At 70.6% G+C, this 51692-nt stretch carries 47 protein-coding genes and 7 pseudogenes; 20 read left to right on the top strand and 34 right to left on the bottom strand.

Annotated features, from left to right (window positions below):
* The 6 genes and pseudogenes from BCY76_RS08745 to BCY76_RS17535 all read right to left on the bottom strand — a co-directional run.
* Positions 1-440 (bottom strand): annotated as a pseudogene (locus BCY76_RS08745) (hypothetical protein); the annotation flags it as partial.
* A complete protein-coding gene (locus tag BCY76_RS08740) occupies positions 437-1711 on the bottom strand; it encodes a TRAP transporter large permease (RefSeq protein ID WP_070161562.1) in 1275 nt (424 codons plus the stop codon). The gene BCY76_RS08740 and the pseudogene BCY76_RS08745, both read right to left, overlap by 4 nt.
* Positions 1708-2232 (bottom strand): TRAP transporter small permease, encoded by a 525-nt coding sequence (locus BCY76_RS08735; protein WP_070161560.1) that lies wholly within the window; start codon positions 2230-2232, stop codon positions 1708-1710. The genes BCY76_RS08740 and BCY76_RS08735 overlap by 4 nt, the downstream gene beginning before the upstream one ends.
* 116 nt (positions 2233-2348) lie before the next feature.
* Entirely contained in the window at positions 2349-4124 is a 1776-nt protein-coding gene (locus BCY76_RS08730) for a bifunctional sugar phosphate isomerase/epimerase/4-hydroxyphenylpyruvate dioxygenase family protein (RefSeq protein WP_070161558.1), read from the bottom strand.
* Positions 4125-4230: 106 nt separating this feature from the next.
* Complete coding sequence (locus BCY76_RS08725) at positions 4231-4554, bottom strand: alpha/beta hydrolase (RefSeq protein WP_139827702.1); 324 nt, start codon at positions 4552-4554, stop codon at positions 4231-4233.
* 11 nt (positions 4555-4565) lie between these two features.
* Positions 4566-5054 (bottom strand): hypothetical protein, encoded by a 489-nt coding sequence (locus tag BCY76_RS17535; protein WP_139827701.1) that lies wholly within the window; start codon positions 5052-5054, stop codon positions 4566-4568.
* Positions 5055-5328: 274 nt separating this feature from the next.
* On the opposite strand from BCY76_RS17535, the gene BCY76_RS08720 reads away from it, so the two are divergent.
* Complete coding sequence (locus BCY76_RS08720; RefSeq protein ID WP_070161552.1) at positions 5329-5955, top strand: 50S ribosomal protein L25/general stress protein Ctc; 627 nt, start codon at positions 5329-5331, stop codon at positions 5953-5955.
* A 59-nt stretch (positions 5956-6014) separates the two neighbouring features.
* The gene (gene pth / locus BCY76_RS08715) at positions 6015-6599 is read left to right on the top strand and encodes an aminoacyl-tRNA hydrolase (protein WP_070161549.1); all 585 of its coding nucleotides are present in this window, start codon (positions 6015-6017) and stop codon (positions 6597-6599) included.
* 46 nt (positions 6600-6645) lie between these two features.
* On the opposite strand, the gene BCY76_RS08710 is transcribed toward pth, so the two are convergent.
* On the bottom strand, positions 6646-7149 hold the full coding sequence (locus BCY76_RS08710) for a DUF2505 domain-containing protein (protein WP_070161547.1): 504 nt from the start codon (positions 7147-7149) through the stop codon (positions 6646-6648).
* 171 nt (positions 7150-7320) lie between these two features.
* On the opposite strand from BCY76_RS08710, the gene BCY76_RS08705 reads away from it, so the two are divergent.
* Together BCY76_RS08705 and BCY76_RS08700 are read left to right on the top strand one after the other, a co-directional pair.
* On the top strand, positions 7321-7977 hold the full coding sequence (locus BCY76_RS08705) for a ClpP family protease (protein WP_070161545.1): 657 nt from the start codon (positions 7321-7323) through the stop codon (positions 7975-7977).
* Complete coding sequence (locus BCY76_RS08700) at positions 7974-8594, top strand: ClpP family protease (protein WP_070161543.1); 621 nt, start codon at positions 7974-7976, stop codon at positions 8592-8594. The genes BCY76_RS08705 and BCY76_RS08700 overlap by 4 nt, the downstream gene beginning before the upstream one ends.
* A gap of 132 nt (positions 8595-8726) precedes the next feature.
* Here the strand turns inward: BCY76_RS08700 and BCY76_RS08695 are convergent, their stop codons facing one another.
* Together BCY76_RS08695 and BCY76_RS08690 are read right to left on the bottom strand one after the other, a co-directional pair.
* Positions 8727-9917, bottom strand: a complete 1191-nt coding sequence (locus BCY76_RS08695) for a hypothetical protein (protein ID WP_201791102.1) — start codon at positions 9915-9917, stop codon at positions 8727-8729.
* A gap of 188 nt (positions 9918-10105) precedes the next feature.
* Positions 10106-10513, bottom strand: a complete 408-nt coding sequence (locus BCY76_RS08690; protein WP_085437536.1) for a helix-turn-helix domain-containing protein — start codon at positions 10511-10513, stop codon at positions 10106-10108.
* Positions 10514-10591: 78 nt separating this feature from the next.
* Here BCY76_RS08690 and BCY76_RS20395 point away from each other — a divergent pair, with 78 nt between their 5' ends.
* Both BCY76_RS20395 and BCY76_RS08685 read left to right on the top strand, forming a co-directional pair.
* The gene (locus BCY76_RS20395) at positions 10592-10915 is read left to right on the top strand and encodes a sodium:calcium antiporter (protein WP_336582037.1); all 324 of its coding nucleotides are present in this window, start codon (positions 10592-10594) and stop codon (positions 10913-10915) included.
* Entirely contained in the window at positions 10879-11724 is an 846-nt protein-coding gene (locus tag BCY76_RS08685) for a sodium:calcium antiporter (protein WP_336582036.1), read from the top strand. The genes BCY76_RS20395 and BCY76_RS08685 overlap by 37 nt, the downstream gene beginning before the upstream one ends.
* A 21-nt stretch (positions 11725-11745) precedes the next feature.
* On the opposite strand, the gene BCY76_RS08680 is transcribed toward BCY76_RS08685, so the two are convergent.
* Positions 11746-12336, bottom strand: a complete 591-nt coding sequence (locus BCY76_RS08680; protein WP_237090059.1) for a LysR substrate-binding domain-containing protein — start codon at positions 12334-12336, stop codon at positions 11746-11748.
* Positions 12252-12611 carry a LysR family transcriptional regulator gene (locus tag BCY76_RS19205; protein WP_237090058.1) on the bottom strand — a complete coding sequence of 120 codons (360 nt, stop codon included), beginning with the start codon at positions 12609-12611 and terminating at the stop codon, positions 12252-12254. The genes BCY76_RS08680 and BCY76_RS19205 overlap by 85 nt, the downstream gene beginning before the upstream one ends.
* A 149-nt stretch (positions 12612-12760) precedes the next feature.
* Between BCY76_RS19205 and BCY76_RS08675 the strand changes: the two genes are divergently transcribed.
* Together BCY76_RS08675 and mfd are read left to right on the top strand one after the other, a co-directional pair.
* Positions 12761-13663 (top strand): EamA family transporter, encoded by a 903-nt coding sequence (locus tag BCY76_RS08675; RefSeq protein ID WP_237090057.1) that lies wholly within the window; start codon positions 12761-12763, stop codon positions 13661-13663.
* Positions 13664-13691: 28 nt separating this feature from the next.
* Positions 13692-17332 (top strand): annotated as a pseudogene (gene mfd, locus BCY76_RS08670) (transcription-repair coupling factor).
* Positions 17333-17668: 336 nt separating this feature from the next.
* Here the strand turns inward: mfd and BCY76_RS08660 are convergent.
* From BCY76_RS08660 to BCY76_RS08640, 6 genes and pseudogenes are all read right to left on the bottom strand, one after another.
* Positions 17669-18223, bottom strand: coding sequence for an acyltransferase family protein (locus BCY76_RS08660; RefSeq protein ID WP_070161533.1), 555 nt, complete (start codon positions 18221-18223; stop codon positions 17669-17671).
* A 94-nt stretch (positions 18224-18317) separates the two neighbouring features.
* Complete coding sequence (locus BCY76_RS08655; protein ID WP_070161531.1) at positions 18318-18593, bottom strand: hypothetical protein; 276 nt, start codon at positions 18591-18593, stop codon at positions 18318-18320.
* A 65-nt stretch (positions 18594-18658) separates the two neighbouring features.
* A complete protein-coding gene (gene deoC, locus BCY76_RS08650) occupies positions 18659-19384 on the bottom strand; it encodes a deoxyribose-phosphate aldolase (RefSeq protein ID WP_070161529.1) in 726 nt (241 codons plus the stop codon).
* 78 nt (positions 19385-19462) lie between these two features.
* A complete protein-coding gene (locus tag BCY76_RS08645; protein ID WP_336582038.1) occupies positions 19463-20803 on the bottom strand; it encodes a phospho-sugar mutase in 1341 nt (446 codons plus the stop codon).
* Between the two features lie 3 nt (positions 20804-20806).
* Positions 20807-21063: pseudogene (locus BCY76_RS20390) on the bottom strand (phospho-sugar mutase); the annotation flags it as partial.
* A gap of 327 nt (positions 21064-21390) precedes the next feature.
* Positions 21391-22217: pseudogene (locus BCY76_RS08640) on the bottom strand (purine-nucleoside phosphorylase).
* Positions 22218-22317: 100 nt separating this feature from the next.
* Between BCY76_RS08640 and BCY76_RS08635 the strand changes: the two are divergent.
* The 5 genes from BCY76_RS08635 (at position 22318) to BCY76_RS08610 (ending at position 28597) form a co-directional block, all read left to right on the top strand.
* Positions 22318-23757 (top strand): NAD(P)H-quinone dehydrogenase, encoded by a 1440-nt coding sequence (locus BCY76_RS08635; protein WP_070159801.1) that lies wholly within the window; start codon positions 22318-22320, stop codon positions 23755-23757.
* A 62-nt stretch (positions 23758-23819) separates the two neighbouring features.
* A complete protein-coding gene (locus BCY76_RS08630) occupies positions 23820-25484 on the top strand; it encodes a DUF885 domain-containing protein (protein WP_070159803.1) in 1665 nt (554 codons plus the stop codon).
* A 35-nt stretch (positions 25485-25519) separates the two neighbouring features.
* Positions 25520-26161, top strand: coding sequence for a GNAT family N-acetyltransferase (locus tag BCY76_RS08625; protein ID WP_139827700.1), 642 nt, complete (start codon positions 25520-25522; stop codon positions 26159-26161).
* A 205-nt stretch (positions 26162-26366) separates the two neighbouring features.
* A complete protein-coding gene (locus BCY76_RS08615; protein WP_139827699.1) occupies positions 26367-27245 on the top strand; it encodes a hypothetical protein in 879 nt (292 codons plus the stop codon).
* Between the two features lie 14 nt (positions 27246-27259).
* Positions 27260-28597: a hypothetical protein gene (locus BCY76_RS08610; protein WP_085437533.1), complete on the top strand. Its 1338-nt coding sequence runs from the start codon at positions 27260-27262 to the stop codon at positions 28595-28597.
* Here BCY76_RS08610 and BCY76_RS20385 read toward each other — a convergent pair.
* The 5 genes and pseudogenes from BCY76_RS20385 to BCY76_RS08595 all read right to left on the bottom strand — a co-directional run bounded on the left by BCY76_RS20385 (position 28539) and on the right by BCY76_RS08595 (position 32482).
* A complete protein-coding gene (locus BCY76_RS20385) occupies positions 28539-28790 on the bottom strand; it encodes a winged helix-turn-helix domain-containing protein (protein ID WP_336582035.1) in 252 nt (83 codons plus the stop codon). The two genes, BCY76_RS08610 and BCY76_RS20385, sit on opposite strands and share 59 nt — an antisense overlap.
* 161 nt (positions 28791-28951) lie before the next feature.
* A pseudogene (locus tag BCY76_RS20380) lies at positions 28952-29233 on the bottom strand (response regulator); the annotation flags it as partial.
* Positions 29230-29589: a sensor histidine kinase gene (locus tag BCY76_RS19200; RefSeq protein WP_070159813.1), complete on the bottom strand. Its 360-nt coding sequence runs from the start codon at positions 29587-29589 to the stop codon at positions 29230-29232. The gene BCY76_RS19200 and the pseudogene BCY76_RS20380, both read right to left, overlap by 4 nt.
* Entirely contained in the window at positions 29586-30707 is a 1122-nt protein-coding gene (locus BCY76_RS08600) for a HAMP domain-containing protein (RefSeq protein WP_237090056.1), read from the bottom strand. Before BCY76_RS08600 ends, BCY76_RS19200 begins: the two co-directional genes overlap by 4 nt.
* A complete protein-coding gene (locus tag BCY76_RS08595; protein WP_070159816.1) occupies positions 30704-32482 on the bottom strand; it encodes a tetratricopeptide repeat protein in 1779 nt (592 codons plus the stop codon). The genes BCY76_RS08600 and BCY76_RS08595 overlap by 4 nt, the downstream gene beginning before the upstream one ends.
* A 117-nt stretch (positions 32483-32599) precedes the next feature.
* Between BCY76_RS08595 and BCY76_RS08590 the strand changes: the two genes are divergently transcribed.
* The 3 genes from BCY76_RS08590 (at position 32600) to BCY76_RS08580 (ending at position 35906) form a co-directional block, all read left to right on the top strand.
* Positions 32600-33592: a glycine betaine ABC transporter substrate-binding protein gene (locus BCY76_RS08590; protein WP_070159818.1), complete on the top strand. Its 993-nt coding sequence runs from the start codon at positions 32600-32602 to the stop codon at positions 33590-33592.
* A gap of 75 nt (positions 33593-33667) precedes the next feature.
* Positions 33668-34906, top strand: a complete 1239-nt coding sequence (locus tag BCY76_RS08585) for a pyridoxal phosphate-dependent aminotransferase (RefSeq protein WP_070159819.1) — start codon at positions 33668-33670, stop codon at positions 34904-34906.
* 10 nt (positions 34907-34916) lie between these two features.
* On the top strand, positions 34917-35906 hold the full coding sequence (locus tag BCY76_RS08580; RefSeq protein ID WP_070159821.1) for a PPK2 family polyphosphate kinase: 990 nt from the start codon (positions 34917-34919) through the stop codon (positions 35904-35906).
* A 23-nt stretch (positions 35907-35929) separates the two neighbouring features.
* Here BCY76_RS08580 and xseA read toward each other — a convergent pair whose 3' ends face one another.
* Positions 35930-37594, bottom strand: coding sequence for an exodeoxyribonuclease VII large subunit (gene xseA, locus BCY76_RS08570; protein ID WP_237090055.1), 1665 nt, complete (start codon positions 37592-37594; stop codon positions 35930-35932).
* Between the two features lie 151 nt (positions 37595-37745).
* On the opposite strand from xseA, the gene BCY76_RS08565 reads away from it, so the two are divergent.
* The 3 genes and pseudogenes from BCY76_RS08565 to BCY76_RS08555 all read left to right on the top strand — a co-directional run bounded on the left by BCY76_RS08565 (position 37746) and on the right by BCY76_RS08555 (position 41571).
* On the top strand, positions 37746-38678 hold the full coding sequence (locus tag BCY76_RS08565; RefSeq protein ID WP_070159823.1) for a hypothetical protein: 933 nt from the start codon (positions 37746-37748) through the stop codon (positions 38676-38678).
* Between the two features lie 32 nt (positions 38679-38710).
* Positions 38711-39820, top strand: a complete 1110-nt coding sequence (locus BCY76_RS08560; RefSeq protein ID WP_070159824.1) for a 4-hydroxy-3-methylbut-2-enyl diphosphate reductase — start codon at positions 38711-38713, stop codon at positions 39818-39820.
* Between the two features lie 93 nt (positions 39821-39913).
* Positions 39914-41571, top strand: a pseudogene (locus BCY76_RS08555) (SLC13 family permease).
* A gap of 37 nt (positions 41572-41608) precedes the next feature.
* Here the strand turns inward: BCY76_RS08555 and BCY76_RS08550 are convergent.
* The 3 genes from BCY76_RS08550 to BCY76_RS08545 are packed head-to-tail and all read right to left on the bottom strand — an operon-like array spanning position 41609 to position 43127.
* Positions 41609-42550 carry a DNA recombination protein RmuC gene (locus BCY76_RS08550; protein WP_139827697.1) on the bottom strand — a complete coding sequence of 314 codons (942 nt, stop codon included), beginning with the start codon at positions 42548-42550 and terminating at the stop codon, positions 41609-41611.
* A complete protein-coding gene (locus BCY76_RS17530; RefSeq protein ID WP_139827696.1) occupies positions 42460-42789 on the bottom strand; it encodes a hypothetical protein in 330 nt (109 codons plus the stop codon). The genes BCY76_RS08550 and BCY76_RS17530 overlap by 91 nt, the downstream gene beginning before the upstream one ends.
* Before the next feature lie 32 nt (positions 42790-42821).
* Positions 42822-43127: a hypothetical protein gene (locus BCY76_RS08545; protein WP_070159828.1), complete on the bottom strand. Its 306-nt coding sequence runs from the start codon at positions 43125-43127 to the stop codon at positions 42822-42824.
* 56 nt (positions 43128-43183) lie between these two features.
* On the opposite strand from BCY76_RS08545, the gene BCY76_RS08540 reads away from it, so the two are divergent.
* Positions 43184-43945: a histidine phosphatase family protein gene (locus BCY76_RS08540; protein ID WP_070159830.1), complete on the top strand. Its 762-nt coding sequence runs from the start codon at positions 43184-43186 to the stop codon at positions 43943-43945.
* A 1-nt stretch (position 43946) separates the two neighbouring features.
* Here the strand turns inward: BCY76_RS08540 and BCY76_RS18560 are convergent, their stop codons facing one another.
* The 8 genes and pseudogenes from BCY76_RS18560 to BCY76_RS08505 form a co-directional block, all read right to left on the bottom strand.
* Positions 43947-44609: an MFS transporter gene (locus BCY76_RS18560; RefSeq protein ID WP_201791101.1), complete on the bottom strand. Its 663-nt coding sequence runs from the start codon at positions 44607-44609 to the stop codon at positions 43947-43949.
* 85 nt (positions 44610-44694) lie between these two features.
* On the bottom strand, positions 44695-45210 hold the full coding sequence (locus BCY76_RS18555) for an MFS transporter (protein WP_237090054.1): 516 nt from the start codon (positions 45208-45210) through the stop codon (positions 44695-44697).
* Positions 45211-45226: 16 nt separating this feature from the next.
* Positions 45227-45844, bottom strand: coding sequence for a response regulator transcription factor (locus BCY76_RS08530; RefSeq protein ID WP_070159832.1), 618 nt, complete (start codon positions 45842-45844; stop codon positions 45227-45229).
* Positions 45841-46923 carry a sensor histidine kinase gene (locus tag BCY76_RS08525; protein WP_170922634.1) on the bottom strand — a complete coding sequence of 361 codons (1083 nt, stop codon included), beginning with the start codon at positions 46921-46923 and terminating at the stop codon, positions 45841-45843. Before BCY76_RS08525 ends, BCY76_RS08530 begins: the two co-directional genes overlap by 4 nt.
* A 50-nt stretch (positions 46924-46973) precedes the next feature.
* A complete protein-coding gene (locus BCY76_RS08520) occupies positions 46974-47747 on the bottom strand; it encodes an ABC transporter permease (protein ID WP_070159836.1) in 774 nt (257 codons plus the stop codon).
* Positions 47744-48691, bottom strand: a complete 948-nt coding sequence (locus BCY76_RS08515) for an ABC transporter ATP-binding protein (protein ID WP_070159838.1) — start codon at positions 48689-48691, stop codon at positions 47744-47746. Before BCY76_RS08515 ends, BCY76_RS08520 begins: the two co-directional genes overlap by 4 nt.
* A gap of 68 nt (positions 48692-48759) precedes the next feature.
* Positions 48760-50337, bottom strand: coding sequence for a GMC family oxidoreductase (locus BCY76_RS08510; protein WP_070159840.1), 1578 nt, complete (start codon positions 50335-50337; stop codon positions 48760-48762).
* Positions 50338-50351: 14 nt separating this feature from the next.
* Positions 50352-51692, bottom strand: a pseudogene (locus tag BCY76_RS08505) (aldehyde dehydrogenase family protein); the annotation flags it as partial.

Below are 51692 nucleotides of genomic sequence, written 5' to 3'. Positions count from 1 at the left end.
GGAGCCCGCTCCGCCGGCGCCGAGCAGCACGACGCGCCCCGGTGTGTGCGGCCCATCGCGTCCTCGAGGGAGGCGGAGAAGCCGGAGACGTCCGTGTTGTGGCCGACGCGCCGACCCTCGCGCCAGACCACGGTGTTGACGGCGTCGACCCGCCGGGCAGGCCCGGAGAGCTCATCCAGCAGCGGGATCACCGTCTGTTTGACCGGGTGGGTCAGGTTGAGCCCGTCGAAGCCGAAGGCCTCGGCGCTGGAGAGCAGGTGATCCAATGCCGCCGCTGGGTCCTGCGTCTCGGGGAACTCCACGGTCCGATAGATGTGCCGCAGCCCGTGGCGGGCCCCCTCCAGCTCATGCATGCGGGGCGTCAGAGACGGTCCCACACCATGGCCGATCAGGCCGATCAGCACAGCACGGTCCGCAGCACGGTCTTCGGATTCGGTCACAGGCCCAGCACCTCCAGGATGAACAGCACGGCTTCGGGAAAGAGGATCACCAGCACCGTGACGACCACGGCCGGGATCATGAACGGCAGCGCTCCGCGGAACACTTCGCCCACGCGTGTCTCCGAGACGGCCGCCGTCACGAACAGGACCGTGCCGACCGGCGGCGTCAGGAGGCCGATCATCAGAGACAGGATGAGCACCACGCCGAGCACGATGGGGTCGACGCCGTACTGGACGGCGATCGGCAGCAGGACCGGCACGGTCAGCACCAGGACGGCCGTGGCGTCGATGACCGTCCCCAGGACCAGCATCAGCCCGGCGATGAGCAGCAGGAACAGGACGGGGTTCTCCGTGATGCCGAACAGCAGCTCCGTCATGAGCTGGGGGAGACGCTCTCTGGCCAGGATGTGGCCCAGCAGCGCCGCCGAGGCGACGATGAGCATGATGCCGGCGGTGGTCACCACCGTCTCGCGCACTGCGGTCAGGAAGCCCGACCAGGACAGCGACCGTTGGACCAGGGCGATCAGCAGGACGTAGGCCACGGCCACTGAGGCCGCCTCCGTGGGGGTGAACCAGCCGCCGAGGATCCCACCCAGGATGATCACCGGAGTCAGGGCCGGCAGCAGCACCCCTCGGGTCGAAGCCAGCAGCTCCCGGGCGTCGAAGGTCCCCCGGCTGACCCCTGGTTCGCGGCGCACCAGGAGGAAGACGACGACGAGCAGGCCGAGGGCCACGGCGAGGGCCGGGACGACGGCGGCGGCGAACAGCGCGCCGGTGGACGCGGCGGCCAGTCCGGCGAAGATCACCGCGGGGATGCTCGGCGGCATGACGGGAGCGATGAGGGAGGAGGTCGCGGAGATTCCGGTGGCGAACCGGCGGCTGTAGCCGTTGCGCAGCATCGCCGGGATCTGGACCTTGCCGAGGGCGGCCGCGTCGGCGACCGCAGAGCCGCTCATCCAGGAGAAGCCGACGCTGACCCCGACGGTGACATAGCCGAGATTGCCGCGCAGGCGGGCCAGAAGCGCCAGCGCGAACCGGAAGAGCTGGTCCGCGATTCCGGCATGGTTGGCCAGCGCGCCGAGGAAGACGAAGAGTGGGACCGCGAGCAGCGGAAAGCTCTGGGCGGCGTCGGTGACTTGGCGCAGGCTCATGCCGGAGGAGTGTCCGTGGACGAGCATGTAGACGAGCGAGGGTCCCAGAAAGGCGAAGGCGACCGGGACCCGCAGGACGAGCAGGACCGCGATGGCCAGGGCCAGCAGCAGCAGTGTCATCGGGCCACCTCCTCGGCGAGCTCAGACCGGACGGGTCCGTGGAGCGCGATGCGGGCCGCGCCGATGAGGGCGCGGACGGTGCTGCTGATGAGTCCCAGCAGGACCGGCACGTAGACCAGCGCCATGGACAGTCCGAGCACCGGGGAGCGCAGGGCGCCCTGAGTCTGCACGAGGTCCCAGGCCTCCAGTGTGAAGGCCCCTGCTGTGACGGCCACGATGACCAGGGCGAACACCTGGACCGCACGGATCAGTCGTGGCTTGGGCAGGATGTTGACCACCTCCAGGGTGATGTGGCCGCCTCGGCTGATCAGGACTCCGGCCACGGTGAAGGTGAGCCACGCCAGGGCGAACCGAGAGACTTCGCCCGTCCAGGGCAGGCTCTCGCCGGGGAGGTGGCGCTGGGCGGCCTGAATGAGGACGAGCACGAAGATCGTCAGCAGCATCACCGAGCCCGCGGAGATCTCCAGGGCGTCGATCATCCGTCCGGCTCGGCGAAGCGGTCCGCGGGGCGGTGGTGTCATGGGATCCCTCCCAGGGGAGCGGGGAGCATGTGACGGGAGTCACGTGGTGTGCTTACGAACGTACCGGTTATTACATTAGGCGTCAACAGGAGCGGCAGGACCGGAGGGTGGAGGGGTCAGGGCCGCGGGCGCTGGGCGGCCAGGCGCACAGGAGCGTTCGGCGCGCCATAGCCGTCATAGCTGCCGCGGCGCTCCACGAGCTCGAGGAAGACGTCCCCGAGCGTCGGGGTGTAGAAGTGGATGAACTCGCCGTCGTCGTCCCGGTCGTAGAGCAGATCCAGGCCGCGCAGTCGATCGATGAGTTCGCCGTCGAGGGCGAACCGGGCGGCGAGGTCGTCATAGTAGTTGTCCGGCACAGGCAGGAAGTGCAGTCCCCGCGCGCGAGCCCGCTCGGCCACACCGATCACGTCCCGGCAACGGATCGCCACATGGCGCGGCGGGTTCGGGGCCGTCGGCGGGGCCAGGTTCAGCGGCACTCGGAGCGCGCCGTCCGGGGAGCGCATCACCTGGCTGCGCACCAGGCCTCGGGGCCCCGGAACCTCGGAGGAGGCCTGTGCGTCCAGCCCGAGGACGCTGGTGGAGAACAGCACTGCTTCGTCGAAGTCCTGCCAAGGGTAGGACAGATTGATGTGGTCGACGACGGCGATCACGTCGGCGTCAGGATCGTTGCCGCCGACGAACTCCTCCGCCCAGGTCTCTGCGGGTCGGTCGTTCCAGTACACCTGCGTGCCGTCCGGTGACGCCACGGCCTTCAGTTCATGGTCGCCGGCGTAGGTGCGACGGAACGCGGGGGGAGCCCCCAGGGCCTGGGCGCGTCCGGAGGCCTGGGCCGCGTCGTCCACGGACAGCCCTATTCCTGAGAGGTGCGGTGCCTCCTGCCGGTCCTGCTCATCGAGGATCAGGCGCGCTGAGCCGAAGGCCCAGAGTCGGACGGGTTTGCGGTGATGGGTCCCGCGGAAGGTGAACCCCAGCTGCTCGAGCATGTGGTCGACCGCCGAGAGGTCCGCGCCCGCGAGCTCCACGAAGTCGACTCCACGCGGCGGCTGGGGCGGCGGGATGCGGCCCGTCTGGTGCCCCTCGGCGACGGCCACGCGGTCAGTCAGCCATGTCAGGGATCGCCGCGCGTGCGCGGCCGTCCGCTGGGTGTCCGTCTGACGGAACGTGTCGTTGAAGACCTCCAAGGACAGCGGTCCCGTGTAGCCGGCGCGCAGCACATGGCGCAGGAACGTCACCAGATCGAAGGAGCCCTCGCCGGGGAAGAGGCGGTGATGGCGGCTCCAGGAGAGCACATCCATGCTCAGGTCCGGCGCGTCCGCCAGCTGCAGGAAGAAGATCTTCTCGCCATCGATGTCCTCGATGGCGGAGGGGTCGTGCCCGCGGGACAGGATGTGGAAGCTGTCGAGACAGGTTCCCAGATTCGGCCGGTCGGCCATCTGTACGATCCGCCAGGCGTGGCGATAGTCGTTGACGAACCGCCCCCAGGCGAGAGCCTCGTAGGCCAGCCTGATCCCATGTTCGGCGGCGAGGTCCGCCAGCTCGCCGAGCTGGCGAGCTGCCAGGGCGTCGTCGTCCACAGTGGCGGTGCCGGCATTGCTGCACACCAGCATCAGGTCGGTGCCGAGTCGTCCTGCCGTCCTGAACTTCTCGCGGGCCCGCCTCAGCGTGTCGGCGAAGGTCTCGTCGTCGACGCCTTCGGCATCGCGGAACGGTTGAAACATGTCGATCCGGAGCCCCAGGCGCTCGCAGAGGGCGCGGATCTCCTCCGGTGACTCGTGGGCCACCGTGAGGTCGGAGTCCATGATCTCGATGCCGTCGAAGCCCGCTTCAGCGCAGGCGTGGATCTTGTCTGTGAGTCCGCCGGAGAGGCAGACGGATGCGATGGAGGTCACCATGGCAAGTAACGTACCAGGTATTACATTAAAGGGACCAGGGGTGGTGTGCTGCGGATCACAGCACCTCGCCTAGGGAGGAGCTGCCGGGCCCACGCCCGGCCGTGCCTCAGCTGCTGAGCAGCTCCGCCGCCTTCTGGGGGCGTTCGACGGCGATCTGATGTGCGACGCCGTCGACGACGGTGAGTCGTGCTCCCGGGATCGCCTCGGCGGCCGCACGGATCTCCTCCGGCGGAGCCACCGGGTCCAGCTCGCCGGCCACCAGATGGACAGGTGTGGAGATCGCGGGCAGCTCCTTGCGCAGGTCGAAGCCGCTGAGCACTGTGCACAGGGCGGCATAGGAGGAGTCGTCCGCCGCCCGGAGCGAGGCCATGACTGCGTGGACTGCCTCTGGCGCGGAGGCGCGGAACGCGGGGGAGAACCACCGGGGCATGCTGCCCTCCGTCAAGGCTTCCGTGCCGTCGTCGAGCACCTGCTGGGCGCGGTCCCGCCAGGCCTCGGCGGTGCCGAATCGCGGAAGGCCTCCGAACACTGTGGCGGAGTCGACGACGCGCCGTGCTCGACGGCCAGCAGCAGGTCAGTCCGCCGGCCAGCGAGGTGCCGGCCACCCGCAGCGGGCTGTGCTCCAGGCGCGGGTGCGGTGCTGCGCAGGCGCTGCACGGCGTCGACCACGGCCCGGGCCAGCTGAGGCATCGACGGCGTGGCCGGCGCATCCGTCCACGGTGCGGATCGGCCATGCCCTGGAAGATCCAGGCCCACGGCCCAGACGTCCTCGGGAAGGTGTGCGGCCGCCGCCCCCCAGGTGGAGGCGACGTCAGTGCCCAACCCGGGGACGAGCACCAGCAGCAGCCGCGGGTTCTCGGTCTCACGCAGGCTGGTCGCCTCCAGCGCGGGGGCCCCGGCCACGTCTGAGGCAGTCGGATCATCGCTCATGGCACCGAGTATGGTGGCCCCGTTCTCGCCCGGACAAGCCCCGGCGCGTGCGTGATAGCATGGTCGACTGTGCCCAGGCGAGGGAGCGCCGTCGGCCCGTACAGGCCGCCGGTGACTCCGTGATCGACGAGGCGACGGACAGGACGCATCAGCCGCCCGGCCCGGGATGAGGAATCCCGGTGTTCCACCAGGTGTGCGGCGACCTGCCCCGTGAAATCGTCGGTTCCGGCTCCAGGCCCTGGAACTCCACCAGACAACCGACGAAGGACACATCATGGCTGACAAGATCGTCATCCCCGCGACCCTCCGCACCGAGTTCGGCAAGGGTGCCGCCCGCCAGGCCCGCCGCAGCGGCCAGATCCCCGCCGTCGTCTACGGCCACGGTGAGGACCCCATCCACCTGCTGCTGCCCAACCACGAGACCACCCTGGCGGTCCGCAACCCCAACGCGCTGATCACCCTGGACATCGAGGGCAAGAAGCAGCTCGTCCTGCCCAAGGACATCCAGCGCGACGCGATCTACCGCAGCGTGGACCACCTGGACCTGCTGGCCGTCCGCTCGGGTGAGAAGGTCGTCGTCGACGCCCCGGTCGAGGTCATCGGTGAGCCGGCCTCCGGCTTCGAGTACCTGCTCGACCAGCCGACCGTCGCCGTCGAGGCCGAGGCGACCCACCTGCCGGAGTCGATCTCCATCGACATCACCGACCGCGACGAGAACGCCCTGCCGGAGCACCTCCAGCTGCCGGCCGGCGTCACCCTCGCGCTGACCGACCTCGAGTCCCCGGTCGTCACCATCTACGAGCCCACTGCGCAGGACCTGGGCGAGGACGAGGGTGCCGAGGAGGCCGAGGCCGCGGACGAGGCTCCTGCCGAAGAGTCCGGTGAGGGCGAAGACGCCTGATCAGCGCCACACGCGTGAGCTGACGCCCACGACGGCCACGCCTCGATAGACTGCGGGGCATGGCATCTGACACCTGGCTGATAGCGGGGCTCGGGAATCCCGGGCCCCGCTATCGTCATACTCGGCACAACATCGGACACATGGTCCTCGATGAGCTCGTGGACCGCATGGACGCGAAGTACACACGGACCAAGGTCGGAGCGCAGGTCGTGGCCGCCCGTCTGGGTGCAGGCGGGCCCAAGGTGGTCTTCGCCGTCTCCGAGGGGTACATGAACACCTCGGGCAGGCCTGTGCGCGGGCTGATGGACTACTTCGACATCGACCCCGAGCGACTCGTGGTGGTCCACGACGAGGTCGACCTGGACTTCGGGCGCCTCAAGCTCAAACGCGGCGGCTCCGAGGGCGGCCACAACGGGCTGAAGTCCATCACCCAGCACCTGCAGGGGGACCGCGACTACATCCGGGTCAGGGTCGGGGTCTCGCGGCCGCCCGGACGGATGGACACCGCGGACTACGTGCTGCAGAAGTTCTCCGCCGAACAGGCGAAAGACCTGCCGCAGGTGATCGACCGGGCCGCCGACGCCGTCGAGCTGATCATCACCGCCGGTCTCACCGCAGCGCAGAACACCGTCCACCAGAACTGAGGCGCACCCGGCGGACGGCGTTCCGCCCCCTCTCAGAGAGCGCTGCTCAGCCGTTCGCGCTGATCCACTGCGCCACTTCGCGGGACTGCACCGCGACGAACTTCTTCATGTACGGCTCGGCGGCGGCCTTGAGCTTCTTGCCGATCAGCGGGATCGACGTGGAGACCTCGCCGCGCACCGTGGACAGCGTCTCCTCGGGCCCGCGCGCATGCAGCACCTGGGAGGCCTCGGCGCTGACGGGGGCCGAGTGGATCTTCACGTCCATGTCGGAGCGGCGGGAGCCGTCGGCGTCGGGCGTCGACCAGCGTTCGGTCACCGTCACGGTGACCTGCCCCTTCATCACCTTCTTGGCGATGTCCGGCAGTCGGTCCACGGACATCGACTGCTGCGAGGTCACCTGGAAGGCGCCGTCCGTGTCCCCGCTGACCTCGAAGCTCTCCAGCGTGGAGCCGACGGTGTCGGCCAGGTGCTGGTGGAAGTCACGGGAGGCGTAGGCGGTCACGATCTTGTCGACGGAGTGGGAGATGACGGTCTCGGCTTCAAGCGCCACAGGCGGTGCTCCTTCAGAGTGAGGACGTGGGGAAGGCGACGTCGGAGGTGACGTCGCCCGCGGCTCCTCTCATCATAGGCCCGCCGCCGCTGTCAGCTGATCAGCCCACGGCGGATCAGCCGACAGCAGGTTTCGTCGCTGTGACGGGGAGCCGACGGTGATCCTGGGACCATGAGTGATGAGACCCCCGCAGCTCCGCTGTTCGGCGAGTCCGCCCGCCAGGAGATGCTCCACCGCAGAGTCCTGGTCCTCGACGGCGTGCTCGACGACGACAACGGCACGCTGCTGATGACCCAGCTGATGACCTTGGCCGCCGACGACCCGCACACCGAGATCGCCCTGTGGATCCACTCGCCGGGCGGCTCCGTGCCGGCCATGCTGGCTCTGCGGGACCTGATGCGCACCGTGCCCTGCCCGGTGACCACCCTGGCGCTCGGCGTGGCGGCCAGCGCCGGGCAGTTCCTCCTCTCCGCCGGTCAGCCCGGGCGCCGGCATGCCCTGCCGCACGCCAAGATCCTCATGCACCAGGGATCCTCGGGGATCGGGGGCTCCACGGTGGACGTCGAGCTGCAGGCGAAGGATCTGCGCAGCACCCGGGACACCGTGCTGGGGCTCATCGCCGCAGACACCGGCCAGCCGCCGGAGAGAGTGTTCGAGGACTCCCTGCGGGACACCTGGTTCACCGCCGCCGAGGCGGTGGACTACGGCTTCGTCGACGCCGTCGTCGCGGACTTCTCCGCGATCATCCCGCGCGCACGACGCCGCCCGGTGGGGCTCACCTCCCAGGTGGAGCGCAGCGCGCCGGGGGCCGACGGGGAGGGATCATGAGCGCCTACACCATTCCGCATGTGATCAGCCGGGACGGCCGAGGCGAACGGGTCATGGACGTCTACTCCCAGCTGCTCGCCGAGCGCATCATCTACTTGGGCACCGGCATCGACTCCGGGGTCGCCAATGCGATCATCGCGCAGCTGCTGCATCTGGAGTCCGCGGACCCCCAGGTGCCGGTGAACCTGTACATCAACTGCGAGGGCGGCGACCCCTCGGCCACCTTGGCCATCTACGACACGATGCAGTACATCCGCGCGCCGGTGGCCACCACCTGCGTGGGGCAGGCCTTCGCCGCCGGCGCGGTGCTGCTGGCCGGGGGAGAGCCCGGGATGCGGTCCATGCTGCCGCACACCCGGATCGTGCTCCACCAGCCGGCGATCGGTGCCGGCCGCGGCGCCATCCCGGACCTCATCCTGCACGCCGACGAGCTGGTCCGGGTGCGGGGCGAGATCGAGCGGGTCCTGGCTCGTCACACCGGTCGCGGCCCGGACCAGCTGCGCCGGGACACGGACCGCGACCGGGTGTTCGCCGCCGCCGAGGCCCTGGACTACGGGCTCGTGGACGAGGTGCTGAGCACCCGCCCCACGACGGCGGCGAGCCCGGCCGCGGGGTGATCCCTCCATCGAGGCGTCACATTCCCGTCGATCATCCCGAGTCTGACACGTGTCAGCGTGCGGAGATGCACGGGAAAGTGACTCGTGGATCGCGCAGCAGCAGGGCCTGTGTCGATCGCGTCGGCTCCGTGATCAGCAGATGTGCTGAGGGGCGTCCCCCGTGATGCGCCAGGTGATGTTCTCCCCGCAGGGCGACTCGCGGACGGAGGTGCCGTTGACCTCCAGGGTGATGCTCACATCACGCGTGAGGGGGAACTCGCTGCGCGAGGCGATGCGGACCTCCCCGCCGCCGTCGACGGTGCCGGAGGCCAGGGTGACGTTGTAGCAGTTCTCGATCAGCACGGCGTTGCCGCCGGTGCCGCTGAGCTCGACCTCCCCGACGTGCAGCCCGCCGGACTGGGAGACGCAGAAGATGCCGCGTCCGCCGCCGTGGGCGACCACCTTGTCCACGACGACGTTGGTGTCATATCCGCCGTCGGCCGCGCGTCCTGCGGTGTTGGCCATGCGAAAGGTGGCGTAGCCCGTGCCGGTGGCCACATTGTGGCCGTCCACCAGCCCGATGCGTGCGTTGCGCGTGTTGTTCAGCAGCAGCCCCGCGTAGCCGACGTCCCGGGCGATCACCGCCCCGATGTCGAGGCCGTTGACGTTCCACGTCTCCACCCCGTGGTTGTCGGTGCCGGAGACGTGGATGCGGTCCATGACCACGGAGGTGCTGTCTGGGCTCTCGCGGTCGAAGCGGACGCCCAGGCCGCCGGTGAGGTCCAGGGTGATCTGGCCCAGGTGCAGCCCGCGCACCGCGCCGAAGTGGAGTCCGAACCAGGGGCGCCCGGTCATGGTCAGATGCGGGATGGCGACATCCGTCGCGCCGAAGGCTTCGATGGCGCCGCGACCGGTGGCGCTGCCGACGTCCATGGTGCCGCAGACCTCGAAGGAGGTGTGGCTGGGCAGGTCGATGGTGTGGTGGCCGATCCAGCCGCTGGCCATCACCGAGACGCTCTCCTGGGACGTGCGTCCTGGCGTCAGGCTGCCGACCGCCTCCCAGATGGCGACGATGTAGCTCTCACCCTGATAGACCGTCTGTCCGCGATAGCTGGTGGTGAAGCCCTGCTGCTGGCTGCCGGTCACGACGGCGTCTCCGCCGCCGCAGTCCTGCTGCGCCATGGCGGGTGCGCCGCCGGTGAGAGTGGCTGCCAGCAGGGCGAGCACGGCGAGAGCGGCGCCGAATGCTCTCCTCAGGAGCCTGGGTCGACGTCGGACGTCGGGGAAGGCGGGTGGCGTCGAGGGAGCCGTCGGCGGATGGTTCATCGCGGGAAGAGTCGTCATGTCGTCCTCTCGTGGGGATCAGAACTGTCATGCAACGTTGCAATATCAGCCCTGAGGTCGAATGACGACAATGAGGCCGGAAGCACCCCGGTGGCTGAATGTGGCGCAGATCACATGACGTCCCGCACGGTAGCAGGCGTCATGCCGGAGTAAAAGGTTTCAATGACCGGAGCGTCGATCGCGGCGGCTCAGGCGACGGCGCTGAGGCTGACCACGGCAGAGGCGCCGACGTCCCGCGAGGCGTGCCCGGTGTGCGTCCGCAGATCAGTGATCGGGGAGAAGCCGATGAAGGAGAGCGTGTCGCGGCGCAGCTCGTCGGCCACTTCGAGGGTGAGATCCACCAGCCCGATCCCGAGGGCCCCGGCGATCGCGGCGATCATCTCCGAGGAGGGCTCCTTGCGGCCCCGTTCGATCTCGGAGAGGTACTGCGGGGACAGCCCGGCCTCTGCCGCCAGCTCGTGGAGGGTCCTCTGCTGGTGCTGGCGCAGCCGACGCAGCCGCGCACCGAGCACCTCGCGCCGCAGCGGCTCCTGCCGCGCGGGCGCCCCGGCTGAGGCGCGTCTCCACGCCGTGCGGTCCCGCTGATGCTGGCTCATGGGCCCACAGTAGACCGGCCGCGTGGCGGCACTCCAGAGTTTCTGCCCTGAGCAGAGGCGCGAGAGTACGCTGGTGCGGTGAGCATTCTCAGCATCCTTCTGCTTCTCGGTGGTTTCGTGCTGCTCGTCGTCGGCGGGGAGGCGCTGGTGCGCGGGGCCGGGTCGCTGGGCCGCACCGCAGGGCTGTCCTCGCTGATCGTGGGTCTGACCGTCGTCTCGTTCGCCACCTCCAGCCCTGAGCTGGCGGTCTCCACGGGTGCGGCGCTGTCCGGGGCTCCGGGGCTGGCCATCGGCAACGTGGTGGGCAGCAACATCGCCAACATCCTCTTCGTACTGGGGCTGACGGCGGTCTTCGGCGCTTGGCGGTGCGTCTGCAGCTCATCCGGGCGGACATTCCGGTGATGATCGTCTTTTCGGTGCTGCTGCTCGTGCTGGCCCTCGACGGCGGCATCGCCACCTGGGAGGGGGTCCTCCTGCTGGTGCTTCTGGGCGTGTACCTGGTGGCGCTGATCACCTATGCCCGGCGCCAGCAGGCTCAGGGCACGGTGCCCGAGCTCGGCGTCGAGGTCGACGAGGAGGAGCCGGGCCGCCTCATGCAGGCCCTGCGCGCCACCACAGTGCGCTCCGTGCTCACCGATCTCGTGCTGATCGCGGTCGGTGTGGCGCTGCTCGTGGCCGGTGCGCAGATGCTCGTCTCGGGGGCCACCGACATCGCCGAGGCGTTCGGGGTCTCGGACCTCGTCATCGGTCTGACCGTGGTGGCCATCGGCACCTCGTTGCCTGAGCTCGCCACCAGCATCATCGCGGCGCTGCGCGGCGATCGGGAGATGGCCGTCGGCAACCTGGTGGGCTCCAACATCTTCAACATCGGGGCCGTGGTCGGGGTGACGGCCCTCGTCGCGCCGTCGGGCATCGACGTCGAGGCCGCCGCGATCCACTTCGACATGCCCGTCATGCTCGCCACCGCACTGGTGCTGCTGCCGCTGGCCTTCACCGGCCAGTCGATCTCCCGCTGGGAGGGGGCGCTGCTGGTGGCCCTCTATGCCTCGTATGTCGCCTATCTGGTGATGGCCGCCTCCCACCACGCCGCGCTGGGGCCGTTCAGCGCGGCGATGATGTGGTTCGTCCTGCCGGTCACCGCCCTGTGGATCATCGCCCTGGTCGGGTACGAGCTCGGGCTCCGGCACGGCAGCGACAGCGACGTCGACTGACCCTCCCGCGGCCGGCCGGGCTCATCCCTGGATCAGCCCCAGCAGCGCCGCGGCGGCCGGTGATGTGTTGAACCCGTCCCAGGCCAGATGTTCGGTGCGCGTGGGGCCGGCCGTCACGGCCAGGGTGTGCAGCCCGTGGAACTCCTCCCGCAGCGCAGAGGGCAGCAGTGCGACGGCGAGTCGTTGACGCACCAGTTCCAGGATCAGGTCCGCGGTGGTGGACTCAAAGGCCACCTCGCGGGTCAGCCCGGCCTCGGCGAAGGCCAGGTCCGTCTGGGTGCGCCCGGGGGAGTCGGCGGGGAAGTCGGCGAAGCGCTCGTCGGCGAGCTCTTCGAGACGGACCCTCCGGCGGCGGGCCAGCCGATGGTCCGGGGCGACGACGGCCACGTGCCGGTCCCGCGCCAGTTCTCGGGAGCTGACCCCCGTCGGTGACTGGCCGGCCGCCAGCCCGAGGATCCCGATGTCGAGCCGGCCGTGCCGGATCTCGGTGACGATCTCGTCGCTGCGCCCCATGCGCAGGCTCACTGTCACCTCGCTATGGGCCTCGTGGAGGCGGCGGAGCAGGGCCGGCAGATCGACGGCGGTGACGGTGGGGATGATCCCGATGCGCACCGTTCCGCGGATCTCTCCGCCGGCGAGGCCGCCTCGGCCGCGGCCCGCTCGGCGGCCTCCACGGCTTGGCGTGCCGCCGGCAGGAAGGCCTCTCCGGAGGCGGTCAGCTCGACGCGTCGGCTGCTGCGGGCGAAGAGCCGCACGCCGAGCTCCTTCTCGAGGGCGGCGATCTGGTGGCTGAGGGCGGACTGCACTACGAAGCATGCCCGCGCTGCCCGCGTGAAGCTGCGGTGCTCGGCGACGGCGAGCACGTAGCGGATCTGCTGCAGGTCCATCCATCTATCGTGCATCACGATGGTTGCGATGACAAAGATGTGTTGGACTCATCGATGAGTGCTGGCGGAGGCTGGTGCCATGAACCCCGTCCTGCGCACCACTGTGCTGACCGCCCTGGCCCCCCATCGCCTGGGGCACGACCTTTCTGGTGACCACTGAGCTGCTTCCTCCGGACCGGCCGCTCACCGCGTCTCTGCTGCGTGCGCTGCCTGCCGGGCTGCTGGCGCTGCTGATCGCGCAGTGTCTGCCCCACGGGCACTGGTGGTGGCGGTCCCTGGTCCTCGGCACGCTGAACATCGGCGCGTTCTTCCCGCTGCTGTTCCTGGCGGCGGAGCGGCTTCCTGGGGGAGTGGCGGCCACCTTCGGCGCCGTCCAGCCGCTGCTGGTGACCCTGCTGGTGGTCGTCGTGCTCTCCGAACGGCTGTGCCGCTGGCGGCTGTTGTGGGGCGGGCTGGGGGTGGTCGGTGTGGGCATGGTGGTCCTCGGCCCGGCGGCGGCGCTGGACGGGCTGGGCGTGGTCGCCGGCCTGGCCGGGGCCGTCTGCATGGCCTTCGTAGTGGTCCTCACCAAGCGCTGGGGCCGACCCGACGGGGTGGGACCCGTGGGCTATGCGGGTTGGCAGCTCGCCGTCGGCGGCGTCGTCCTGCTGCTCCCCGCAATCCTGGTCGAGGGGCCGCCCACCGGTCTCGACGCCGGTGCGGTGCTCGGCCACCTGTGGCTGGGGCTGGTCGGCGGGCTGGTGGCCTACGGCCTGTGGTTCGACGGACTGCGGCGGCTGCCCGTCACCGCCACGGCACTGTTGGGGCTGCTCTCGCCCCTCACTGCCGCCCTGATGGGTGTGGTGGTGCTGGGCCAGGTGTTCACCTGGACCCAGCTGGGAGGGTACGGCCTGGCGTTGGCGGCCCTGGTCGCCGGTCAGCTGGAGCCGCGACGCCGCGGTCCGTCCCTCACGTCGCCTCCCGCTGAGAGCGGACGTGGATGCCTTGCCGGCGGGCGGCGCAGTATCCTGTGGGAGGCCCATCGGCCACCTGGTCCGGCGACTCTCCCCTGAACTGTCACGAAGCGAGGCGTTCCACTCCATGGCACTGTCCGGTCTGCGCACGGCACTGGCGGCTTCCTCCTCCTATGGGCGGGTCTCCGCCGCGGCCTCGCACCCGGCGGCCGAACGCACCGACGAGCTGCAGATCGCCGCCACCACCGGTCTGCGGCCGGCTCTGGTCGCGGAGATCGCCGCCCGACTGCGCGGCGCGGAGGACACCGGGGTGCTGCTGGCGGTGACCGCCACGGATCGAGAGGCCGACGACCTGGCCACCTCGCTGCGCAGCTACGCCCCGGGGATCGAGGTCGCCCACTTCCCGTCCTGGGAGACCCTGCCCCACGAACGGCTGTCCCCACGCTCGGACACCGTCGGCCGACGGCTCGCCGTGCTCCGGCGGCTCGCCCACCCGCAGCAGGCCGGTCGGCTCGACGTCGTCGTGGCGCCGGTGCGCGCCGTCGTCCAGCCGCTGGTGGACGGCCTCGGCGATCTGGCCCCGGTGCGGCTGGAGGTCGGACAGGAGCATGACTTCGACGACGTCGTCGCCGGCCTGGCCGACGCCGCCTACACCCGGGTGGACATGGTCACCCGTCGCGGCGAGTTCGCGGTGCGCGGTGGAATCCTCGACGTCTTCCCGCCGACCGAGCCCCATCCCGTGCGCGTGGAGTTCTTCGGCGACGAGATCGACCAGATGCGCCGGTTCTCCGTGGCCGATCAGCGCTCGCTGGAGGAGGACGAGCATCCCACCGCCGTGGACGCCGCCCCCTGCCGGGAGCTGCTGATCACCGAGGACGTCAGGGCCCGGGCCAAGGAGCTGCTGCCGCAGATGCCCCACGCCCAGGACCTGCTGACCAAGATCGCCGACGGGCTGGCGCCCGAAGGCATGGAGTCCCTGGCCCCGGTGCTCGTGGACCGTATGGTCCCCCTGGTCAGCCAGCTGCCGACCGGATCACTGACCGTGGTGGTGGAGCCGGAGCGCACCCGCGGCCGCGCCCAGGACCTGGCCGCCACCAATGAGGAGTTCCTCGCCGCGGCTTGGGCCGCAGCCCCCGACGGCGGCGCCGCACCGCTGGACATCACCGCCGCCGAGCAGGAGGGCCTGGCCGCCGGCTCCTTCGCCACGTTGGGCGAGACCCGGGAGGCCTCCCTGCAGCACGGCGCCGGATGGTGGTCGATCACCTCCTTGGGGCTGGACGAGGAGCTCGAGCAGGACGCCGACATCGTCTCCCTCGACTCCCGTGAGCCCATCGGGTATCGCGGCAGCGTGGAGGATGTCATGCAGTTCCTGGCCGAGCGGGCCCGGGACCATTGGTCCGTGGTGGTCACCACCGCCGGGCACGGCTCGGCCCAGCGGGTGGCCGAGCTGCTGGCCGAGCATGAGGTCCCCGCCGAGCTGGTGGAGAGCCTCGAGGAGGCCCCCTCCCCGGGGAGGATCACCGTCACCACTGCGGAGGTCTCGCAGGCTTCGCCGTGGACCCGCTGCAGCTGGCGCTGCTGACCGAGTCCGAGATGCTGGGACGTTCCATGCGTTCGGGATCCACCGGTTCGCGGCGCATGCCGGCCCGCCGTCGTCGTCACGCGGTGGACCCGCTGGCCCTGAAGCAGGGCGACTACGTGGTCCACGAGCAGCACGGCATCGGCCAGTTCGTGGAGCTGGTCCAGCGGCGTGTGGGCTCTCCGCAGGCGGTGAAGGCCGGCACCGCCGGGATCCGCGAGTACCTGGTCCTGGAGTACGCCCCCTCCAAGCGTGGAGGCCCCAAGGACCGCCTCATGGTGCCCACCGACCAGCTGGACCAGGTGTCGCAGTATGTGGGAGGGGACGCCCCGAGCCTGTCCAAGATGGGCGGCAGCGACTGGGCTCAGACCAAGAAGAAGGCCAAGCGCGCCGTCAAGGAGATCGCCGGCGAGCTCATCCGACTCTATGCGGCGCGCATGGCCTCCCGGGGCCACGCCTTCGGCCCGGACACCCCCTGGCAGGGGGAGCTGGAGGACGCCTTCCCGCACCCGGAGACCCCCGACCAGCTGACCACCATGGAGGAGGTCAAGCGGGACATGGAGCGAGAGGTTCCCATGGACCGGCTGATCTCCGGCGACGTCGGCTACGGCAAGACAGAGATCGCGGTCCGGGCGGCGTTCAAGGCCGTCCAGGACGGCAAGCAGGTGGCCGTGCTGGTCCCCACCACGCTGCTGAGCTCCCAGCACCAGGAGACTTTCACCGAACGGTTCGCCGGCTTCCCCGTCACGGTGAAGGCGCTCTCTCGCTTCCAGACGGCCAAGGAGTCCCGGGAGATCATCGCCGGGATCGCCGCAGGCGACGCCGACGTCGTCATCGGCACCCATCGTCTGCTCTCCAAGGAGGTCCAGTTCAAGGACCTGGGGCTGGTCATCATCGACGAGGAGCAGCGCTTCGGCGTCGAGCACAAGGAGGCGCTGAAGAAGCTGCGCACCAATGTGGACGTGCTGGCGATGTCCGCGACCCCGATCCCCCGCACCCTGGAGATGTCCATGGCCGGGATCCGGGAGACCTCCACCCTGGCCACCCCGCCGGAGGAGCGGCACCCGGTGCTCACCTATGTGGGGCCGTTCACGGACAAGCAGGTCTCGGCGGCCGTCCGCCGTGAGCTCATGCGCGAAGGGCAGGTGTTCTTCGTGCACAACCGCGTCTCCTCCATCGAGGCGACTGCGGCGAAGGTGCGCGAGCTGGTGCCGGAGGCTCGCGTGGAAGTGGCCCACGGCCAGATGAGCGAGTCCCGCCTGGAGCAGATCATCCAGGACTTCTGGGAGAAGCGCTTCGACGTGCTGGTCTCCACCACGATCATCGAGACCGGCCTGGACATCTCCAACGCGAACACGCTCATCGTGGACCGCGCCTCCACCTACGGGCTCTCCCAGCTGCACCAGCTGCGCGGCCGGGTGGGCCGCTCCCGGGAGCGCGCCTATGCCTACTTCCTCTACCCGGCGGAGAAGCCGCTGGGAGAGGTCGCCCTGGAGCGGCTGAAGGCCGTGGCGGCGAACAACGAGCTCGGCGCCGGGCTGCAGCTGGCCATGAAGGACCTGGAGATCCGCGGGGCCGGGAACCTGCTCGGCGGCGAGCAGTCCGGACACATCGCCGGGGTCGGCTTCGACCTGTACCTGCGCCTGGTGGGGGAGGCGGTGGCCGACTACCGCGGCGACGCCGAAGAGAAGATCACCGAGGTCAAGATCGAGCTGCCCATCAACGCCCACCTCCCGGAGGAGTACGTCCCGGGGGAGCGGCTGCGGCTGGAGGGCTACCGGAAGATGGCGGCCGCGGACACCGAGGAGAAGATCACCGAGGTGGTCACCGAATGGCAGGATCGCTACGGGGAGCTGCCCCAGGCAGTGCAGAACCTGGTGGAGGTGGCCCGCCTGCGGAACCGCGCCCGGGCCGCCGGGATCTCCGACATCGGGGTGCAGGGGAAGTTCATCCGCTTCGCCCCGGTGGAGGAGCTGCCCGAGTCTCGTCAGATGCGCCTGGAACGCCTGTACCCGGGGTCTCAGATCAAGTCGTCGCTCTCAGCGGTGCTCCTCCCGCGGCCCACCACCGCCCGGGTGGGTGGCCAGGACCTCACCGACGAGGCGCTGCTGAGCTGGCTGGAGCAGGTGTTCGAGGCGATCTTCGCGCCGGCAGTCCGGTCAGGTACGGCGACAGCGGCGTCCGGTTGACCAGCACCCCCAGGGCCCAGCACAGGGCCAGCGCCAGCGCTGTGCGGGTGAGGGGCTCCTCGATGCCGAGCCAGCGCAGCGCCAGGTAGAGGACGAGTGCGTGCGCGAAGACCACCAGGGTTCCGGTGCGCACCAGCTCGGAGATCACGGTCACCGCAGAGGGGAGGCGGCGCAGCACTGCGTCCACCCGCGTGGAGAAGATCAGCACCATCCCGCAGCAGATCAGGATCGCCAGCATCGGCGAGAGCAGGTACGTGCCGAAGCCGGACCATTTCATGTTCATGGTCTCCGCGCCCAGCACGACGCCGCCGAACCCGACGATCAGGCAGAGCACCCCTACCGGCACGGCGCGGGGGATCCTCCAGAAATGGCGGCGGAACCAGTAGCCGGCCAGCATGTAGGTGGTGCACGCCGGCACCAGTCCGATGCCCAGCAGGGTATAGGCCATCCGGGACTCCGGGATCTCCGCCAGGGTGAGGCCCACCAGCGCGACGACGACGCCCACCCACCAGGCAGGGCCACCAGGATGCGCAGCAGCAGGGCGGCGAAGAACATCACGGAGATGAACCAGAACGCCAGGAACGGCATGTCAGTGGAAGCGCCGCCGGCCAGCGCCCCGGAGATCACATACTCTCCGAACGGCCACGGCGTGTGCTCCATGGCCCACACCGCACCGAGCAGGATCAGGAACCAGGTGAGGTACGGGGTGGCCAGGGTCCGCCAGCGCACGGCGACCTCACCGGAGAAGGTCCGGGAGGTGGAGAAGAAGAACCCGGCCAGGAAGAAGAACAGCGGCATGCGCCAGATCTGCAGATATTCCTCGCCGGGCATGCCCGGATAGGCGTGTCCGATGACGACGGCGGCCACGGAGATGACCCGCAGCAGATCCACTCCGATGTTGCGTTCGGAGGCGCGATCGGAGCGGGCGGGTGCCGTGGGGTGTGCCGTCAGGGTCTCAGCGGTCTCTCAGCGCGGGGCAGAGCGGTCAGTGGGCCTTCGGCTCGACGGCATCGCCGTGCTCACCGTGCAGGTCCTGGTGCTCCAGCGAGTCCGACCGTCCGATGACCTCCTTGGCCACGAAGAAGGCCAGGGTCCACAGGGCCATGAAGGACAGCCCCGGGATCCAGGCGTTCTCCAGGCTCCAGAAGCCGATGGCCACCACTGAGCCGACCAGGAGGCCGAACACGAAGAGGAAGGCGATGAGATTGCCGACGAGGTTGCCCTGGCCGGAGTAGGCCTTGACCTTGCCGTTGCTGATCATGTGGTGGTTCCCCCTGAGGAAGTCTTCATGGCCCCGCTGGGCGGCCAGTGGTCGATGTCCGCTGCTCAGTAGCTGGCGTCGGCGCCGGCTGCGGACGTCGTGTCGTCTGCTCCCACGATATCAAGAGAGGAGCTCGCGCCGATGCGTGTTGCCCCCGCTGAGACCATCGCGACGGCGTCCTCGTAGGTGCGCACACCGCCGGAGGCCTTGATGCCCAGGCGGCCTCCCACGAGCCGGTGCATCAGGGCGATGTCCTCCGCCGTGGCCCCGCCGCCGGCGAAGCCCGTGGACGTCTTCACGAAGTCCGCGCCCGCGGCCTCAGCAGCCCGGCACACGAGCTCCTTGGCGGACTCGCTGAGCAGGGCGGTCTCGAGGATGACCTTCAGGGTGGCGCCCCCGGCGTGCGCCGCCTCGGCGATCGCCCGGATCTGGGACTCGACCGCTTCGGCGTCACCGGCGTTCGCCGCGGCCATGTCGACCACCATGTCGATCTCTTCGGCGCCGGAGGCCGTCGCCTCCTGGGTCTCGGCGACCTTCGCCGCCGTCGTCGTGGCGCCGAGCGGGAAGCCGACCACGGTGCAGGTCCTCACCGGGCTGTCGTCCAGCAGCTCCACGACCAGCGGCACCCAGCGCGGGTTCACGCACACCGAAGCGAAGCCGTGCTCGCGAGCCTCGGCGGCCACACGGCGCACCGTGGACTCGTCGGTCTCCGGCTTCAGCACGGTGTGGTCGATCAGGCCGGCCATGTCGCGGGGGGCGGGGACAGGGGCGCCGTCGGGCGTGGTGCTCATGGGTCTCTCCTGCGCGGGTGTCGCTGAGGTCGTGTCTCGGCGGGTCGGCCGAGGGATGGTGGATGCCGTCTGCGGCGGTCAGCCGAGAAGCCGCTCCATGCTCTCACGGAGCTCGCCCAGCCGCGCGGCGGCACGCTGCCGTGCCTCCGCGATGGCCTCGGTGGAGGAGTCGACGCCGGGAGTGTCGGCCACGGCCTCCAGATAGCACTTGACCTTGGGCTCGGTCCCGGAGGGCCGCACGATCACGCGATCGCCCTGCGCGGTCAGGTAGATCAGGGCGTCGGTCACGGTGGCCTCGTCGAGGACACCGCCGGGCAGCGGGTCCCGGGTCAGGTCCAGGGCCTCGACGACGGCGGCCCCGGCGATCTCGGCCGGCGGCTCCGCCCGCAGCCCCGCAGTGACCTCGCCCAACTGGCTGAGGTCGTCCACCCGGATGGTCACCTGGTCGGTGACGAACACCCCGGCCTCGGCGGCGATCTCGTCCAGGGCGTCGACGGCCGAGCTGCCGCGGGCCTTGAGATCGGCGACCAGCTCCGCGAAGATCAGCGCCGCCGAGACGCCGTCCTTGTCCTTGACGTGCGTCGGATCGACGTTGAAGCCGATGGCCTCTTCGTATCCGAAACTCATGTGCTCCACCCGGGCCAGCCACTTGAATCCGGTCAGGGTGGCCGAATGGCCGACGCCGCGGACCTCGCAGAGCCGCTCCAGCAGCCGGGAGGAGACGATCGAGTTGGCCATCACCGGCGCCGCGCCGTCCGCGGCGCCCCGCAGCGGACCCCGGCGCAGCAGATGGGCGCCGAACAGCGCCCCCATCTCGTCGCCGGAGAGCTGCCGCCACCGGCCCGTGGCGGGGTCGACGACGGCGGCGGAGAGCCGGTCGGCGTCGGGGTCGTTGGCGAGCACCAGGTCGGCGTCGTGCTCGGCGGCGGCCTGCAGGGCCAGGTCCAGGGCGCCGGGCTCCTCCGGATTGGGGAAGTCCGCGGTGGGGAAGTCGGGGTCGGGGTCGAACTGCTCGGCCACCGGGACCACGCGGGCGAAGCCGCCCTTGCCGAGCAGCTCGGTGACCATCTCTCCGCCCACGCCGTGCATGGCGGTGTAGACGACTGTCAGGTCCCGGTGCGGGAACTCCGCCGGATCCAGGAGCTCCAGAGCCTCCTCCCGGTAGGCGGCGCGGGCGTCGTCGTCGATGGGCAGCGTGCCCTCGGGCATCTGCGGGGCCGCCGCCGGCCGGACCTCCAGGTCGCCGGCGAACTCCTCGGCCACCACGGCGGCGATGGTCGCCGCGATCTGCGTGTCCACCGGGGCGGTGATCTGCGCTCCGGCACCGCGGCCGTGAGGCTCCAGCAGGCGGGACAGCACGCCGCCCAGATAGACCTTGTAGCCGTTGTCTCGGGGAGGGTTGTGGCTGGCGGTCACCATCACACCCACCGAGGCGTCCCGGACCAACACCTGACGAGCCAGCAGGGGAGTGGGGCCCGGTCGGTCGAAGGCGTGGACCTCCCAGCCGGCCGCCGCGAAGATCTGGCGGTCTCTGCGGCGAACTCGTCGGACTGGTGGCGGGCGTCGTAGCCGATCACGATCCGCCGCGCGCCGGCGGCGTCGCCGTCCGCCTCGGCCAGCTTCTCCTCGGCGTGCCGCAGCAGCCCTGCGGCGGTCTGCCGGACCACCAGCCGGTTCATGCGCAGCGGGCCCGGGCCGAGTTCGGCGCGCAGCCCGGCGGTGCCGAACGCCAGCCGACCGGCGAAGAGTCGGGCCAGCTGGTCGGCCGCCTCGGTGTCGGAGCCCTCGGCCCGGGTCAGCAGGGAGCTGAGCTCTCCGCGGGTGGCGGGGTCCGGATCCAGCTGGATCCAGCGGCGGACGGTGCTGCGCAGCTCGTCCTTGACAGTGACGTTCGTGGTCTCCGGCACTCGTCTCAGCTCCTCGGTCGTGGGCTCACCCTGGTGTCCAGCGGGTGGGTCCAGCTTATCCGGGCGCGGCGGCGAGCACGACGGGAGATCCAGCCCTCCTCAGTCCTCCAGGGATCCGGCGATGATCTTCGCCAGCAGCGAGGCGATGCGCGGGGCGGCTTCGCGTCCGGCGTCGAGGACCTCCTGGTGACTCAGCGGCTCGTCGGAGATGCCGGCGGCCAGGTTGGTGACCAGGGAGATCCCGAAGACCTCCATGCCGGCGGCCGTGCCGCGATCGCTTCCAGCGCGGTGGACATGCCCACCAGGTCGGCGCCGATGATCCGGGCGTGCTGGACCTCGGCGGGGGTCTCGTAGTGCGGGCCCGGGAACTGCGCGTAGACGCCCTCGGGCAGCGCAGGGTCGATCTGCCGGGCGATCTGCCGGATCCGTGGGGAGTACAGGTCCGTCATGTCCACGAAGTGCGCCCCGCGCAGCGGGGAGGTCGCCGTGAGGTTGATGTGGTCCTTGATGAGCACGGGAGTCCCGGGCGCCCAGTCCGGGTCGAGTCCGCCGCAGCCGTTGGTCAGCACCATGGTCCGCGCCCCGGCCGCTGCCGCGGTGCGCACTCCGTGGGCCACAGCGTCCACGCCGCGCCCTTCGTAGTAGTGGGTGCGGGCGCCCACCACCAGGATCGTGGCGCCGGCGGGCGTGCGGAAGACCTTCAGGGTGCCGGTGTGGCCGGAGACTCCGGAGAGGTGGAAGCCGGGGACGTCGTCGGCGCTGATCTCGGCGATCTGCTCGCCGAGCTGCCCGGCGGCCTCGCCCCAGCCGGAGCCCAGGGTGCAGGCGAGGTCGAAGGCGTCGACGCCGGCGCGTTCGAGCAGGACAGACGCCGCCTGTTCGGCGAGCTTGTTCGCCGGGGCGGTCGGGTCGTTGGTGGGGGTCAGGTCGGGCTCATGGGCACGTGCTGCATGTTCTCGCTCATCGACACCAATCTACCTGGGCGGTCCCGCGGCCAGCTATGAAAACCCCCGACGAGTCGGCACAATGGTCCCCGTGACTTCACCTGACTTCCGCACGCACTTCGCCCCTGACCGTGTTGCGATCCTGGGCGGCGGCCCGGGCGGATATGAGGCCGCGCTCGTCGCCGCCGACGCCGGGGCCCAGGTCACCGTGGTGGAGGACAAGGGGCTCGGCGGCTCGGCGGTCCTCACCGATGTGGTGCCGTCCAAGACGCTGATCGCCACCGCCGATGCGATGCGTCGGGTCAACGCCTCCACCGCCTTCGGCGTCCGCTTCGGAGACCACAGCAGCGACGCCTATGAGACCGAGGCCTGGGCCGACATCTCCAAGGTCAACGAACGTCTGCTCAAGCTCGCCCATGACCAGTCCCGGGACATCCAGGCCTCCCTGGAGGCCATCGGGGTCACGGTCATCAGGGGCCGCGGTCGACTGGTGCCGCCGCATCACCTCGAGGTCACCACTGCCGGCGGGGAGACGCAGCTGGTGGAGGCCGACGCCGTCCTGGTCGCCACCGGGGCGCACCCGCGGGAGCTGCCCAGCGCGCAGCCCGACGGCGAGCGGATCCTGAACTGGACCCAGGCCTACAACCTCACCGAGGTGCCCGAGCACATGATCGTGGTCGGCTCGGGCGTGACCGGTGCCGAGTTCGCCTCCGCCTACCGGCGCCTCGGGGCCGGGGTCACCCTGGTCTCCTCGCGGGACCGCGTGCTGCCCGGTGAGGACGCCGACGCGGCCCGCGTGCTGGAGAACTCCTTCGCCCGGGTCGGCGTGCAGGTCGCCTCCCAGTCCCGTGCCGAGGCGGTGGAGCGCACCGCCGAGGGAGTCCGCGTCACCCTGACCGACGGCAGCGTGCTCGAGGGCTCCCACTGCCTGATGGCCGTGGGCGGGATCCCCAACACCGAGGACATCGGACTGGCCGAGTGCGGGGTGGAGACCGCCGAGTCTGGGCACATCCTGGTGGACAGCGTCTCCCGCACCACCGCGAACAACGTCTATGCCGCGGGCGACTGCACCGGGGTCATGCCGCTGGCCTCCGTGGCCGCCATGCAGGGCCGGGTGGCGATCTCCCACATGCAGGGCGACGCCGTGAAGCCCCTGAAGCTGCACCAGGTGGCCTCCAACGTGTTCACCTCTCCGGAGATCGCCACTGTGGGGGTGACCCAGGAGCAGGTGGACTCCGGGAAGTATCAGGCCGACGTCGTGAAGCTGGACCTGGCCACCAACCCGCGGGCCAAGATGACCAACGTCAAGGACGGCTTCGTCAAGATCTTCTCCCGCAAGGGTTCGGGCACGGTGATCGGCGCCGTCGTGGTCGCCCCGCGCGCCTCCGAGCTGATCTTCCCGCTGGCTCTGGCGGTCACGCAGAAGATCCACGTCGACGACGTCGCCGCCACCTTCACCGTGTACCCGTCGCTGTCGGGCTCCCTGGCGGAGGCGGCCCGCCGCCTGCACGTGCACCTGTAGCACCCGGCCCGACGGGTCCGCTGCCCGCGCCTCGCCTGATCAGCGCGCGATAGCATGCGGATATGACCTCACGCACACCCACCGCCGTCGACGCCCACGCCGAGGAGCACTTCGAGCGGCTGCTCGCGCTCAGCCCCGAACAGGCCACGGTCCTGGGTCGACGCGGCGTCGAGACCGAGTACTCCGACCTGTCCCCGGCGGGACGGGAGGAGGTCGTCGCGGAGCACCGTCGGGCACTGGCCGGGCTGGACGGGCTCATCCCGGAAGACCACACCGACGCGGTGACGCTGCACGCGATGCGTGAACGGCTGGGCCTGGAGGTCGCCCTGCACGAGACCGGTCGCACCGAGCTGAACAACCTCGCCTCCGCGCCTCAGGACGTGCGCATGGTCCTGGAGCTGATGCCCCAGGACACCGCAGAGGACTTCGCCCAGATCGCCGGGCGGCTGCGCAACCTGCCCGGTGCGCTGGACGGGTACTGGGAGTCCCTGCGCCACTCGCGCAGCCTCGGTCAGGTCCCGGCCCGTCGACAGGTCGTCGCCGTGGCCGAGCAGTGCCGGGACTATGCGCGGTCCGAGGGCGCCCTGAGCACCTTCGTCGACGCCGCTCGGAGAGCCGGAGTCCAGGAGAGCACGGTCGACGAGGTCGCCGAGGGCGTCGCCGCGGCCGCCGCAGGCTACCAGCGGCTCGCGGAGCGGCTCTCCGCCGATCTGCTGCCCGATGCTCCCGAGGAGGACGCGGTGGGTCCGGACCACTACCGGCTGGCCTCCCAGGTGTTCACCGGGACCGTGCTGGACCTCGAGGAGACCTACCGGTGGGGGCTCGAGGAGCTGGCCAGGATCGTCGAGGCTCAGCAGCAGGTGGCGGAGAGGATCCGCCCCGGCGCCGACATCGCGGAGGCCAAACGGATCCTGGACGAGGACCCCGCCCGGCAGCTGCACGGCACCGAGGCCCTGCAGGCGTGGATGCAGCGCCTCTCCGACGACGCCGTCGCCGCGCTGAAGGACACCCACTTCGACATCCCCGCACCCATGGACGTCCTGGAGTGCCGCATCGCGCCCACCCAGGACGGAGGGGTGTACTACACGGGACCCAGCGACGACTTCACCCGGCCGGGCCGGATGTGGTGGTCGGTGCCGCCGTCGGACACCCGGTTCACCACCTGGGCCGAGACCACCACGGTCTACCACGAAGGCGTGCCCGGCCATCACCTGCAGATCGCCACCGCCACCCTGGTGAAGGACCGACTGAACTCCTGGCGGCGCCACGGCTGCTTCGTCTCCGGATACGCCGAGGGATGGGCGCTGTACGCGGAGACGCTGATGGCCGAGCTCGGGCACCTCGACGACCTCGGCGACCAGATGGGCATGCTGGACATGCAGCGTATGCGGGCCGCCCGCGTGGTGTTCGACATCGGGGTCCACTGCAGAATGCCGGCGCCTCGGGAACACGGCGGCGGAACCTGGACCCCGGAGGCGGGGCGCGCCTTCCTCCGGGAGCACCTGCCGATCTCCGAGGCTCAGCTGGACTTCGAGTTCGTCCGGTACCTCGGCTGGCCCGGACAGGCGCCCTCCTACAAGGTGGGTCAGCGCATCATCGAACAGCAGCGGGCTCGGCGGGAGGCCGTCGACGGGGCCGCCTTCGACCTGCGAGCCTTCCACACTGAGGTCCTCCAGCTGGGCATGCTGGGGCTGGACACGTTGAGCTTCGCGCTCTCTCGGGACTGAGGGGCTCGCCGACGATGGCACGCAGACGCACAGCCATGGACTGGCCGACCACTCTCAGAGCCGCCGTCCCGGCGGGGGAGATCCGACTTCGCCCGCTGACGATGCGGGACGAGCACCGCTATCTGGCGCTGCGGGCCGCCAACCGTGACTGGCTCGCCCCCTGGGACGCCACCACCCCCGAGTATCCTGTCACGGAGGTGACCCCGGCCGGATTCCGGGAGATGGCCCGCACCATGGCCCGCCAGGCCCGGGCCGGCAGCCACCTGCCCTGGCTGCTGTGGTTCCGCCCCGCGGAACAGGGCGATGTCGTCGCCGACTCTGAGGACGCCGCCGAGCGTCTCATCGGCCAGGTCACCGTGGGCCCCATCATCGGAGGGTCTGCGCGCAGCACCTCGATCGGCTACTGGATGGATCAGGGGCACGCCGGGCGTGGCCTGATGACCGCCGCCGTCGCGCTGGCGTGTGACCACCTGTTCATCTCCCGGGGTCTGCATCGGGTGGAGATCAGCATCCGGCCGGAGAACGCCGCGAGCCTGCGCGTGGTGGAGAAGCTCGGCTTCCGGCAGGAGGGACTGCGTGAGCGGTTCCTGCACATCGCGGGGGAGTGGCGGGACCATCACAGCTTCGCGCTGACCTCGGAGGAGATCGGTGACGGGCTGCTGAGGCGGCTGATGTGACACGCCTCGCGTCGCCGGCCGCAGATCGCCGGAACCGGGCCGCGGATCGGCTACGCTGGTGCCGTACCTCATGATCTGCGTAACCCCCGGTGTGCAGGACGCGATGGTGCCGACGAAGGGCAGGTGGACTCACGGTGACGCTGGGCATCGGTCGCCTCGACATGGCGATCATCAACGTGATCCCCAGCCTGCCATCCACTCGTCGGTGCTGTTCGCCCTGATCGCCGGGCTCTTCCTGGCGGCGCTGATCATCCGGGCCCAGCGCCTCCCGAGCCGACCCTCGGAGACCTCCCGAAGAAGGGCAAGCATGTCTGCGACCACTCCACGCGGCGGAGCCAGCGCCGCATCGAGGACCGGAGCGCCCGCGGCCGCGGCGTCGGGCCGACTCACCATCCACTGGGGCAGGACCCTGGTGACGGTGATCGGGCTGATCGCGCTGCTGGCCGCCGTCGTCACCGGTGTCCTGGCCGCCGTCACTTCACTGACCGTCGTCACCCCGCTGCTCTGCGCCGCCGTGGTGCTGGCCAGCCTGGCCACGCTGCGCACCATGGCCGTGACGCGCCGTCGTCGTCGCCGGCGGCGGCGTCTCGACGCCGCCCTGCAGGAGGCGATGAACCCGGACGTCGACGCCGCGGGGCTGCGCCGTCCCACCGTGCCGAACACGGCGGCGGCGGTGCCGGAGCAGACCGGCCGCACGGCGCCGTTCGACGCCCTGACCTCTGATGAGCGCGGCGTGGGCGGTCCGCGGTCGCTGCAGGAGGTCGACGACGACGGCCTGCCGGTGGACCTGGCTGAGACGTTCCCCGCTGATGAGGAGCCCGCCGCACCCGCGGCAGCCGCCTCCTCGCCGGCCGAGCCGTGGGAGCCCCGGGAGCTGCCGCTTCCGAAGTACCTGGAGGCGGAGAAGGCCGAACGGCCCCTTCCGGAGCCGCTCACCCCGTCGGAGCCGAAGCCCTCCGGTGAGGTGAAGATCGGCCGGACGGCCTCGAGCCCGGCCGTCGCTCCGCCGACGCCGACCCGCCCCCAGACGGCGGTCCAGCAGTCCCTCGACCTCGACGCGGTGCTCAAGCGCCGACGCGCCTGAGCCGCGACCACTCCATGGCCGTCGACCTACCGCCGCAGGCCCCTCGGGCCGCCCCTTCGCCCAGCACGGCGCAGCTGGAGGCCAAGCAGCTGGCCTTCATGGAGTCCTATGACGCCCACTCGCCGATCTCGGTGGCCGTCCAGCACACGGGGGTCTACGCCACCTCCATCCACCTGGAGTCCCTCCAGCACCGTCCCGGCGCCGGGGTGACCGGCATCTACCGTGTGGCCACCGCCCGCCCGGTGGTGCCCCGGCACTGGCCCTCCGGGGTGTACACGGAGACCTCGGACCACGTGGACGAGCTCTATGTGGGGATGACGACCGAGTCCGTGCCGGCCGACGCCGACGGCATCGTCCACTCGCACAGTCCCTACGGCCGACTGGCGATCTGGCAGCATCCGTTGGACCCCTGCCTTCCCGGTCTGCGCCTGGCCACCGACCCGGCCTCCGTGGTGGAGCACTGGGGAGCCGGGCGACGGCTCGTCGCCCTGGAGACGATCAGCTACCGGCCGCTGCGCCGGGCGGTCATCGCCGCGGACTTCGACGACGGCACGCGCCTGTACCTGAAGGTGCTGCGAGCCGGACGGGCGCGCGACCTCGATGCCCGCCACCGGATGCTTCTTGACGCCGGCATCCCTGCGCCGCGGCCGGTCCGTGAGCCGGTGGGCGACGTCGTCGCGCTGCAGGAGGGAGCGGGGGAGTCGCTGGCGGAGCAGCTGCTCGCCGACGGCGGCGCGGCCGTCGACCCGTCCCGATTCGTCCAGCTGCTCGATGCGATGCCGGCGGCGGTGATGACTCTGCCGGCGCGCGACGCCTGGACGGACCGCCTTCCTGCCTATGCCTCCGCGGCCGTGTCGGCGCTGCCGCACTGTGCCGATCGGATCCGTCGGCTGGAGCGGGCCATCATGGAGGGGCTGCCGCTCACTCAGCGCGGCCCTGTGGTGCCCACCCACGGTGACTTCTACGAGGCGAACGTCCTGATGCAGGAGGAGACGATCTCCTGCCTGCTGGACGTGGACTCCCTGGGGCCGGGGCACCGGGTGGACGACCTGGCCTGCTTCCTGGGGCACGTCGCGGTCCTGCCGGCGGTGGACTCGCGGTACGTCCACGCCCCGGCCGCCCTGGACCGGTTCGCCCGGGTCTTCGCCCAGGCGGTGGATCCCCAGGCGCTGCGCCTGCGGGCGGCTTCGGTGGCGCTGTCCCTGGTGGCTGGCGCCCGGGACTCGCGGCGGGATGGTTGGGAGGCGCAGGCCGAGCATCGGCTCACCTGTGCGGAGGCGCTGCTGGGCTTCGTCAGCGCCGGGCCAGCTCTTCCGCAGTGGCCAGACGATATCCGGCGCCCCGCACCGTGACGATCCGCTCGGCACCCAGCTTGGCGCGCAGGTACCGGATGTAGACGTCGACGACGTTCGAGCTGGTCTCCGAGCTGGACTCCCAGACCATGTCCAGCAGCTGGTCCCGTGAGAGGACCTGCCGCGGATGTTCCAGCAGCACCTCTGCCAGGGTGAACTCCCGGGCGGAGAGCTCCACGGCCCGGCCGTCCACGCTGGCCTGCCGGCTGGGCAGGTCCAGACGGAGTCCGGCGTGCTCCAGCTCGGTGACCTCCTCGGGGCCGCTGGGCGCTGCGGGTCGGGCCGCAGGCGCAGCCGGACCCGGGCCACGAGCTCCTCCACCCGGAACGGCTTGGCCATGTAGTCCTGGGCACCCGAGGACAGCCCCTGGACGGTGTCCTCCACGGAGGACCGGGCGGTGAGGATGATCACCGGCACCGCGTTGCCGGTGGAGCGGACCTTCTGCAGCACCTCGAAGCCGTCCATCTGGGGCAGCCCGAGGTCCAGGATCACCAGGTCGAAGTGGGCGTTGGCCAGCGCCACGATCGCCTCCGTCCCCGTGCGGGCGATGTGCGGCTCGAAGCCGGCGGCTCGGAGTCCTTTGGCGACGAATGCGCTGATCCGTTCTTCGTCCTCGACGACGAGGATCCTGCTCATCGGGTCCCTCCTGGGTTGGTCAGACTGGTCAGGCTGGTCGGGGCGGTCGGGCGGGCGGTCTGGAGCATCTCGAGACTCTGGATCGGCAGCACGATGGTGAAGGTGGATCCATGACCCGGGGAGGACATGACGTCCACCCACCCGCCGTGGCCCTGGGCGATGCTGTCCACGATGGTCAGCCCCAGCCCGGAGCCCTCCGTGCGGGAGGAGTTCGTCCCGCGGGCGAAGCGGGAGAAGATCGCCTCCTGGTCCTCGGGGCTGATCCCGGCACCGGAGTCCTGCACCCACAGGCGCAGGGCGCCGCCGCGCAGCGCGGAGCCCACCGCGATCTCGGAACCGGGCTCGGAGAACTTCACGGCGTTGTGCGCCAGCTGCAGCCACGCTGGGTGATGCGCTGGGCGTCGAGGGGCACGACGGCCCGGGCCGTGCCGTCCTGCCGCCACCTGCGGTCACCCAGCAGGGCCGCCTTGTCGAAGACCTGGTCGGTGAGCAGGTCCACATCGGTGGCGGCCGGGGCGAGGAAGTCCACCTGTGCGGACTTTGCCAGCGTGACCAGGTCTTCCACGAGCCGACTCATGCGGTCCAGCTCATCCAGGCTGAGGTCACGGGTGGCGACGACGTCGTCGGGGTCGTGGGCGTCCACCAGCTCGAGGTGGCCCCGCACGATGGTCAGCGGGGTGCGCAGCTCATGGCCGACGTCGTCGAGCAGCTGGCGTTGGGAGGTCACGGCGGTCTCGAGCCGGTCCAGCATCTCGTTCACGGTGACGGTGAGCTCGCCGAGGTCGTCCCGGGAGTGGACGTCGATGCGCCGCGAGATGTCGGTCTCGGTGATGGAGCGGGCGGTCTGGCGCAGCCGCCGGATCGGCTCGAGCAGGCGCCCGACCATCAGCCAGCCGACGACTCCGGTGATCGCCACCGCGCCCAGGCCGACTCCGGCGTAGGTCAGGAACGTCCGGTTCAGGGCCGTCATCCCTGCCTCGACGTCGACGGCCAGCACGAACAGGGTGTGCGAGTCGTCCTCGGCCATCTGCACCGGCACGGCCACGGCGCGGTAGGTGGAGACATCGGTGGTCACGGTCTGGATGCGCCGCTCGGTGATGGGATCCTGCGCCAGGACCCAGTCCAGGAACTGAGGGTCGTTCTCCAGCCGCACCGGCTGCTGTGCGTTGGGGGTCTGGCGTACGTTCCCTTCTCGCATCGCGACCATGGACTCGTTCTCGGCCAGCAGCGTGCGCTGCATGCCCACGTAGATGAGCCGGTCCGCGGTGCGCCACGGCTCTCCGGTCTCGGGGTCGTTGCCGTCCTCGCCGAGCTGGATGAACTCGGTGACGGTCCGGGCCAGGGAGTCGTCCATGGTCCGGTAGGTCTCGACGCGCTGGAGCAGGTAGGCGGCCGTGCCGGCGAGCACGAGGGTGAGCACGGTGAGGAACACCATGATCAGCAGCGCCCGCGTGCGGACGGTCAGCTGTCTCACGGCTTCATCCGGCGCTTGAGGCGCGTGAGCTCCCGCCGCAGCTCGGCGGCCTCCTCGGGTTTGCCCTGCCGCATGAGCGCGTCGATGCGCCCTTCCAGAGCCTCGGCGACCAGATCATGCTCGGACTGCCGGTCGCCCACGGCCATGCGCAGGATCGCCTCGGCCTCGTCCGCGCGGCCCATCTCCAGCAGGACCTTCCCGGCGAAGATCTCCGCCCCGCCGGCGGACCGATCGTCCCCGGCGGCGAGGAACAGGTCCGCGGCGTCGAGGGCGCGGGCGACGGCGGCGGCGCCGTCGCCGAGGGCCACATAGCCGCGCGCCAGGGAGTCGGTGATGTCGGCGACCTGCCAGTCGGTGCCGTGCTCCTGGGCGACGTCGAGGGCCTCCTGCAGATGCGCCACCCCGGAGGGGTCCTCGGTGCGGGTCAGCAGATGGCCCAGCGAATGCAGCGCCTGGACGAGCACCGCAGGGTCGTCCTCCTGGGAGGTCCGGGCCAGTTCGAGGGCCTTGCGGTGGTGCGACTCTGCGGCGTCGAGGCGCTCCAGAGAGGCCGCCAGGGAACCGGCGGCGAGGTGGGCCCGCGCCGACTCTTCGATCTCGTCCACCGAGCGGAAGAGGGCGGCGGCCTCCTCCCAGTGCGCCATGGCCTCCAGGGGGCGCTTCTGCTGGGTGACCGCGTGGCCGAGACCCATGAGCGCCCGCGCGCGCACGGACGCGTCCTCGGAGGATCCCGTCAGCCGCACCGAGAGGGCGTCGAGGACCTTCTCTGCCTCCTCGAACCGCTCGAGCTCGAGCAGCTGCTGGCCCAGGGCGAGGGTGAGCATCCGCGATTCGGGGAACTCACCGAGCTCGGCCTGCTGGACGGCGACCCGCCACGCCAGCACGGAGGTCTCGTCCTGGTCGGCGGCGGAGGTCAGGCTGGCCAGCAGGGCCGCCGCGGAGGCCGCACCCTTGCGCACTCCGCAGGCCGCGTAGAGCTCGGTGGAGGTCATCGCGTCGGCGATCGCCTCCTCGGGCCGGTCGTCATGGTGGTGGATGGTGGCCCGCAGCATCGCCATCGCTCCGCGGACCGCACGGTTCGCCGGCGCGGCCATGACCTCTTCGGCCACGTGCAGGGCCCGGGCGGACTCGCCGGTGAGCAGCAACGTGTGGGCCAGGAACATACGGGCCCCGGCCAGCGCCTCGGGGCGATCCAGGCGGATGAGGATGTCGACGGCCTCCTCGACCACCGGCAGAGCGGCCTCGGGGCCCTCGTCATGCAGCACCCGGACCGCCTGGGAGGAGAGCACATCGGCCAGCTCCAGGCTGGGTCGGCCAGCGGTCGCATCCTCGTCGCGCAGCTGCTCGGCCACACGGGCCAGGATCTCGCCCTCCACGTGATCGGGTTCTCGCAGCAGCATCGGGCCCAGCTCCTCTTCGATACGGGCCTGGCGCGTGCGCCCCAGCTCCCGGAGCAGGGCGACACGCTGGGTCACGTAGGGAGTGGAGGCTTCCGTGTCGCCGCGCATCTCGTGGACGCCGGCGAGGATCCGCAGCAGCATCAGCCGGTTTTCCGGGTCCTGCCCGCCGGCGGCGGACAGGCCCGCCTGTGCGGCGGCAGCGGCGGCTGAATACCGTTCGCCGTAGGCGGCCTCGTAGGCCAGGTCCAGCCAGCCGCGCGCGGTCTCGGCGCGCGGCTCATCGGCCTGCGGTCCGTGGAGCAGGGACTGCAGACGGGTGATCAGCGGCGCCGCACCGCTGAGCTCCACCTCGACATCGGCAGGATCACGTGTCATCACCTCCAGCCTAAGCGTTCAGGGCGCGTGACGTGCACGGACGCCGTCGCGCGTGTGCGGCCACGGTGCCTCCTGCTGCGCGCTGCAGGCCGGCTGTCCGCCCCTAGAATGGCAGCCATGACCTCTCCGCCCGGCCGTCGCTCAGCCCTGCTTCCGGCCCTGCTTCCGGTGCTTCTTCCGGTGCTCCTCGTCGTCTCGGCCTGCTCGGGGCCGCCGCCTGCCCAGGAGCCGACGGGGGAGGCGGCCGAACGTGCGTGGACCATCGCGGTTCCGGACCACGGACTGGACCGGACGGTGGCGCACATCTATTCGCTGGCGCTGAACTCCCGGGAGACCCCTGCGGTGGTGGAGCCCCGCGACGCCGACGTCGGCGATCTCGTCCTGGCCATGGCCGAGGAGCAGGATCCCGGTTACGACATGGTCCTGGCACGGACGCTGCCGCTGGCCGAGCAGCTGCAGGCGGAGGACGACACGGCCGAGGAGGTGGAGCCGGGTCCGTCCGCGGAGGAGCTGCTGGCCGTCGTCGAGTCCCAGCTGGAGGCCCAGGCGCCGGGCACCGAGCTGCTGGAGCCGGCTGCCGCCGTGCTCTCGAACGCCATGGTCATCACCACGGTCACAGCGGAGCAGCATGAGATCGACCTCAGCGCCGAGGCGGACGATCCCGCCTTCGCCGCCGCCTGTGACGAACTGCGCATCGGCATTCGGCAGGACCTGCCGGATCCGGAGCCGCTGCTGGAGGAGCTCTATGACTGTGAGCCGGAGGAGGTCCTCACGGGCACCGAGGCGGAGCTGCTGCATCAGGTGATCACCGCCGAGATCGATGCGGCCATCATCACCGACTCCCATCCGGGCATCCTGGAGCACGCGCTGGTCGCCCTGCAGGACGGGGAACAGGCGTTCGGAGAGGAGCAGCATGTCCCGGTGGTCCACGCCGGGATCTCCGAGGAGATGCCTGATGTGGTGGACCAGATCGCCTCCCGGCTGGACGACGAGGCGATGGTGACCCTACGGCAGCTCATCGACGGCGACGACGGGCTGGACCCGCAGGAGGCCGCTGAGTACTGGCTGGTGGAGGAGAACCTCATCGCCGAGCCGGAGGACTGGGGCTGAGCCTCGCGGAGTGCGCGAGGAGTCTTCAGGGTGTCATCTGCGCCGGGCCGCCCCGCGGTGAGGCAAGATGGGGGAATGCAGGAGTTCGAGGATTTCACCCAGTCGCCCAAGCTTCGGGACGTCCGCTACGACGTCCGCGGCCCGATCGCCCAGGAGGCGGCCCGGCTGGAGCGCGAGGGGCACAGGATCACCCGGCTGAACATCGGCAATCCGGCCCCGTTCGGCTTCGAGGCGCCGGACTCGATCCGGATGACCATGATCAACAACCTGGCGAACGCCCAGGGCTACTCGGACTCGCAGGGGATCTACTCGGCCCGCATCGCGGTGGCCCAGTACTACCAGTCCCGCGGCATGACCGACACCGACCCGGATGACATCTACCTGGGCAACGGGGTCTCCGAGCTGATCACCATGGTGCTGCAGGCGATGCTGGGCCCCGGGGACGAAGTGCTGATCCCCGCTCCGGACTACCCGCTGTGGACCGGTGCGACCACCCTGGCCGGGGGCCGGGCCGTGCACTACGTCTGCGACGAGCAGAACCACTGGTGGCCGGACCCGGAGGAGATCGAGTCGAAGGTCACCGACCGCACCAAGGCCCTGGTGATCATCAACCCGAACAACCCCACTGGGGCGGTGTACCCCCGCCATGTCCTGGAGGCGATGGTGGACATCGCCCGCAGGCACAACCTCATCCTGCTGGCCGATGAGATCTACGAGAACATCACTTTCGACGACGCGGAGATGGTCAACGTCTGCACGCTGGCCGACGACGTCTTCACCATCACGTTCTCCGGACTGTCGAAGACCTGGCGGGTGGCGGGCTTCCGGTCCGGATGGATCTTCGTCTCCGGGCCCACACACCGGGCGAAGAACTATCTGGAGGGCCTGACCCTGCTGATGAACATGCGTATGTGCGCCAATGTGCCGGCCCAGCATGCGATCCAGGCCGCCCTGGGCGGTCACCAGTCCATCGAGGACCTCATCGCCCCGGGTGGGCGGCTCTACGAGCAGCGCACCACGGCGCACCGGCTGCTGGCGGAGATCCCCGGGGTCACCGTGGAGCAGGCGGACGGCGCCCTGTATCTGTTCCCGCGCCTGGACCCGGAGATGTACCCGATCAGCGACGACGAGCAGTTCGTCATCGAGCTGCTGCGGCAGCAGAAGATCCTGGTCTCCCACGGGCGGGCGTTCAACTGGATCGACGACAACCACTTCCGGCTCGTCACCCTGCCCAGCGTGGAGGACCTGGAGGTCGCCATCGCCGGGATCGCCGAGTTCCTGGAGGAGTACCGCACCGCCGCGGCGCGCGGCTGAGAGGCCAGCCATGGGAGACCAGCCCTTCGACGCCGACCCCCGCGGCATCTTCAGAGCCGATCGGTGGGGCTCCCCGCTGAGCCTCGACGACGTCCCCACCCGCCGGCGTCTGGAGTGCTCCGGGAAGAAGGCGCGGGGCCGGAGGCTGCTTGCGGAGCGGGCCGAGGTCCTGGCCGAGGCGCAGGAGCGACTCTGGGCCCATCAGGCGGCCGCGGGTGAGCAGACTCGCCGCGTCGTCATGGACAGACTCGTCCACCGGGCGCCGCGTGGTGAGGCGACGGAGGGGGAGCGCGCCTCCCGGCTGCTCACCGCCGAGGTGACGGGCGCTCTGGACGAGGTGCCGCCAGGACCTCGGGTGCTGCTGGTGCTGCAGGGGATGGACGCCGCCGGCAAGGGCGGCACCGTCAAGCATGTGGTCGGGTCGATGGACCCCCTGGGCGTCTCGGTGGCGGGCTTCGGACGACCGACGGAGGCGGAGCGGCGGGAGCATTTCCTGCGCCGAATCATCCGCCGGCTCCCTGCGCCGGGCCATGTCGGGGTCTTCGACCGGTCGCACTATGAGGACGTGCTGGTCCCGGCGGTCACGGGGACGCTCAGCCCGGAGGCCCTGGCCGAGCGGACCGAGGTCCTGCGGCTGTTCGAGGCGGAGCTGGTCCGCCGCGGCGTGGCCGTGGTGAAGGTGTTCCTGCACCTGTCTCACCAGGAGCAGCTGGAGCGCCTGCTGTCCCGGCTGGACCGGCCGGAGAAGCACTGGAAGTACGATCCCTCCGACGCGGACGCGCGAGCGGATTTCGACCTGTTCCGCACCGTGTACTCGGGGCTGCTGGAGGCCACCGACGCCGACTGGGCGCCCTGGCATGTCGTGCCGGCCGACCGGAAGTGGTACTCCCGGCTGGCGGTCCAGGAGCTGCTGATCGCCACCTTGGAGGACCTGGAGCTGGGGTGGCCGCGGGCCGGGTTCGACATCGAGACCGAGCGGCAGCGCCTGCTGAGCAGCTGAGCGCGACCCAGACCCGCTCCGGCTCAGTCCTGGTCGGGTTCGGCACCCTCCAAGCTGCGGCGGACCTCCTCCAGGCGGGCGGAGGCGCCGTCGAGCCACCGTTCGCACCGGTCGGCCAGCGCCTCGCCGCGCTGCCAGAGGGCGAGCGACTCCTCGAGCGGGGCACCGCCGGTCTCCAGCTTGGTGACCACGGCGATCAGCTCCTCCCGGGCCTGCTCGTAGCTCATCGTCTCGATGTCCTCCAGCTGCGCTCCGGCGAAGCTCTGCCCGGGGTCGTCCCGAGAGTTCTGCCCAGGGTTCTGCTCAGGGTTCTGCCCAGGGTTCTGCTCCGTGCTCTGCGTCATGTGCTGCCTTCTCTCGTTCAGTTCTCGTCCTCGGCCGCGATCACCCGCGCGGTCCGTGCTGTCAGCTCTCCGCGGGCGACCATCACGCGCAGCGGTGCCCCGACGGCGACCGTCTCGGCGTCGCGGACGATCTGCACCCGCCGCGCGCCGTGGGCAGCCCTTCGGCGTCCAGCCGCCGTCGTCGGCATGGGTCTGGACCACCGCATAGCCGCGGTCCAGCGTGGACTGCGGGGAGAGGCCGGTGACCCGGGCCCGGGCCTGACCGACCCAGTCCCGTGCCCGTGCCACGGAGGCCTCCACGGAGACCAGGGCCCGGCGGCGCAGCCCTGTCAGCTCCTCGGCGCGCACCGTGACCATGGTCTCCGGCTGGGCCAGCACCGGCCGGGAGCGCACGGCGCTGAGCCATTCGGCCTCCCGGGCCACCATGCGCTGAACCCCGGTGGACATCCGGGCGCGTGCCTGGGAGATGTTCTCCCGCTCGAGCGCCTCGTCCACCACCAGAAGCTTCGCCGAGCCGGTGGGGGTGGAGGCGCGCACGTCGGCGACCTCGTCGAGCAGGGGACGGTCCGCCTCGTGGCCGATGGCCGAGACCACGGGGGTCCGGGCGGCGGCCACGGCACGGATGAGACGCTCGTCGGAGAACGGCAGGACGACCTCTTCCAGCGCGCCGCCGCCGCGGGCGATCACGATGACGTCCACGTGCGGGTCCGCGTCCAGCTCGGCCAGGGCCGCGGCCACCTCCACCGGGGCGGTGGCCCCTTGGGTGGCGACCTCCCGGATCTCGAACTGCGCGGCGGCCCACCGGGCGTGGGTGTTGCGCAGGATGTCCTTCTTCGCATCCGAGTCCCGGCCGGTGATCAGCCCGATCCGGGCCGGGAGCGCCGGCAGCGGCTTCTTGCGGTCGGCGGCGAACAGCCCCTCGGCGGCCAGCTGCTTCTTCAGCTGCTCCACGCGGGCCAGCAGATCGCCCAGACCCACCGGGCGCATCTGCTGGGTGACCAGGGAGAGCCTGCCGGTCTTCTCATAGAGGTTGGGACGCACCTGGGCCACCACCCGGGAGCCGGGCTGGACCACGCCGTCGAGCCCGGAGGCGACGTTGCGCCAGGCCACCGCGCTGAAGGAGACCTCCTGCTCCAGGTCCCGCAGCGTCATCCACGCATTGCCGTTGCGCAGGGTGAACTCCACCAGCTGGCCCTCCACCCAGGTGGGAGTGACCTTCTCGATGTGCGCCTTGAGCTTCCCGGAGAAGTGGCTCAGCGGCCACGGAGTCTCCGGAGAGGTCTCCCGGCTGTTGGCTGGCATCGCAGAGCGCTGCGGACCGTCCCCGGGGTGTGCCTGGGTCACTGTTCCTCCTCGGACGCCGGTACCATCGGTGCTGCCAGACACTCTACTCATCCCCGCCGACACGTTCCTCCCGGCCGACCGGACTGTGGACGACGCCCCTGGGCTGTCCCGTCCTGTGGAGGAACGCAGTCGGGACGCGGACAGGAGGCTCGTGCGACACCTGCTCAGCACACTGTGCGCCCTGCTCGCCGCCCTGCTGGCGGCGGCCGCGCTCGCCGGAGGCCAAATCGACCAGCTGCTCCGCGAGGAGGAGCCCGTCCGGGAGATCGCCGGAGATCTTCCCGCGCAGGAGCCCTTCGGCGAGGCCGTGGTGGGGCTCCTGGCGGAGGAGCTCACCGGTCAGGACGTCGACGCACTGCCCTCGGGGGTGCGGGACGCCGTCTCCGGGGTCGCCGGATCCCTGCTGCAGGAGGACCGCACCCTCCAGGCCTGGGACGAGACTCTGCAGACCACCCGGGAAGGGGTGGACGCCGAGCTGGACCGGCTGTTCCACGAGGGCGGCACCGGATCCCCCCAGGATCTGGACATCACGCTGGAGCTCAGCCCCGTGGCGGCAGCCATGACCGAGCCCCTGCGCGACGGCCTCGACGGGATCCTCGGCTGGCTGCCGTTCCTCGACGAGTCCAGCTTCGACGCACTGGCCCCTGAAGTGGTCGTCGACCTCGACGCCCTCGCCGAGGACGGCGTGGATCCCTACCCCTGGGCGACCGCCGCCGAGGCGGCCCGCCACTGGCCCATGATCGCCGGGGCCGCCGTCGTGCTGGGTGCGCTGGCGCTGCTGATCGGCGCGGGGAGAGGACGCTGGGCGGCGTTGACGCTGGCCGGGCTGGTCGCCGTGGTGGCGGGGATCTGGATGGCGTTGACCGTGGCCTCCCCGGACATGACCCCGCACCAGCCGGTGCCGGAGGCCGTGGCGGTGCTGCTGGACCATGTGGAGGGACGCTTCACGGACTGGGCCCAGCCGGCCTGGTGGGTCTTCTCCGCCGCAGGAGGCGCCGCCGTCGTGATCGGCCTGCTGGGGGCGGCGGCCACCGGTGCGCGGGGGCGACGTTCCGTGGGTCACGATCCCCTGCACCGGGTCTGATTCCGCGGGGTCCGGCCGGTAGACTGGGCCGCATGACTACCAGTGCGACCACGGAAGCTCCTTCGCGCGCCCGGCACATCTCCGTGCCCACGCCGATGGTGCCGCGCAAGCGCCGCAGCCCGGAGGAGGTGGCCGCCGCATCGTCGTTCTCGGGCGATCGGAAGGTGCTGCTCGCCGCCCCGCGCGGCTACTGCGCAGGAGTGGACCGCGCCGTCGTCGCCGTGGAGAAGGCCCTGGAGCGCTACGGGCCCCCGGTGTACGTGCGCAAGGAGATCGTGCACAACCGCCACGTGGTGGACACGCTCACGGAGAAGGGCGTGATCTTCGTGGAGGAGGCCGACGAGGTCCCCGAGGGTGAGCTGCTGATCTTCTCCGCCCACGGCGTCTCCCCGGCGGTGAAGCAGACCGCCGAGGACCGGAAGCTGCGGACCATCGACGCGACCTGCCCGCTGGTGACCAAGGTCCACCGGGAGGCCGTCCGATTCACCACCAAGGACGACTATCACATCCTGCTCATCGGCCATGACGGGCACGAGGAGGTCGAGGGCACCTTCGGGCATGCGCCGGAGAGCACTACGATCGTCAACGGCCCCTGGGAGGTCGACCAGATCGAGGTCCCGGACCCGGACCGGCTCATCTGGCTCTCGCAGACCACGCTGTCGGTGGACGAGACCATGGAGACCGTGCAGAAGCTCAAGGAGCGGTTCCCGAACCTGCAGGACCCGCCCAGCGATGACATCTGCTACGCCACCTCCAACCGGCAGGCCGCCATCAAGAAGGTGGCCCCGCAGACCGACCTGGTGATCGTGGTGGGCTCGGCGAACTCCTCGAACTCCGTGCGGCTCAAGGAGGTCGCCAAGGAGTACGGGGCCACGCGCGCCGAGCGGGTGGACTTCGCCAACCAGGTGGACGAGGCCTGGTTCCAGGACGCCCAGACCATCGGGGTGACCTCTGGTGCGTCGGTGCCGGAGGTCCTGGTCCAGGACGTGCTGCGGCTGCTGGAGGAGTACGGCTACGACGACGTCGAGGAGGTCGTCACCGCCGAGGAGGACATCATCTTCAGCTTGCCTAAGGAGATCCGCAAGGCGCTCCAGGAGGTCGGGGACGAGTCGAACACGCGCGGGGGCCGCAAGCGCGACTGAGGCAGAACTACCACGGGGTAGAATCTGTGCGGTGCGTCACGGTGTGTGATCTGTGACGCCCTGACGACCTCAGACCAGGAGCGCAGATCGATGATGACCCCGAGTTCCCGTGTCACCGGCGACCACCTGAAGAAGTACGACCCGCAGACCTCTGCCCGCGATCAGCGTGAGCACCTCTCGGTGGGCGCCCGAGCCGAACCCCTGCCGAAGCCGACCTTCCTGCGCCGCATGATCGGCCTGTTCGGCGGACTGCTCGGTGCCGTGCTCATCTACCTGGTGATGCCCGGCGACCTCGAGGTCTGGCCGCGGCTCACCGCCGCCACCGCCGTCCTCATGGCGGTGTGGTGGATGACCGAGGCGATCCCGATCCCGGCCACCGCACTGGTGCCCCTGGTCGTCTTCCCGGTGCTCGTGCCCGCCGCGGAGGCCGGCGACGACCCGGTCACCGTCGACGTCATCGGTGCCAACTACGGGCACAACATCATCTTCCTCTTCATGGGCGGGTTCATGCTGGCCCTGGCCATGCAGCGATGGAACCTGCACCGGCGGATCGCCCTGATGACGCTGCGAGCCATGGGCTCGAAGCCGGCGAACCTCATCGGTGGATTCATGATCGCCACCGCGTTCCTGTCCATGTGGGTCTCCAACACCGCCACCGCCGTGATGATGCTGCCCATCGGCATCTCGGTGCTCATGCTGGTCCACCGCATCACCCAGGGGGAGGACCCTGCCACAGCCTCGGCCGCCGACGCCGACGGCGACGCCGATCCGGGGGAGACGGCCCAGGCGGTGAAGTCCAACTTCGGCACCGCCCTGATGCTGGGCATCGCCTACGCCGCGTCGGTGGGTTCGGTGTCCACGATCATCGGCACCCCGCCGAACGCTCTGCTGGTGGGCCATATGGCCAGCAACCATGACGTCACCATCGGCTTCGGCCAGTGGATGCTGGTGGGTGTGCCGATCGCGATCGTGATGCTGGTGGTGGTGTGGGTGGTCCTCACCCGGTTCCTGTTCCGCCCCGAGATCAAGACCATCCCGGGTGGTGCCGATCTGATCAGCCGCGAGCTGCGCAAGCTGGGCCCGATGAGCTCGGGGGAGCTGCGCGTGCTGCTGATCTTCGTGGCCGCGGCGGTGGCCTGGGTGTTCATCCGTTGGTGTCCGAGCAGCTGATGGGCATGGATGACCCGTTCATCTCCGATGCCGGCATCGCCATGGTGGTGGGGCTGCTGCTGTTTCTGCTGCCCGGTGGGGCTCAGCGTGGGGGCCGTCTGCTGGACTGGGAGTACGCGGCGAAACTGCCGTGGGGCGTGCTGCTGCTCTTCGGCGGCGGGCTCGCGCTGTCCTCGCAGTTCTCTGCCTCCGGCCTGAGCGCCTGGATGGGTGAGCAGATGGAGGGCCTGAACACCGTGCCCGTCTGGGTGCTGGTGCTGCTGGCTGCTGCCGGCGTGCTGATCCTGACGGAGATGACCTCCAACACGGCGACGGCGGCGACGTTCCTGCCGGTGGCCTCCGGCGTCGCGATGGGCACCGGGGTGGACCCGCTGGTGCTCGCAGCCCCGGTGGCGCTGGCCGCCACCTGCGCCTTCATGCTGCCGGTGGCGACCCCGCCGAACGCGATCGCCTACGGTTCCGGGTACGTGACCATCGGACAGATGGTCAAGGGAGGCGTGTGGCTCAACGTCGCCGCCGTCGTCGTCATCACGCTGGTGTCGATGACGCTGCTGCTGTGGGTCTTCGGACTGAGCCTGTGACCTGAGCCTGTGCCGCCCGGAGAAGGGCGGCACAGGCTCACTCCGCGCCGCGAGAGAGCCGCGGGCCGAGGTCGTTGACCTCGGCGTCGACGTGGTCCAACGTCAGGGTCTCGCCGAGGTCCTCCAGCGGAGCCTGCTCGTCGCCGCCGGGCTCGTCCTCGGTCGGGGCGAGCTGCAGCCGACTGATCGTCTCCACCTTCGGCAGCACCTGGCGCTCCATATTGCCGATCAGCTGGTTGTAGGCGCTCACCGCCTGGCGCAGTCGGTTGCCAGTGGCGGAGAGGTGGGTGTTCATCTTGGCCAGGCGACGGTAGAGCTCTCGGGAGTGCTCGACGATCTCGCGGATGTTCTGCGCGAGCCGCTCCTGCCGCCAGGATGTCTCCACCGCCTTGAGCGCGGCGAGCAGCGACGCGGGAGAGACCAGCGAGACGCCGCGCGACAGGGCGTGGTCCAGCAGCTCCGGCTCGGCCTCGAGGGCGGAGGAGAGCAGAGACTCGGCGGGCACGAAGCAGAAGATGACCTCAGGGGAGTGCTCCACCGTGGAGGCATAGTCCTTGGAGGCCAGCACTCCCACATGGTGCCTCAGCGCCTTCGCCTGAGCGGCGGGATCCTCCGGGCTCAGTGGGGCCTTGGCGTCGATGATCAGCTGGCGATTCCCCGGCAGGCGGACCACCATATCCGGTCGGAGCATGGCGCCGTCCCCGCCGGTGCCGGTGTGCTGCTCCACGAAGTCCACATGGGGGATCATCCCGGCGGCCTCCACGATGCGGCGCAGCTGCACCTCGCCCCAGTACCCCCGCGCGGAGGTGGAATGCAGGCTCCCCAGCAGCGTCTGCGTGGAGTCGTAGAGCTTCTGGTCATTGTGCGCGGCCTCGGTGAGCTGCCGGCTCAGCGCGGCATGCTGCGCGGCCCTCTCCTTCTCCAGCTCCTGGATGCGGCGCTGCATCTCGGTGACGCCCTGGCGCACCGGGTGCAGCATCTCCACCAGGGACTCGCGTTCACGGGCGGCTCGGCGTCGTCGTCCCGGCGCTGCTCCAGAGCCTGCAGGCGGGCCTTCGCCGCCTCGGCGTCCAGCTGAGCGGCATGCCACGCCTCCCGCAGCTGATCCCGATCATCGTCCTCCGGCTCCCGGCGCAGTCGGCCCAGCAGCACGACGGCGCCCACCGCCCCGAGGATCACGCCGAGCAGCAGACCGAGGAGAAACAGCAAAGATTCCATGCCCACCAGCATTCCACCCTCCTGTGACAGGTTCAGGGCAACGGCTCGCAGGGGCAGTCGGGGCCGTGCGGCAGATGCGGTCCCACCAGGCGTCCCAGCGGATCGTCGGGGTCCAGGGAGGCCAGCAGAGGGTCGCAGTCCAGGGGAGCCAGCCCATCGATGACGGCGACGGCGCGCGCATCCCGGAGCGCCGTCACGTCGCGTGCCGAAACGCGGGCCGCCAGCCGAGGGGAGTGCTCGAGGTTCAGATGGACCTCCCGGACCAGGTCGGCGTTCGGGAAGAACCAGTGGTACGTCATGGAGGCCGATCCGCTGCTGCTCCGCTGGGCCTGTGTCATCGTTCGAGCATAGAGTGTCCTCGTCACCAGATCCCCATCTTCAGGAGAGCCCTGCCATGATCCGCGTGCTGCTGTGCCGCCACGGTGAGACCGACTGGAACCGCGACCACCGGCTGCAGGGCCGCTCCGACATCTCCCTGGCGTCCTCGGGACAGCGGCAGGCCGCGATCACCGGCGGCTTCGTCAGGGCGCAGAACCCGCTCCAGGGGCACGTCTCCACCCTGGTGCGCACCCAGCAGACCTTCGCGCAGTTCGGACTGGACCTGCAGCCGCGGGTATGGGACGAGCTCATGGAGCAGAACCTCGGGGAGTGGGAGGGCGCCTACGCCGCGGACATCCGTGACCGCGAAGCGGAGGAGTTCGCTGGGTGGCGGGCCGGAACCTACACGCCGGCCGGGGGAGAGTCCCACCAGCAGCTGGCGGAGAGGATGCTCTCCGCCTTCTGCGGAATCGTGCGGGATACCGCGCAGATCGAGCCGACCGCCTCGCCGGACCTGAGCTTCGAGGTGCGCACCGCCGTCGCGGTCAGCCACGGCGCGGCGCTGCGGGTGCTGCTGGAGCATCTGGGCCTGATCGACCGGGCCCAGTCCATCCCCCTGACGCCCGCGTCGGTGACGGTGGTGGACGTGCCGCTGACGCTGGGGCCGGTGTCCAGTTCCCTGCCGAAGGGCGGGCTCGACGACGGCCGCAGCCAGGACCAGGAGTCCGCACAGATCGCCGCACTGACCGATGAACAGATCATCGCGCAGTCCCGGCTGCGGGTGCTGAACCTCTCCCCGGAGCTCCTGAACCCGGCCGCGGAGAGCGTGGCGCTGTAGTTCACGGTTCACCTCGGTCCGTCCAGCGCTCGTCTGAGCGCCGGAAGTCCCGCAGGTGCCGGTTCCGTACGGCGATCCAGCCGATGCCCACCAGGGCCAGCACTCCGCCGCCCACCAAGCTGGCTGGAGCACCCACCAGCTGCGCGACCAGGCCGGCACGGGCGTTGCCCAGATCCGGACCCGCGGCACCGATGACATGCTCCGCCGCGGAGACCCTCCCGCGGCGTGAGTCCGGGGTCACCAGCTGTACGATCGCCCCACGGGTGATCACGCTGACGGTGTCCGCGGCACCGGCGAGGGCCAGACACAGCAGCATCGGCGCCAGGGCGGGGCTGAGGCCGTATCCGATCAGCGCCAGACACCACACCGCTGCCGCCGCGGACTGGATCCGACCGAGCCGCTGACGGCGCACCACCGTCCCGGAGAGCACCCCGGCCAGCAGACCGCCCACGGCTACAGAGGTGGTCATCAGTCCCAGGGTCTCCGGGGCGCCGTCGAGGCGCAGGTCGTTGATCATCGGGAACAGCGAGACCGGCATCACCAGCAGCGTGGCGAACAGGTCGGTGCCGAAGGCGCCCCGCACGGCGCCGGGCCGGCTGACGTGGCGCACACCCTCCCAGGTCATCGCCCAGGGGCGGGCGCCGGACCCTGGAGGCGGAGCCACGCGGGCAGGCGCAGCACCGTCCACCAGGCGACGGTCAGCGCCGCGCCGCACACGCCGAAGCAGGTGGCCAGGCCGAACGCGCCGATCAGGACCCCACCCAGGGCCGGGCCCAGCAGCATCGCCGCCTGCGTCCCCAGGTGCAGCAGCGCGATCCCCGCCGGCAGCTGGGCGGCCTCCAGGAACCGGGCCGGCAGGCTGCGCCGGGAGGCCGCCCCGACCCGGCGCAGAAGGCGTTGCCGGCCACCAGTCCCAGCACCAGAGCCACACCGGAGTGCCCTCCGGGCGCCAGCCCGGGCAACGCCTGCACGGTGAGCCCGAGAGCGGCCAAGAGCTGACCCAGCGTGGTCCAGCGCAGCACCCGGGTCCGGTCGTGGACGTCGGCTGCGGTGCCGCCCAGCAGGGAACCGGCGGTCATCGCCACGGCGGAGACCAGGCCGACCAGGCCGGTGGCCAGTGGGCTGCCGGTCTCCTCCCACACATGGAACAGCACGGCGATGACCGCGAGCTGCGCGGCGAACGCGGAGGCGGTGCCGCCCAGCCAGAGACGCCGGAACGCTGCGGAGTCACGCAATGGGGTCAGGTCCAGGAGACTGCTGCGCATCAGCAGGGCGCCCGCATCAGATCCAGCCCCGCTCCCGGGCGACGCGAGCCGCCCCATACCGGTTCTCCGTCTCCGTCTTGCCGATCGCGGCGGAGAGGTGATTGCGCACGGTGCCGGGGGACAGGTGCAGCTGTTCGGCGATGTGCCGCACCGAGGCCCCGTCGGCCGCGGCGCGAAGCACCTCACGTTCCCGGGCCGTCAGCGGGTCGATGCCGCCGGACAGGGAGTCGGCGGCCAGAGCAGGGTCCACCACCCGGTGTCCCGCGGCCACACGCCGGACCATCTGCGCCAGCTGCTCGGCCGGGGTGTCTTTGACCACGAATCCCGCGGCCCCTGCCTCCATGGCGCGCCGCAGGTACCCGGGCCGACCGAAGGTGGTCACGATCAGGCACCGGCACGCCGCCCCGGAGCCCACGACGGCGGAGGTCGCCTCGATCCCGTCCAGCCCGGGCATCTCGATGTCCAGCAGAGCGACGTCGGGCCGGTGTGCCTGGACGGCTGGCATCACCTCGTCGCCGCGGCCCACCTGGGCCACGACCGCCAGGTCCGGCTCCAGGGACAGCAGGGCGGCGAGTCCGCCTCGCACGAGGTCCTGGTCATCGGCCAGCAGGAGCCGGATCGTCGGGGAAGTCATGACAGGACCACCTCCACCACGGTGCCGGGACGGTCCGGGCGAATCCTGGATTCTCTGAGCTGAAGGTCCGCGCCTGCTCCGGCCGCACGTTCCTTCAGACCACGCAGGCCCTGACCCTGTCCGGCCTCGGTCCCCTCAGCATCACCGGGCAGCCCCACGCCGTCGTCCTCCACCTGGAGCCGCTGGGGCTGGACCCGGATCCGGCAGCATGTCGCCTCCGCATGCCGGACCACGTTGGTGACCGCCTCCCGCAGCGCCCAGGCGAACAGCTCCGCATGGGCGGAGTCAGGCTGCCCTTCGGACGTGACCTCGGCGCTGATGCCCGCAGCGGACAGGGCCTCCCGCGCGGAGTCCAGCTCGGCCTCCAGCCGCGGAGTGCGCAGCCGGGCCACCGTGGAGCGGACCTGGCCCAAGGACTCACGGGCCAAGGCGTCGATGCGCTGGACCTCCTCCCGGGCCTGGGCCGGGTCGCGGTCGATGAGCCGGGCCGCCAGCTGGGCACGGATGGACAGCACGGTCAGGGAGTGGCCCAGCACATCGTGCACATCCCGGGCGATCGCGTCCCGCTCCGCCGCGCGCCGCAGCTCCTCCTCGGCGGCCTGCTGCCGATGCTCCATGCTGTCCGCCAACCGGATCAGCACGATGAACAGCACACCCAGGCCCGTGCCGAGGATCGGCCACAGCGACGCCGCAAAGGGCAGACAGGCCAGGGCGGCGAGCACCCACACGGCGATCCCGCTGAGCACCCCGGGGCGTACCGGCAGAGCGAAGACCAGGGACGCCGTCAGGAAGGGGGCGAAGGAGATCGCCGCATATCCGGCTGCCGGGAGGGTGGCCGCCGCGAGCAGGCCCAGGATGATCACGATGAGCACTGTCCGACGCACCCCCGCTGGGGATTCCAACGCCGGGACATCGCGCCAGAAGTGGGCGATGTAGATGCCGATGAAGACGGCCGTGGCGCCGAGGGCGAGAAGCCTCGCGCCGGGGGAGACCTCAGGGTCGAATGCGTAGGCCACAGGGAGGCTCAGGAACACCAGCCAGATGCCGGCGTAGAGCAGCCGGTAGATGCGAATCCCCATGGCACCATCCTGCCCCATCATGCCAAGACCCCTCTCCGCCCCGCCGCCGGTCAGCGGCGGGAGGTCCGGCGTCGCTGCAGCAACAGGCAGGCGGTACCGAAGATGATCGTCCAGGCCAGCACGTTCGCCAGCACGGCCCACAGCGGGTCGGTCTCACCCATCGCCCCCATGGAGATCAGGTCCCCGTCGGTGAGCGGGTACCGGGCCAGCGCCACCACTCCGTACATCGGGGTGAACCGGCCGATGTCCAGCAGGACTCCGTCCAGCGGCATGAACGCATTGCCCAGGAAACTGAAGATCACCAGCAGTCCCGTGGCGGCGCCGACGGCGGCGTCGGAGCGGAAGCTCAGGCCGATGGCCAGCCCATAGAGCGCGAACGGCAGGGAGCCGAGCACGGTGAGTGCGGCCGTGGCCAGCCACACCCCCGGCGGCATGTCCGCCACGGTGAGGATGCCGACGACGTTGAGCACCACCACCGGAAGCACCGCGATGCCGACGGCGACCACTGACTTCGCCACCACGAAGGCGCCGTGCGGCATGGCGGTCAGCGCCAGCTGGCGCCCCCAGCCCTGCTGGATCTCCAGGGCTGCGGCCCCGGCCATGGAGGTGGTGGCCATCGCCGCGCCGTAGGAGGCGATCGCGATCATCGTCCACGCGCTGACATTGCCTTCACCCACCGGATTGTCCGACCAGTCCATGGTGGTGCCGAAGAACAGGAACAGCGCAGTCGGCAGCACGATCACGAAGAAGCTGTTTCCGATGTTGCGCAGGTTCCGCCAGAAGTCCAGAGCGATGTACCGCCCCAGTCGGTAGTGCCCGCTCATGCCGGCACCTCCTCAGATGCGGCGTTCTCCGATGCAGCGTCCTCGGACGCGGGGTCCTCGGTCAGCAGCCGGAAGGCCTCCTCCAAGCTCGCCGGGCGGACCGTCAGACCGTGAGCCCCGGTCCGGGTGAGCAGGTGCCTGGCCAGGGCGTCGGCGTCGTCGGTGCGGAAGCTGATGCGCTGTCCCTCAGAGGTCACGGACAGTACGTGCGGGACCGCCTCGAGCTCCTCCGGCGTGGGCGTCCAGACGACGCCCACATGGGCGGCCCCGGCCCGGGAGCGGACCTCGTCGGTGGGCCCATCGGCGAGCACTCGCCCGCGGTCCATCAGCACGGTGCGTCGGGCGAACTGCTCGGCCTCCTCCAGGTAGTGCGTGGCGAAGATGACCGTGGCGCCGTCGTCGGCCTGCGTACGCATCCGGGCCCAGAACTCATGCCGGGCGGAGACGTCCATGCCAGCGGTGGGTTCATCCAGGATGATGATCTCCGGACGGGGGAGCAGCGCGAGGGCGAACCGCAGGCGCTGCTGCTGCCCGCCCGAACATTTGCCCACGGGCCGGGAGGCGAACGGCCGGACCCCGGCGATGTCCATGACCTCGTCGACATCGGCCGGGTCCCGGTGCAGGGCGGCGACCATGCGCACGGTCTCCGCGGCGGTGAGGTCGGGCAGCAGCCCCCCGGTCTGGAGCAGGGCGGAGAGCCGACCCGACTGGACGGCGGCCCGCGGGGTGTCGTCGTCGACCAGCACCTGGCCGGATTCCGGGACAGTGAGGCCCAGCAGAGTGTCCAGCAGCGTGGTCTTGCCGGCCCCGTTGGGGCCCAGTAGGGCGAGGACCTCGCCGCGGGTGACGGACAGGTCGACGCCGTCGAGCGCCTGAGTGCGGCCCCCGGCGCCGTCGGGGAACGACATGGAGACGCCCCGGGCGGAGATGATGGCGGTGTTCATGCCATCAGTCTCGCCCGGGGCGTCGCGAAGATCATAGGGACGATGTCATCGATGCCCCATGACAGATGTCAGCGGGAGGCCTTCACCAGGTCGGCGCAGCGCTCGCCGATCATCATCGTGGTGATGTTCGGGTTCACCGTGGTCAGCTCCGGCATCACCGAGGCGTCGGCCACGCGCAGGCCCGTCACGCCCTTGACCCGCAGCTCGGGGTCCAGCGGGGACATCTCGTCCTGCACCGCGCCCATCCGGACGGTGCCGGCCGGGTGGTAGACCGTGTTGTGCGTGCGACGCACGTAGTCGGCGATCTCCTCGTCGGTCTGCACGTCCTTGCCCGGGTAGAGCTCATCACCGGCCCAGTCGGCCATGGCCGGCTGGGAGACGATCTGCCGGGCCAGCTTGATGCCTTCCACGGCCACGCGCATGTCGTGGCCCTCCGCGTCGGTGAAGTACCGCGGGTCCACCTTCGGCTTGTCCCGGAAGTCGCGGGAGCGCAGGCGCACCGTGCCACGGGACTTCGCGTGGGTGATGTTCGGGGTCAGGCAGAAGGTGTTCTCGCTGGTGGGGTAGCCCTGCCGCAGCGTGTGCATGTCGAAGGGCACCGAGCCGTAGTGCATCATCAGGTCCGGACGCCCGGGCTTGTCGGAGGGGACGTCGGTGCCTTCGCGGGTGTCGGCGAAGATCCCGATCTCCCACCACTGGTAGCCCTCGGTGATCATCGGCTGCTTGGCGTCCCAGCCGATCACGGCCTCGGGGTGGTCCTGCAGGTGCTCACCCACCCCGGGGGAGTCCACGAGAGCCTCGATGCCATGCTCGGCCAGGTGCTCGGCCGGGCCGATGCCGGAGAGCATGAGCAGCTTCGGGGAGTCGATGGCCCCGGCCGAGACGATGACCTCCCGGTTCGCGGTGATGGTCTCTCCGCGGCCGAACGCGTTGGCGACGATCTCCACGCCGGTGGCGCGCTTGTCGTCGTCGATCAGGATCTTCCGCACCCAGCTGTCGGTGAGGACGGTCAGGTTCTCCCGTTCCAGGATCGGGTGCAGGTAGGACACCGACGACGACGCGCGGGTGCCGTCCTGCTGCCGGTTTATCTGGAAGAAGTTCGCGCCCTTGACCACGGTCTCGCCGGAGTTGAACTCGGTGCGCGGGATGCCGGCCTGCTCGCAGGCGTCGAGCAGGGCCACGCCGCAGGGGTCGTGCGGCGGGATGGTCATCAGGTGCACCGGGCCGGAGCGACCGTGGTGGTCGCCCGGTGCGTCGTTGGTCTCCAGACGCTGGAACAACGGGTAGGTGGACTCGGCGTTCCACCCGGCGGCGCCCAGCTGCTCCCACTCGTCCATGTCCTCCTTGGGCGCCCAGAAGGCGATGCAGGAGTTGTGGGAGGAGCATCCGCCCAGCACCTTGGCGCGGGCGTGCCGCATGAAGGAGTTGCCCTTGGCCTGCTCCTCGATGGGGTAGTCCCAGTCATAGCCGGACTCGAGCAGCTCCATCCAGCGGTTGAGCTGCAGCACCACGTCCTTGTCGGTGTCGGTCGGGCCGGCCTCCAGCAGGGCCACGGTCACGTCGGCGTCCTCGCTGAGGCGGGCGGCGACGGCGGCGCCGGCGGATCCGCCGCCGACGACGACGTAGTCGAAGGTCTTCTCAGTCACGAAGGTCTCCTCACTCACTTCTCGGGCATGGAGAACCAGCCGGAGACGGCCGGTTCGGTGTTCTGGTAGATGTGCTTGGCCTCGCGGTACTCGTCCAGGCCGGCGTGGCCGAGCTCACGGCCGATGCCGGACTGCTTGAAGCCGCCCCACTCGGCCTGCGGCAGGTAGGGGTGGTAGTCGTTGATCCAGATGGTGCCGTGGCGCAGCCGGGAGGAGACTCGGTGGGCACGGCCGGCGTCGGAGGTCCACACCGCGCCGGCGAGGCCGTAGTTCGTGTCGTTCGCGGTGGTGATGGCCTCTTCCTCGGTGGTGAAGGTCTCCACGGTGATCACCGGGCCGAAGGCCTCCTCGATGACCACGCTCATGCCGCGGCGGACGTCGGTGAGCACTGTGGGGGCGTAGAAGTAGCCCTCCTTATGCTCCTCCCCGCCCCAGTGGCCGCCGGTGCGCAGGGTCGCGCCTTCCTCGACGCCGCGGGTGACGTAGTCGGTGACCTTGTCGCGGTGCTCCGCGGAGATCAGCGGACCGGTCTCGGCCTGTTCGTCGAAGGGGCCGCCCATGCGGATGTTCTCCGCGCGGCGGACCAGCTCGTCCACGAACTTCTCGGCGATGGACTCCTCGACGATGAGTCGGCTGCCGGCGGAGCAGACCAGCCCGGAGTCCAGGAAGCCCGCGTTCAGGGCGTTGTCGACGGCGGCGTCGAAGTCGGCGTCGGCGAAGACCACGTTGGGGTTCTTCCCACCCAGCTCCAGGGCGACCTTCTTGACCGTCTCCGAGGCCGCGGCGGCGATCTTCCGGCCCGTGACCAGTCCACCGGTGAAGGAGATGAGGTCCACGTCCGGGTGCGAGGCCAGCGGGGCGCCGGCGGCGGCGCCGGCACCGGTGACCAGGTTCGCCACACCGGCCGGCAGCCCGAGCTTGTCCAGGACGTCCATGATCAGGATGGCGGTGTGCGGGGTCAGCTCAGCGGGCTTGAGGACGAACGTGTTGCCGGCGGCCAGGGCGGGGGCGATCTTCCAGGCGGCCTGCAGCAGCGGGAAGTTCCAGGGGGTGATCATGCCGCAGACGCCCACCGGCTCGTAGACCACCTTGGAGATGACCGTCGGGTCCCCGGCGTCGACGAGGCGCCCCGGGTCGGAGTCCGCAAGCTTCCCGAAGTGCTTGAAGCAGCCGATGATGTCGTCCATGTCGATCTCGGCCTCGACCAGGCGCTTGCCGGTGTCCAGGGCCTCGGCCCGGGCGAACTCGTCCTTGCGCTCGGTCATCCGCCGCGGCGGACCGCGAGCAGCAGCTCTCGCGACTGGGCCGCGGGGGTGTCGGCCCATTCGCGGGAGCGAAGGCCGGCGCGCCGCGGC

This window comes from Nesterenkonia sp. PF2B19, from assembly GCF_001758425.2.
GTDB classification, from domain to species: domain Bacteria; phylum Actinomycetota; class Actinomycetes; order Actinomycetales; family Micrococcaceae; genus Nesterenkonia; species Nesterenkonia aethiopica.
Note: the sequence above shows the minus strand (reverse complement) of the source record. Positions and strands in the feature narration are given on the sequence as shown.

Coding starts and splice junctions, on each gene's coding strand:
- BCY76_RS08635 (WP_070159801.1), top strand. CDS start 22,318: ATGGTCCCCGTGACTTCACCTGACTTCCGCACGCACTTCGCCCCTGAC.
- BCY76_RS08625 (WP_139827700.1), top strand. CDS start 25,520: ATGGACTGGCCGACCACTCTCAGAGCCGCCGTCCCGGCGGGGGAGATC.
- BCY76_RS08735 (WP_070161560.1), bottom strand. CDS start 2,232: ATGACACCACCGCCCCGCGGACCGCTTCGCCGAGCCGGACGGATGATC.
- BCY76_RS17530 (WP_139827696.1), bottom strand. CDS start 42,789: ATGGAATCTTTGCTGTTTCTCCTCGGTCTGCTGCTCGGCGTGATCCTC.
- BCY76_RS08515 (WP_070159838.1), bottom strand. CDS start 48,691: ATGAACACCGCCATCATCTCCGCCCGGGGCGTCTCCATGTCGTTCCCC.
- BCY76_RS08730 (WP_070161558.1), bottom strand. CDS start 4,124: ATGGTGACCTCCATCGCATCCGTCTGCCTCTCCGGCGGACTCACAGAC.
- BCY76_RS08700 (WP_070161543.1), top strand. CDS start 7,974: ATGAGCGCCTACACCATTCCGCATGTGATCAGCCGGGACGGCCGAGGC.
- BCY76_RS08580 (WP_070159821.1), top strand. CDS start 34,917: ATGGGAGACCAGCCCTTCGACGCCGACCCCCGCGGCATCTTCAGAGCC.
- BCY76_RS08545 (WP_070159828.1), bottom strand. CDS start 43,127: ATGACACAGGCCCAGCGGAGCAGCAGCGGATCGGCCTCCATGACGTAC.
- BCY76_RS08630 (WP_070159803.1), top strand. CDS start 23,820: ATGACCTCACGCACACCCACCGCCGTCGACGCCCACGCCGAGGAGCAC.
- BCY76_RS08530 (WP_070159832.1), bottom strand. CDS start 45,844: ATGACTTCCCCGACGATCCGGCTCCTGCTGGCCGATGACCAGGACCTC.
- BCY76_RS08520 (WP_070159836.1), bottom strand. CDS start 47,747: ATGAGCGGGCACTACCGACTGGGGCGGTACATCGCTCTGGACTTCTGG.
- BCY76_RS08705 (WP_070161545.1), top strand. CDS start 7,321: ATGAGTGATGAGACCCCCGCAGCTCCGCTGTTCGGCGAGTCCGCCCGC.
- BCY76_RS08725 (WP_139827702.1), bottom strand. CDS start 4,554: ATGCCCCGGTGGTTCTCCCCCGCGTTCCGCGCCTCCGCGCCAGAGGCA.
- BCY76_RS08695 (WP_201791102.1), bottom strand. CDS start 9,917: ATGACGACTCTTCCCGCGATGAACCATCCGCCGACGGCTCCCTCGACG.
- BCY76_RS08690 (WP_085437536.1), bottom strand. CDS start 10,513: ATGAGCCAGCATCAGCGGGACCGCACGGCGTGGAGACGCGCCTCAGCC.
- BCY76_RS08595 (WP_070159816.1), bottom strand. CDS start 32,482: ATGACACGTGATCCTGCCGATGTCGAGGTGGAGCTCAGCGGTGCGGCG.
- BCY76_RS08590 (WP_070159818.1), top strand. CDS start 32,600: ATGACCTCTCCGCCCGGCCGTCGCTCAGCCCTGCTTCCGGCCCTGCTT.
- BCY76_RS08585 (WP_070159819.1), top strand. CDS start 33,668: ATGCAGGAGTTCGAGGATTTCACCCAGTCGCCCAAGCTTCGGGACGTC.
- BCY76_RS08560 (WP_070159824.1), top strand. CDS start 38,711: ATGACTACCAGTGCGACCACGGAAGCTCCTTCGCGCGCCCGGCACATC.
- deoC (WP_070161529.1), bottom strand. CDS start 19,384: ATGAGCACCACGCCCGACGGCGCCCCTGTCCCCGCCCCCCGCGACATG.
- BCY76_RS08720 (WP_070161552.1), top strand. CDS start 5,329: ATGGCTGACAAGATCGTCATCCCCGCGACCCTCCGCACCGAGTTCGGC.
- BCY76_RS18555 (WP_237090054.1), bottom strand. CDS start 45,210: ATGCGCAGCAGTCTCCTGGACCTGACCCCATTGCGTGACTCCGCAGCG.
- BCY76_RS08740 (WP_070161562.1), bottom strand. CDS start 1,711: ATGACACTGCTGCTGCTGGCCCTGGCCATCGCGGTCCTGCTCGTCCTG.
- pth (WP_070161549.1), top strand. CDS start 6,015: ATGGCATCTGACACCTGGCTGATAGCGGGGCTCGGGAATCCCGGGCCC.
- BCY76_RS08655 (WP_070161531.1), bottom strand. CDS start 18,593: ATGATCAGCAACGGCAAGGTCAAGGCCTACTCCGGCCAGGGCAACCTC.
- BCY76_RS08645 (WP_336582038.1), bottom strand. CDS start 20,803: ATGGTGACCGCCAGCCACAACCCTCCCCGAGACAACGGCTACAAGGTC.
- BCY76_RS08525 (WP_170922634.1), bottom strand. CDS start 46,923: ATGGGGATTCGCATCTACCGGCTGCTCTACGCCGGCATCTGGCTGGTG.
- BCY76_RS08540 (WP_070159830.1), top strand. CDS start 43,184: ATGATCCGCGTGCTGCTGTGCCGCCACGGTGAGACCGACTGGAACCGC.
- BCY76_RS08610 (WP_085437533.1), top strand. CDS start 27,260: ATGGCCGTCGACCTACCGCCGCAGGCCCCTCGGGCCGCCCCTTCGCCC.
- BCY76_RS17535 (WP_139827701.1), bottom strand. CDS start 5,054: ATGAGCGATGATCCGACTGCCTCAGACGTGGCCGGGGCCCCCGCGCTG.
- BCY76_RS19205 (WP_237090058.1), bottom strand. CDS start 12,611: ATGGACCTGCAGCAGATCCGCTACGTGCTCGCCGTCGCCGAGCACCGC.
- BCY76_RS08550 (WP_139827697.1), bottom strand. CDS start 42,550: ATGCTGCACCCGGTGCGCCAGGGCGTCACCGAGATGCAGCGCCGCATC.